82 protein-coding genes, 1 tRNA gene and 1 pseudogene (1 of these 84 only partly in view) are annotated in these 48,951 nt (G+C 64.1%); 30 read left to right on the top strand and 54 right to left on the bottom strand.

Annotated features, from left to right (window positions below; translation table 11 throughout):
* The 4 genes in view from ABC766_RS00405 to ABC766_RS00390 are tightly spaced (at most 2 nt apart) and all read right to left on the bottom strand, a layout consistent with a single transcriptional unit that may run on beyond the window.
* A protein-coding gene (locus tag ABC766_RS00405; RefSeq protein ID WP_345820532.1) for a baseplate J/gp47 family protein crosses the window boundary here: on the bottom strand, positions 1–661 show its 5' portion. It extends 530 nt beyond the left edge of the window; only the first 661 of its 1,191 coding nucleotides appear in the window; it begins with the start codon at positions 659–661; the stop codon falls past the left edge of the window.
* Positions 662–663: 2 nt separating this feature from the next.
* Complete coding sequence (locus ABC766_RS00400) at positions 664–1,059, bottom strand: hypothetical protein (RefSeq protein WP_345820529.1); 396 nt, start codon at positions 1,057–1,059, stop codon at positions 664–666.
* A complete protein-coding gene (locus ABC766_RS00395; RefSeq protein ID WP_345820528.1) occupies positions 1,059–1,937 on the bottom strand; it encodes a hypothetical protein in 879 nt (292 codons plus the stop codon). Before ABC766_RS00395 ends, ABC766_RS00400 begins: the two co-directional genes overlap by 1 nt.
* The gene (locus tag ABC766_RS00390; RefSeq protein WP_345820526.1) at positions 1,937–2,560 is read right to left on the bottom strand and encodes a Gp138 family membrane-puncturing spike protein; all 624 of its coding nucleotides are present in this window, start codon (positions 2,558–2,560) and stop codon (positions 1,937–1,939) included. The genes ABC766_RS00395 and ABC766_RS00390 overlap by 1 nt, the downstream gene beginning before the upstream one ends.
* A 433-nt stretch (positions 2,561–2,993) precedes the next feature.
* Here ABC766_RS00390 and ABC766_RS00385 point away from each other — a divergent pair, with 433 nt between their 5' ends.
* Positions 2,994–3,344 (top strand): hypothetical protein, encoded by a 351-nt coding sequence (locus ABC766_RS00385; protein ID WP_345820524.1) that lies wholly within the window; start codon positions 2,994–2,996, stop codon positions 3,342–3,344.
* 1 nt (position 3,345) lies between these two features.
* Here the strand turns inward: ABC766_RS00385 and ABC766_RS00380 are convergent, their stop codons facing one another.
* From ABC766_RS00380 to ABC766_RS00155, 46 genes are all read right to left on the bottom strand, one after another.
* The gene (locus tag ABC766_RS00380) at positions 3,346–5,859 is read right to left on the bottom strand and encodes a hypothetical protein (RefSeq protein WP_345820521.1); all 2,514 of its coding nucleotides are present in this window, start codon (positions 5,857–5,859) and stop codon (positions 3,346–3,348) included.
* Between the two features lie 45 nt (positions 5,860–5,904).
* The gene (locus tag ABC766_RS00375; RefSeq protein ID WP_345820518.1) at positions 5,905–6,870 is read right to left on the bottom strand and encodes a hypothetical protein; all 966 of its coding nucleotides are present in this window, start codon (positions 6,868–6,870) and stop codon (positions 5,905–5,907) included.
* Positions 6,867–7,184 carry a phage baseplate plug family protein gene (locus ABC766_RS00370; RefSeq protein WP_345820516.1) on the bottom strand — a complete coding sequence of 106 codons (318 nt, stop codon included), beginning with the start codon at positions 7,182–7,184 and terminating at the stop codon, positions 6,867–6,869. The genes ABC766_RS00375 and ABC766_RS00370 overlap by 4 nt, the downstream gene beginning before the upstream one ends.
* A 1-nt stretch (position 7,185) precedes the next feature.
* Positions 7,186–7,944 (bottom strand): phage baseplate protein, encoded by a 759-nt coding sequence (locus ABC766_RS00365; protein ID WP_345820514.1) that lies wholly within the window; start codon positions 7,942–7,944, stop codon positions 7,186–7,188.
* Between the two features lie 316 nt (positions 7,945–8,260).
* Positions 8,261–8,989 (bottom strand): GIY-YIG nuclease family protein, encoded by a 729-nt coding sequence (locus tag ABC766_RS00360; protein WP_345820512.1) that lies wholly within the window; start codon positions 8,987–8,989, stop codon positions 8,261–8,263.
* Positions 8,990–9,001: 12 nt separating this feature from the next.
* Positions 9,002–9,172 carry a hypothetical protein gene (locus ABC766_RS00355; protein WP_345820508.1) on the bottom strand — a complete coding sequence of 57 codons (171 nt, stop codon included), beginning with the start codon at positions 9,170–9,172 and terminating at the stop codon, positions 9,002–9,004.
* Positions 9,173–9,189: 17 nt separating this feature from the next.
* Positions 9,190–9,645: a phage tail assembly chaperone gene (locus tag ABC766_RS00350; RefSeq protein WP_345820506.1), complete on the bottom strand. Its 456-nt coding sequence runs from the start codon at positions 9,643–9,645 to the stop codon at positions 9,190–9,192.
* Positions 9,646–9,650: 5 nt separating this feature from the next.
* Positions 9,651–10,121 carry a phage protein gene (locus ABC766_RS00345; protein ID WP_345820505.1) on the bottom strand — a complete coding sequence of 157 codons (471 nt, stop codon included), beginning with the start codon at positions 10,119–10,121 and terminating at the stop codon, positions 9,651–9,653.
* A gap of 16 nt (positions 10,122–10,137) precedes the next feature.
* Positions 10,138–11,652, bottom strand: a complete 1,515-nt coding sequence (locus ABC766_RS00340) for a DUF3383 domain-containing protein (RefSeq protein WP_345820503.1) — start codon at positions 11,650–11,652, stop codon at positions 10,138–10,140.
* A gap of 56 nt (positions 11,653–11,708) precedes the next feature.
* Positions 11,709–12,335 carry a phage neck terminator protein gene (locus tag ABC766_RS00335; RefSeq protein ID WP_345820501.1) on the bottom strand — a complete coding sequence of 209 codons (627 nt, stop codon included), beginning with the start codon at positions 12,333–12,335 and terminating at the stop codon, positions 11,709–11,711.
* 12 nt (positions 12,336–12,347) lie between these two features.
* Positions 12,348–12,728 (bottom strand): hypothetical protein, encoded by a 381-nt coding sequence (locus tag ABC766_RS00330; protein WP_345820500.1) that lies wholly within the window; start codon positions 12,726–12,728, stop codon positions 12,348–12,350.
* A 4-nt stretch (positions 12,729–12,732) separates the two neighbouring features.
* Positions 12,733–13,239: a hypothetical protein gene (locus ABC766_RS00325; protein WP_345820498.1), complete on the bottom strand. Its 507-nt coding sequence runs from the start codon at positions 13,237–13,239 to the stop codon at positions 12,733–12,735.
* On the bottom strand, positions 13,240–13,701 hold the full coding sequence (locus ABC766_RS00320; RefSeq protein ID WP_345820496.1) for a DUF4054 domain-containing protein: 462 nt from the start codon (positions 13,699–13,701) through the stop codon (positions 13,240–13,242).
* Positions 13,702–13,704: 3 nt separating this feature from the next.
* Positions 13,705–14,067, bottom strand: a complete 363-nt coding sequence (locus ABC766_RS00315; protein ID WP_345820494.1) for a hypothetical protein — start codon at positions 14,065–14,067, stop codon at positions 13,705–13,707.
* A 13-nt stretch (positions 14,068–14,080) separates the two neighbouring features.
* Positions 14,081–15,028, bottom strand: coding sequence for a DUF2184 domain-containing protein (locus ABC766_RS00310; protein ID WP_345820492.1), 948 nt, complete (start codon positions 15,026–15,028; stop codon positions 14,081–14,083).
* A 23-nt stretch (positions 15,029–15,051) separates the two neighbouring features.
* Positions 15,052–15,528, bottom strand: a complete 477-nt coding sequence (locus ABC766_RS00305; protein ID WP_345820491.1) for a structural cement protein Gp24 — start codon at positions 15,526–15,528, stop codon at positions 15,052–15,054.
* The gene (locus ABC766_RS00300; RefSeq protein ID WP_345820490.1) at positions 15,528–16,739 is read right to left on the bottom strand and encodes a DUF2213 domain-containing protein; all 1,212 of its coding nucleotides are present in this window, start codon (positions 16,737–16,739) and stop codon (positions 15,528–15,530) included. The genes ABC766_RS00305 and ABC766_RS00300 overlap by 1 nt, the downstream gene beginning before the upstream one ends.
* A 10-nt stretch (positions 16,740–16,749) precedes the next feature.
* Complete coding sequence (locus ABC766_RS00295) at positions 16,750–17,664, bottom strand: hypothetical protein (protein WP_345820488.1); 915 nt, start codon at positions 17,662–17,664, stop codon at positions 16,750–16,752.
* Positions 17,648–19,090: a DUF1073 domain-containing protein gene (locus ABC766_RS00290; protein ID WP_345820486.1), complete on the bottom strand. Its 1,443-nt coding sequence runs from the start codon at positions 19,088–19,090 to the stop codon at positions 17,648–17,650. The genes ABC766_RS00295 and ABC766_RS00290 overlap by 17 nt, the downstream gene beginning before the upstream one ends.
* A gap of 10 nt (positions 19,091–19,100) precedes the next feature.
* Complete coding sequence (locus tag ABC766_RS00285) at positions 19,101–20,549, bottom strand: hypothetical protein (RefSeq protein ID WP_345820484.1); 1,449 nt, start codon at positions 20,547–20,549, stop codon at positions 19,101–19,103.
* 181 nt (positions 20,550–20,730) lie between these two features.
* Positions 20,731–21,180 carry a hypothetical protein gene (locus tag ABC766_RS00280; protein ID WP_345820483.1) on the bottom strand — a complete coding sequence of 150 codons (450 nt, stop codon included), beginning with the start codon at positions 21,178–21,180 and terminating at the stop codon, positions 20,731–20,733.
* A 47-nt stretch (positions 21,181–21,227) separates the two neighbouring features.
* Entirely contained in the window at positions 21,228–21,500 is a 273-nt protein-coding gene (locus ABC766_RS00275) for a hypothetical protein (protein ID WP_345820482.1), read from the bottom strand.
* Positions 21,501–21,516: 16 nt separating this feature from the next.
* Positions 21,517–21,750 carry a hypothetical protein gene (locus ABC766_RS00270; RefSeq protein ID WP_345820481.1) on the bottom strand — a complete coding sequence of 78 codons (234 nt, stop codon included), beginning with the start codon at positions 21,748–21,750 and terminating at the stop codon, positions 21,517–21,519.
* A gap of 100 nt (positions 21,751–21,850) precedes the next feature.
* Entirely contained in the window at positions 21,851–22,063 is a 213-nt protein-coding gene (locus ABC766_RS00265; RefSeq protein ID WP_345820479.1) for a hypothetical protein, read from the bottom strand.
* The gene (locus tag ABC766_RS00260) at positions 22,063–22,338 is read right to left on the bottom strand and encodes a hypothetical protein (protein ID WP_345820478.1); all 276 of its coding nucleotides are present in this window, start codon (positions 22,336–22,338) and stop codon (positions 22,063–22,065) included. The genes ABC766_RS00265 and ABC766_RS00260 overlap by 1 nt, the downstream gene beginning before the upstream one ends.
* A complete protein-coding gene (locus tag ABC766_RS00255; RefSeq protein WP_345820477.1) occupies positions 22,325–22,483 on the bottom strand; it encodes a hypothetical protein in 159 nt (52 codons plus the stop codon). The genes ABC766_RS00260 and ABC766_RS00255 overlap by 14 nt, the downstream gene beginning before the upstream one ends.
* Before the next feature lie 235 nt (positions 22,484–22,718).
* Complete coding sequence (locus ABC766_RS00250) at positions 22,719–22,940, bottom strand: hypothetical protein (protein WP_345820476.1); 222 nt, start codon at positions 22,938–22,940, stop codon at positions 22,719–22,721.
* 98 nt (positions 22,941–23,038) lie between these two features.
* Positions 23,039–23,111, bottom strand: a tRNA-Ser gene (locus ABC766_RS00245).
* Positions 23,112–23,248: 137 nt separating this feature from the next.
* Positions 23,249–23,839, bottom strand: coding sequence for a transcription termination/antitermination protein NusG (gene nusG / locus ABC766_RS00240; protein WP_345820475.1), 591 nt, complete (start codon positions 23,837–23,839; stop codon positions 23,249–23,251).
* Positions 23,836–24,054 carry a hypothetical protein gene (locus ABC766_RS00235; protein ID WP_345820473.1) on the bottom strand — a complete coding sequence of 73 codons (219 nt, stop codon included), beginning with the start codon at positions 24,052–24,054 and terminating at the stop codon, positions 23,836–23,838. The genes nusG and ABC766_RS00235 overlap by 4 nt, the downstream gene beginning before the upstream one ends.
* Positions 24,051–24,443, bottom strand: coding sequence for a DUF7448 domain-containing protein (locus ABC766_RS00230; protein ID WP_345820471.1), 393 nt, complete (start codon positions 24,441–24,443; stop codon positions 24,051–24,053). Before ABC766_RS00230 ends, ABC766_RS00235 begins: the two co-directional genes overlap by 4 nt.
* 185 nt (positions 24,444–24,628) lie before the next feature.
* On the bottom strand, positions 24,629–24,985 hold the full coding sequence (locus ABC766_RS00225; protein ID WP_345820470.1) for a hypothetical protein: 357 nt from the start codon (positions 24,983–24,985) through the stop codon (positions 24,629–24,631).
* Positions 24,986–25,001: 16 nt separating this feature from the next.
* Positions 25,002–26,012 (bottom strand): hypothetical protein, encoded by a 1,011-nt coding sequence (locus ABC766_RS00220; protein WP_345820468.1) that lies wholly within the window; start codon positions 26,010–26,012, stop codon positions 25,002–25,004.
* Positions 26,009–26,521: a DUF1376 domain-containing protein gene (locus ABC766_RS00215; protein WP_345820465.1), complete on the bottom strand. Its 513-nt coding sequence runs from the start codon at positions 26,519–26,521 to the stop codon at positions 26,009–26,011. Before ABC766_RS00215 ends, ABC766_RS00220 begins: the two co-directional genes overlap by 4 nt.
* Before the next feature lie 6 nt (positions 26,522–26,527).
* Entirely contained in the window at positions 26,528–26,803 is a 276-nt protein-coding gene (locus ABC766_RS00210; RefSeq protein WP_345820464.1) for a hypothetical protein, read from the bottom strand.
* Positions 26,800–27,066 carry a hypothetical protein gene (locus tag ABC766_RS00205; protein ID WP_345820463.1) on the bottom strand — a complete coding sequence of 89 codons (267 nt, stop codon included), beginning with the start codon at positions 27,064–27,066 and terminating at the stop codon, positions 26,800–26,802. The genes ABC766_RS00210 and ABC766_RS00205 overlap by 4 nt, the downstream gene beginning before the upstream one ends.
* A complete protein-coding gene (locus ABC766_RS00200) occupies positions 27,063–27,371 on the bottom strand; it encodes a hypothetical protein (RefSeq protein WP_345820461.1) in 309 nt (102 codons plus the stop codon). Before ABC766_RS00200 ends, ABC766_RS00205 begins: the two co-directional genes overlap by 4 nt.
* The gene (locus ABC766_RS00195; protein WP_345820459.1) at positions 27,368–27,838 is read right to left on the bottom strand and encodes a hypothetical protein; all 471 of its coding nucleotides are present in this window, start codon (positions 27,836–27,838) and stop codon (positions 27,368–27,370) included. Before ABC766_RS00195 ends, ABC766_RS00200 begins: the two co-directional genes overlap by 4 nt.
* Complete coding sequence (locus ABC766_RS00190) at positions 27,838–28,884, bottom strand: BRO-N domain-containing protein (protein ID WP_345820457.1); 1,047 nt, start codon at positions 28,882–28,884, stop codon at positions 27,838–27,840. The genes ABC766_RS00195 and ABC766_RS00190 overlap by 1 nt, the downstream gene beginning before the upstream one ends.
* Positions 28,885–28,906: 22 nt before the next feature.
* Complete coding sequence (locus tag ABC766_RS00185) at positions 28,907–29,140, bottom strand: hypothetical protein (RefSeq protein WP_345820455.1); 234 nt, start codon at positions 29,138–29,140, stop codon at positions 28,907–28,909.
* 124 nt (positions 29,141–29,264) lie between these two features.
* A complete protein-coding gene (locus ABC766_RS00180; RefSeq protein ID WP_345820453.1) occupies positions 29,265–29,633 on the bottom strand; it encodes a hypothetical protein in 369 nt (122 codons plus the stop codon).
* Between the two features lie 277 nt (positions 29,634–29,910).
* Entirely contained in the window at positions 29,911–30,420 is a 510-nt protein-coding gene (locus tag ABC766_RS00175) for a helix-turn-helix domain-containing protein (protein ID WP_345820451.1), read from the bottom strand.
* Positions 30,421–30,645 (bottom strand): hypothetical protein, encoded by a 225-nt coding sequence (locus ABC766_RS00170; RefSeq protein WP_345820449.1) that lies wholly within the window; start codon positions 30,643–30,645, stop codon positions 30,421–30,423. It lies immediately after the preceding gene.
* Positions 30,642–31,325 carry a GapR family DNA-binding domain-containing protein gene (locus ABC766_RS33945; RefSeq protein WP_427902276.1) on the bottom strand — a complete coding sequence of 228 codons (684 nt, stop codon included), beginning with the start codon at positions 31,323–31,325 and terminating at the stop codon, positions 30,642–30,644. The genes ABC766_RS00170 and ABC766_RS33945 overlap by 4 nt, the downstream gene beginning before the upstream one ends.
* A complete protein-coding gene (locus ABC766_RS33940; RefSeq protein ID WP_427902334.1) occupies positions 31,322–31,606 on the bottom strand; it encodes an HNH endonuclease in 285 nt (94 codons plus the stop codon). Before ABC766_RS33940 ends, ABC766_RS33945 begins: the two co-directional genes overlap by 4 nt.
* A gap of 671 nt (positions 31,607–32,277) precedes the next feature.
* Complete coding sequence (locus ABC766_RS00155) at positions 32,278–32,532, bottom strand: hypothetical protein (RefSeq protein WP_345820444.1); 255 nt, start codon at positions 32,530–32,532, stop codon at positions 32,278–32,280.
* Here ABC766_RS00155 and ABC766_RS00150 point away from each other — a divergent pair.
* Positions 32,531–32,947, top strand: coding sequence for a helix-turn-helix transcriptional regulator (locus ABC766_RS00150; protein WP_345820442.1), 417 nt, complete (start codon positions 32,531–32,533; stop codon positions 32,945–32,947). The two genes, ABC766_RS00155 and ABC766_RS00150, sit on opposite strands and share 2 nt — an antisense overlap.
* Here the strand turns inward: ABC766_RS00150 and ABC766_RS00145 are convergent.
* A complete protein-coding gene (locus ABC766_RS00145) occupies positions 32,937–33,305 on the bottom strand; it encodes a hypothetical protein (RefSeq protein ID WP_345820441.1) in 369 nt (122 codons plus the stop codon). The two genes, ABC766_RS00150 and ABC766_RS00145, sit on opposite strands and share 11 nt — an antisense overlap.
* Before the next feature lie 27 nt (positions 33,306–33,332).
* Between ABC766_RS00145 and ABC766_RS00140 the strand changes: the two genes are divergently transcribed.
* From ABC766_RS00140 to ABC766_RS00055, 19 genes are all read left to right on the top strand, one after another.
* Positions 33,333–33,488 (top strand): hypothetical protein, encoded by a 156-nt coding sequence (locus ABC766_RS00140; protein ID WP_345820440.1) that lies wholly within the window; start codon positions 33,333–33,335, stop codon positions 33,486–33,488.
* The gene (locus ABC766_RS00135) at positions 33,488–33,760 is read left to right on the top strand and encodes a hypothetical protein (RefSeq protein ID WP_345820439.1); all 273 of its coding nucleotides are present in this window, start codon (positions 33,488–33,490) and stop codon (positions 33,758–33,760) included. The genes ABC766_RS00140 and ABC766_RS00135 overlap by 1 nt, the downstream gene beginning before the upstream one ends.
* Complete coding sequence (locus ABC766_RS00130) at positions 33,757–34,215, top strand: TrmH family RNA methyltransferase (RefSeq protein WP_345820437.1); 459 nt, start codon at positions 33,757–33,759, stop codon at positions 34,213–34,215. Before ABC766_RS00135 ends, ABC766_RS00130 begins: the two co-directional genes overlap by 4 nt.
* Positions 34,215–34,628 (top strand): HNH endonuclease, encoded by a 414-nt coding sequence (locus tag ABC766_RS00125; protein WP_345820435.1) that lies wholly within the window; start codon positions 34,215–34,217, stop codon positions 34,626–34,628. Before ABC766_RS00130 ends, ABC766_RS00125 begins: the two co-directional genes overlap by 1 nt.
* Positions 34,629–34,638: 10 nt before the next feature.
* Positions 34,639–34,779: a hypothetical protein gene (locus ABC766_RS00120; protein ID WP_345820432.1), complete on the top strand. Its 141-nt coding sequence runs from the start codon at positions 34,639–34,641 to the stop codon at positions 34,777–34,779.
* Position 34,780: 1 nt separating this feature from the next.
* Positions 34,781–35,071 carry a hypothetical protein gene (locus ABC766_RS00115; protein WP_345820430.1) on the top strand — a complete coding sequence of 97 codons (291 nt, stop codon included), beginning with the start codon at positions 34,781–34,783 and terminating at the stop codon, positions 35,069–35,071.
* Positions 35,071–35,361, top strand: a complete 291-nt coding sequence (locus ABC766_RS00110; protein ID WP_345820428.1) for a hypothetical protein — start codon at positions 35,071–35,073, stop codon at positions 35,359–35,361. Before ABC766_RS00115 ends, ABC766_RS00110 begins: the two co-directional genes overlap by 1 nt.
* Positions 35,358–35,594 (top strand): hypothetical protein, encoded by a 237-nt coding sequence (locus tag ABC766_RS00105; RefSeq protein ID WP_345820427.1) that lies wholly within the window; start codon positions 35,358–35,360, stop codon positions 35,592–35,594. Before ABC766_RS00110 ends, ABC766_RS00105 begins: the two co-directional genes overlap by 4 nt.
* A gap of 77 nt (positions 35,595–35,671) precedes the next feature.
* Complete coding sequence (locus ABC766_RS00100; RefSeq protein ID WP_345820424.1) at positions 35,672–35,821, top strand: hypothetical protein; 150 nt, start codon at positions 35,672–35,674, stop codon at positions 35,819–35,821.
* On the top strand, positions 35,818–36,477 hold the full coding sequence (locus ABC766_RS00095) for an ERF family protein (RefSeq protein ID WP_345820423.1): 660 nt from the start codon (positions 35,818–35,820) through the stop codon (positions 36,475–36,477). The genes ABC766_RS00100 and ABC766_RS00095 overlap by 4 nt, the downstream gene beginning before the upstream one ends.
* Entirely contained in the window at positions 36,474–36,908 is a 435-nt protein-coding gene (locus ABC766_RS00090) for a recombination protein NinB (protein ID WP_345820421.1), read from the top strand. The genes ABC766_RS00095 and ABC766_RS00090 overlap by 4 nt, the downstream gene beginning before the upstream one ends.
* Positions 36,905–37,324, top strand: coding sequence for an HNH endonuclease (locus tag ABC766_RS00085; RefSeq protein ID WP_345820418.1), 420 nt, complete (start codon positions 36,905–36,907; stop codon positions 37,322–37,324). Before ABC766_RS00090 ends, ABC766_RS00085 begins: the two co-directional genes overlap by 4 nt.
* A complete protein-coding gene (locus tag ABC766_RS00080) occupies positions 37,321–37,806 on the top strand; it encodes a dCMP deaminase family protein (protein WP_345820416.1) in 486 nt (161 codons plus the stop codon). Before ABC766_RS00085 ends, ABC766_RS00080 begins: the two co-directional genes overlap by 4 nt.
* Positions 37,803–38,015, top strand: coding sequence for a hypothetical protein (locus ABC766_RS00075; RefSeq protein ID WP_345820414.1), 213 nt, complete (start codon positions 37,803–37,805; stop codon positions 38,013–38,015). The genes ABC766_RS00080 and ABC766_RS00075 overlap by 4 nt, the downstream gene beginning before the upstream one ends.
* Positions 38,012–38,425 (top strand): hypothetical protein, encoded by a 414-nt coding sequence (locus ABC766_RS00070; protein WP_345820413.1) that lies wholly within the window; start codon positions 38,012–38,014, stop codon positions 38,423–38,425. Before ABC766_RS00075 ends, ABC766_RS00070 begins: the two co-directional genes overlap by 4 nt.
* Complete coding sequence (locus ABC766_RS00065; protein ID WP_427902275.1) at positions 38,418–39,185, top strand: hypothetical protein; 768 nt, start codon at positions 38,418–38,420, stop codon at positions 39,183–39,185. Before ABC766_RS00070 ends, ABC766_RS00065 begins: the two co-directional genes overlap by 8 nt.
* Positions 39,166–40,005 carry a hypothetical protein gene (locus ABC766_RS33935; protein WP_427902274.1) on the top strand — a complete coding sequence of 280 codons (840 nt, stop codon included), beginning with the start codon at positions 39,166–39,168 and terminating at the stop codon, positions 40,003–40,005. The genes ABC766_RS00065 and ABC766_RS33935 overlap by 20 nt, the downstream gene beginning before the upstream one ends.
* Complete coding sequence (locus ABC766_RS00060; protein WP_345820409.1) at positions 40,002–40,556, top strand: hypothetical protein; 555 nt, start codon at positions 40,002–40,004, stop codon at positions 40,554–40,556. Before ABC766_RS33935 ends, ABC766_RS00060 begins: the two co-directional genes overlap by 4 nt.
* Positions 40,553–41,083, top strand: a complete 531-nt coding sequence (locus ABC766_RS00055; protein WP_345820408.1) for a hypothetical protein — start codon at positions 40,553–40,555, stop codon at positions 41,081–41,083. The genes ABC766_RS00060 and ABC766_RS00055 overlap by 4 nt, the downstream gene beginning before the upstream one ends.
* Here the strand turns inward: ABC766_RS00055 and ABC766_RS00050 are convergent.
* Entirely contained in the window at positions 41,051–42,343 is a 1,293-nt protein-coding gene (locus ABC766_RS00050) for an ISL3 family transposase (RefSeq protein WP_345820407.1), read from the bottom strand. The two genes, ABC766_RS00055 and ABC766_RS00050, sit on opposite strands and share 33 nt — an antisense overlap.
* The gene (locus tag ABC766_RS00045) at positions 42,340–42,525 is read right to left on the bottom strand and encodes a hypothetical protein (RefSeq protein ID WP_345820404.1); all 186 of its coding nucleotides are present in this window, start codon (positions 42,523–42,525) and stop codon (positions 42,340–42,342) included. Before ABC766_RS00045 ends, ABC766_RS00050 begins: the two co-directional genes overlap by 4 nt.
* Positions 42,526–42,643: 118 nt before the next feature.
* Between ABC766_RS00045 and ABC766_RS00040 the strand changes: the two genes are divergently transcribed.
* The 4 genes from ABC766_RS00040 (at position 42,644) to ABC766_RS00025 (ending at position 45,980) form a co-directional block, all read left to right on the top strand.
* On the top strand, positions 42,644–43,390 hold the full coding sequence (locus ABC766_RS00040) for a hypothetical protein (protein ID WP_179699053.1): 747 nt from the start codon (positions 42,644–42,646) through the stop codon (positions 43,388–43,390).
* A 758-nt stretch (positions 43,391–44,148) separates the two neighbouring features.
* Positions 44,149–44,358, top strand: coding sequence for a hypothetical protein (locus ABC766_RS00035; RefSeq protein WP_345820403.1), 210 nt, complete (start codon positions 44,149–44,151; stop codon positions 44,356–44,358).
* Positions 44,352–44,843 (top strand): hypothetical protein, encoded by a 492-nt coding sequence (locus ABC766_RS00030; protein ID WP_345820402.1) that lies wholly within the window; start codon positions 44,352–44,354, stop codon positions 44,841–44,843. The genes ABC766_RS00035 and ABC766_RS00030 overlap by 7 nt, the downstream gene beginning before the upstream one ends.
* Positions 44,844–45,005: 162 nt before the next feature.
* A complete protein-coding gene (locus ABC766_RS00025) occupies positions 45,006–45,980 on the top strand; it encodes a dATP/dGTP pyrophosphohydrolase domain-containing protein (RefSeq protein WP_345820401.1) in 975 nt (324 codons plus the stop codon).
* A gap of 59 nt (positions 45,981–46,039) precedes the next feature.
* Here ABC766_RS00025 and ABC766_RS33930 read toward each other — a convergent pair whose 3' ends face one another.
* On the bottom strand, positions 46,040–46,498 hold the full coding sequence (locus ABC766_RS33930; RefSeq protein ID WP_427902273.1) for an HNH endonuclease: 459 nt from the start codon (positions 46,496–46,498) through the stop codon (positions 46,040–46,042).
* Positions 46,499–46,562: 64 nt separating this feature from the next.
* Between ABC766_RS33930 and ABC766_RS00020 the strand changes: the two genes are divergently transcribed.
* The 5 genes and pseudogenes from ABC766_RS00020 (at position 46,563) to ABC766_RS00005 (ending at position 48,882) form a co-directional block, all read left to right on the top strand.
* Positions 46,563–46,985, top strand: coding sequence for a DUF3307 domain-containing protein (locus ABC766_RS00020; RefSeq protein ID WP_345820395.1), 423 nt, complete (start codon positions 46,563–46,565; stop codon positions 46,983–46,985).
* A complete protein-coding gene (locus ABC766_RS00015) occupies positions 46,982–47,497 on the top strand; it encodes a hypothetical protein (RefSeq protein ID WP_345820394.1) in 516 nt (171 codons plus the stop codon). The genes ABC766_RS00020 and ABC766_RS00015 overlap by 4 nt, the downstream gene beginning before the upstream one ends.
* Positions 47,494–47,658: a hypothetical protein gene (locus ABC766_RS00010; protein WP_345820393.1), complete on the top strand. Its 165-nt coding sequence runs from the start codon at positions 47,494–47,496 to the stop codon at positions 47,656–47,658. Before ABC766_RS00015 ends, ABC766_RS00010 begins: the two co-directional genes overlap by 4 nt.
* A pseudogene (locus tag ABC766_RS33925) lies at positions 47,642–47,785 on the top strand (helix-turn-helix domain-containing protein); the annotation flags it as partial. The gene ABC766_RS00010 and the pseudogene ABC766_RS33925, both read left to right, overlap by 17 nt.
* 23 nt (positions 47,786–47,808) lie before the next feature.
* Positions 47,809–48,882, top strand: coding sequence for a site-specific integrase (locus ABC766_RS00005; protein ID WP_345820392.1), 1,074 nt, complete (start codon positions 47,809–47,811; stop codon positions 48,880–48,882).
* Positions 48,883–48,951 lie beyond the last annotated feature (69 nt).

Genomic DNA, 48,951 nt, shown 5'->3' with positions numbered 1-48,951 from the left:
TCACGGCCAAGAGAGTGCCGTAGAGCCCTTCCAAGAGGCTCTGAGACGGGATCGCGGTCGAAACGGACTGGCGCTGCCGAAGCGCGCTGTCGCTCTCTACGGGCTGCCCTGGCGCGGCGGCGGATAGGTTCGTGACCGACTGCCAGCCGCGGGTGATGGTGGCGATGGAGCCTTTGCCGTTAGCGGTATCAATGGCCCCGGGCGCGAGAGCGATGGCGCCGAGCGTGACACAGGTGCCGGTAACGGTGATCTGTCCCGCGTCGGGGATGGTGAAATCGGGTAGCGACCACTGGTTGCCGACAGGGTCGGTGATGACGCCGCCGGGCACAGTGATGCCGGCCTGCCCGACGTTAAGAAAATCGCAGGTCGAGAAGGTCGCGCTCTTGCGCCGGATGCCGTTGATCTTGACGTTGGAGGAGAGGCCCGCGCCTTGCGCCGTGGAGGGCGAGAAAGCGTTGTAGGCCGCCAGCGTCTCGCCGTTCGCATCGTGGATGCCGGCCGCCAGCAGAGCCATGAACTGGCCATCCTGACTGGCCGCGTCCAGGATCATATCTGCGCCATAGATCGCCCGGTAGGACGCCTGCACGTAGGCGAGGCAATCCGCAAAGGTCGGGCGGATACAGCCGGCAGCCGTGATCTGGCAGACAGGGGTAGCGCCCATGCTTAGCGACCGTTCTCCACCTTGACGGTGATGTTGGCGGTGTTGGCGCCCTGCCCCGCGAGGTAGGAACGCGAGTAGACGGTCTGGATCGTGGCCGAGACGGTCAGGCCTCGGGTCTGGCGATCAAGGACGCTGTTGTAAGCCTCGATCTCGACGACACCTGGGGTATCGAGGATGCGAGCCTGTAGGGCGGGATCGCGCAACCCTTCGGTGCGCTTGCCGAGCACCTGTTGCTCGTAAGGCGTCCCTTGCGTGGCATCCAGCCACCACTGCCCTTCCCAGAGGTTCAGCCGGGCTTCGACGAGGACGCCGACCACTTCGGGCACGTCGCGCCAGATGGAGGCTTGGTCGCCTCCGAAGACCATATCGCCATCGGACGAGACCTTGCGGATCCGCATCAGTCGTCTCCGAGCGATGTCATGGACGCCACGTCCACCGCATCGTGAACAGTGTGGGCGATCTGGGCCGCCAGAGAGGCCGCCATGGCTGCCGCAGGCGCAGGCTGGACGATGGAGGCCAGAACGCCCTGAAAGCCGGTGGCGACGCCTTCCTGGCGATATCCATCTGCATCAAAGGTCGGGGGCACGGCGAGCGCCCCGGCGACCGTCGCAACAGTCGTGATCAGCGGATGCATCTGCTCCCCGTAGGCGAGAGCTGCGGCCGAGCCTGAGGTGACGCTGCCGATCGTGGCGATCTGGCCGAGAACGTAGTTGGTCGCGTCGTTCGGGTTTATCGTGCCGGCGACGACCTGAGAGACGACCTGCGGCAGGACGGTGTTGATGCTGCCGAGGAAGCCGCCCTGTGTGAGCGGGCCGGTGACTGCATCCATCGCCGCGGCAGCCGGAAGGCCGGCACCGGCCATGTCCGCCGTGTTGGCGTGGCCGATCATGGCGAAGAACCCGGTCGCTCCGTTCGTCAGGCCAGCGAGGTTGTCGCCCGCCGCCTGCAACTGACCGAGCGCGTTGCCGAGGCCGGAGCCGCCGGTCAGCGCGGAGATGAGCCCCGCGGGTCCACCGCCGGCCATGCCCTGAAGCTGCGAGACCATCCCGCCGAGCTGGCCTTGGATGCCCTGCGTCAGCCCAGCCATCGGGTTCTGCATTACTGACGACAGATTGCCGTCCTGCAACACCTTCTGCATCAGCCCCTGGAGGCCCGGACCACCGTCGAGCCGCTTGGTGACGCCGAGCTTTTCGATGAAGAAGGTGGCCGCCTTCATCAGCGGGGCGCCCCCCTGAAGCTGTAGGTTCTGGCCAAAAGGTACGAAGCCGCCAGCCATCAGCAGTTGATCAGGATCTTGGAGGCGACGTGCTGGATCGTCTTGGCGTCTACCACTTGGCTGGATCCGTCCTTCTGGGACTGCACGGCCATGCCGTTAACCTGATGGGCGCTCTGCTCGCGGACGGCGGTCACGGCGCTCTCGCTGACGTCGTGAACGGTCTTCTTATCGTCGGTCCGGGACTGCATGGAGTCCTTGGACACGCCCTTGAGTTTGCGCGGCAGGGAGCGGCCGCCCGGCACGTACCAGCCATCGCTGAGCGAGTGCATGCGGGCATCAACTGCGGCCTGCTCGCCGCTCTGCTGATACCAAGCATCCAAGGCCCGATCAGCTACGATGAAGATGCCTTCGTCGCCTTTCTTAAGCGGAACGGTCTTAGTGAGCGTGCCGCCGCCAGCATGCTTGACGACGACGTCCGAGACCTGCGGCATGGAGAAGGTCGAGAGCGTCCCATCGGCAGCGCGCCTGACCAGCTTCGTCTGCGCCTGCACCTTAACGCTGTGACCGTCCTCGCTGTCCTCAGAGAGCGCTACCGGGATGGCCGTCCGGATGCGCGACTGGATGTCGTCGGCAAGGGTCTCCAGCAGTTCGGTCTCGTCGAAGAAGCGGACGCGGGGATCCATGGTCGCTCCTTTCCACCTCGGGCCCGCAGCGTGCTATGCACGTCACCATGCGCAACATTGCAACTGCCGTTTTAATGCTCACTTGGATTGAAAGCGCCTCGGCAGCGCCGATCCCTGAGCACGACGTTGAGCGGGCCTGCTCCACGCTAGTTGACCGCACCCTTGTGGCGGCATGCATCCGGTCCGAGCAGAGCAACTACGACTATGTTAAGTCAATTTGGCCCGCGTTGTCGTCTCAAAGGCAGACGCTCTGCTCCAAATTTTCCGAGGATCTCGGAGCAAATTATTACGCTTTCTACAAGGCTCTTGCGAACTTCGTTTCAGCACAAGCAGAGGCGGAGAGGGTCGACCGAGATAGCTCAGGCCCAACGCCTCGCTTCCGGCGGTAGCACGAGGGCTTGGAGAGAGCGTGTGAGCCATCTATCTCTATGCAATGCGCTACGCCCTTGCCGCCGTGATCCTCGCTTTCGTCACTCAGCCGGCAGCGGCGCTTGACACCCGCGTGGGTGGAATAAGCGGCCCGTGGGTAGTCACCGAAATTCTGACCGACCAGAACACCGGCCACGGTGGCAACCTGTCCGACCGCACCTATCTGGCCGCTCGCCGCTGCGGGCTGGACGTGTCGGTTTACCCATCTGAGCAATTCGGCGGGCTAGAGGCTGGCCTAACTATCGTCGGGGTCGGCCCATACACCCGCGACACTGCGGCCGAGTCTGATCTTCGCCGCGTCCGGCGGTGCGTGCCAAAGGCATACATCCGCCGGCTACTTCATTTCGGCGAGTAGCCTATCGCGACGCGCTCTGCGCATTCTCAAGCGCCTGCATGCTGACACGAGCCGCCGACTTCTCGAACATATCGGCTGTCGTTCTCGGATCGCCGCTCCCGTGGATATCCACCTTGAAGCTGTTGCTCACCGTCAGGTCGCGGCTGGACGTGTTGTTGGTGATCGACGACGCGCCCATCGGAGAGGATCCAAGCGCGCCGTTCACGTCGAAAGAGCCGGGGCCAGTAGCGCCTAGGCGAGGCAACCGAGGCATGACGATCGGAGCGGAAGCCGCTCGGCCGCGCGCCGCCATACCGGCCGCGTGCGCTCTGCGCACCCAATCAGGCGCGTTGGCAGAGGATCCGCCTGCGCCCCATGCGGCCGGCGAACCGCCGCCGACGTGGATGCCGCTCTCACCCATATAGCCGGGCCCAGACCCGACGCCGTTCGCCCCAGCCTTCACGCTCTCGCGGATGAAGGCCTCCATCTTGGAGCGGTCGGCATCGTTGTTCATCGACAGGAAACGAGGCTTTCCGTTCTCATCCAAGACGTACAGCTTCAGGTCTGCCGAACCGCCGTGGTCGTGCCGATGGCTGCCAGTATGGCCAGGGCCGCTTTCATCCTGGCCGCCCGAGTAGATCTCGGCATTGACACCCGCGGCTATGGACGCCGCGCGGATCTGATCGCGGAGGGTATCGGCGATATTCTGACGCCGGTACTTCGCGCTAGCCTGTCGCTGTAGCACGCCACCGACCCCGTTAACCGGAGCCACATCGCCCGCAACCTGCCGACCGGTGCCGCTCACAGTTCCCGGGGCCGCCGCCGGGATCCAACCTTCCTTCCGCTGCTGCGCGTCAAGGAAGCGACTGCGCTGATCCGGCGTCAGGTCCGCCAGCTTCGTGTTGACGTCCACGCCCGCGGCTTTCGCCATCTGCGCCGCATAGCCGACCGGGTCGTTCCCGTCGCTGCCGGGCGCCCAGCGTGCGATAGCCTGCGCAATCGTCAGATCCTTGTAGCCCTTGCTGTTGAACAACAGGGACTCTTGAGCCTTCCGTCCCGTGGCGTAGTCAGGGAAGGTCGCGAAGCCGGCGTCGTCCTTGCCGGTCGCGCCCATGCTATCAGCGAACGCCCCAGCCTTGATATTCCCTGGGTTGTTGTTGCGGAACGAGCGCGAGCCGCTACCAGCCGCGGGTGCATCCTTGCCGCCGAGCGCCTTGGGCGCCATCCGCTGCCAAAGCGTGCGGTCGTCAGGCGGTACCGTTCCCGCCGGCCCGGCATCGGTACGCGAGTTGTAGCCGCTCGCCTCCGCGCCGCCGATGACCTTGCCCAGGAGCGTGCTCGGCCACGTGGCGAGCGGGTTGTCGATCGTCAGAAGCTTGAGCAGCCGCCAGAGCGGCGAGTTGACCAGATCCTGCGAGAACCGGGTGATCCGCTGGATGGCGTCGCCGATCCCAGTCAGACCGTCTTTCCAAGCGTCGAACGCCTTCTGTTTCTCCTTGTCCTCAAGCGTGCCGGCAAGACCCCGAAAGAACTCATCGGCCTTGTTGCCAACCAGTTCGATCTTGTCGCCGATCCACGTGATAAACTGCCCGATCTGCTCCTGATTGGACTTGAACCATTCCGTGATGCGCTCAATCCACGCCGTGAGGCGGGGGACAACGGCGGTCAGCAATTTGCTGAAGCCGACTTCCGCCGTGACCGACAGCGTTCCTAGCGACTGCATCAGCTTCGCGCTGGCGTCGCCGGCCGCCTTCTCATCAAGATTGAATGCCTTCACGGCCTTGGCGCGCTCGGCGTAGTACCTCTTCACGCCCTCGGATTGGCGGACCATCAGGTCGTATTGCTCTTCGCTGATCCCGAGCATGCCGGCCTGAAGCGCCCCCACCTCGCGCCCGTTCTGGGCGTTGAGAGCGGCTACGGTATCCAGCATCTGCTGGGCGCCGTCCTTGGTCATGTCGACGCCAAGGCCCTTCACGAAGCCTCGCAGGCCCTCGTTATTGCGCAGCTTCTGCTGAAAGCTCTCAACGGCGGAGACAGCTTCGCCAGCCTTGCCACCAACCTGCGTGAACGCATGCTCGAGGTTCTTGAGACTTTCGACAGACGCGCCGGTTCGTCCCGAGACGTAATGCAGGCGATCAAAGCCGCCAACCATACCGCCGATGGATGAGGACACGGCCGTCGCTACTCGCGTGACCACATCCAACAGAGCCATGTATTTGGTTACAGAGAAGCCAATGGCTTCGGCCTGCTGCCTAGAACTCTGCTGATGCGCCCGGACCTTCAGCGCCTCAGCTTCCGCAACCTTTGCGGCCGTTTTGGCCGCTTCTAGCACCTCGCGATGTTGCGCAGCCTCAATTTCAAGAGCATAGCGGACCGACGCTTTGGCCCCTTCGGCCTTTGCTTTCTCAATCCGGGCTTCGCTGTCCTTGACCGCTTTTTCAAATTTCGCGTAACTATTTACAGCTCGCGCCTGCGATCCTTCGTCCGTCTTAAACGAGACGAGCGCGAAGAAATCGGCAATGTTGAAGCCAGCCATATAGGCGCCCTCAGTGTGCCTGCGGCGAGACGAGAGCCCTGGATCTCATCGCTGGCCCTGCGCGGAATAGTTACTGTCAATGCCTCGGCTTGCCATCGCAACCGGGATATTGTCGCCGTTTCTTATGCCGATAAAGTCCGTGGCGAAATCGTTGCCGCGCGTATCACCGCGGTGGCTGACTGTCAGAATTTTATACAGACCATCTGTCGCGATTTTTGGCAGCATCTTGTTCGTCACGTCGCCGGCATAACTCACATCAATCGCCGCTCGCTGGATGCTACTCTCATTTATCTTCACAAGGCACGTCGGGACAATCTGTCCGTTAAGGATCGCTGTTCCCTCTATCCCTTGGATCGTCTGGATCGGCCATCCTAGCAATCCAGTCTGGCTATTCAGAACGATTGCTCCGCCCGGCTTGGCCTTGGTGTTAGGGACGATTTGCAGAGTGCCGTTCTGGATGCTCCACGATGTCTGAGTGGCTCGGCATACTTCCCGCAGCAACTTATTGGCATCCCCGGCATAGGTAAACCCACGCGGGAACTTGATGCCCGGCATCAGGTCGCAGATGTAGCCAATCTTTACCCCGAGATCGCGAAAGCCTTTGAACGCTAGTTCAGCGCGGTCCTTCATCGTGTGGCCGGCATTCAGCGCCCCAACCGCCACGGCGTAATTGCGCGGCATGCTTTTGTCCGTCACCAGCAGATCAAGAACTCGATCCGTCACGCTCTCACGCAGGTCCCTTGCCTGCCGTATCTCGCCGTCGAACAACAGGAATTCGCCGCCATCCACATAGCCGGCCGACAGTTTGCAGCGCCTATTCTCGTAAAAAGCCGGCTGTGACGTTGCCGTACTAAGATTGCTGACCAGAAGGTGAAGCACGTTGGGCGTGCTGGCGTCACGCTGCTGCGTTAGAAAGCGGATGCGAAAGCCTTCGTCTCGCTCACCATCATAGTGGAAGGTCGGCCCTCCTTCGATGGCTGCCGTGAGCGTTCGCAGATACTGCAGCGTCATGGGGCCACGTAGTACAGGTGGGACGTGACGCCGAGACCGTCGAAAGTCGGCACCTCGCCCGCGCCGCGATCCGTCGTCACGAGCAGCGCGCCGGGGATGCCGAGGTAGCGGTACTGCGAGAGCAGATCGACGCCCGTCACCATCGGGATGCCGGCGACGAGTAGCGCCCCGTTCGCGTCGCCGATGTCGAGCGCCCAGCAGCCGTCCTGCGCGATGTTGTAGGTGAGCCGCATGTTGTAGGTCACGTCGCTCAGCGTGACGCTGAAACGCTGCGCTTGCGACGGCTTCAGTGGGATCTCGACAGCAGTCGGCACGTCAGAACCCCGGGTTGCCGGCGCCGAAGATGTTCAGCGGCTGGGCGGGTTCGGGTCCTTGGTTCAGGATCTCGCCGGTCTCGCCGTCTTGGATGGTCATCTCGCCGACGTCGACCGAGTAGTTGGATGCGCTCAGGCCGCTCAAGCCTTCACCGACCGCACCGCCCAGCCCAAGATCGCCGGGAGCCGCCGTGCTGCCTGGGCTGAAAGCCCCAGAGAATGCCTGAGGGCCCACGTCAGTAGTTGCTACGCTACCGCTGTTGGTGACGCTGCCGGTTGAAGCTGGGTTCGCCTGGTCCGAATTTGCACCCGGCGCAGCAGCGCCGTTCTGCTGACCGCCAGTCGTCTGCGTCGAGGTCAGGATGACCTCCTGCAGAGCCACGACCACAAGCGCGGCATACTCGCTCTTGTCGTCGGTGGTGAGCGCGAGGCCGCGCATCAGCATATTCGCGTAGCGCCTTTTCCCCGTATAAACCGGGAACGGGCGCCGCTCATCCTGCAGCCGGCGCAGGCGATCGTAGACCTGCCGGGCGTAGCCCATATAACCGGCGGTCGAGTCCGACCAACCGACCCGCATCTCCAGTTCGGCAGGCCGCTTGAAGGCGTGGTCAGTGATCGCGGCCCCCTTCTCAACGGGGTGCTGCGTGATGATCAACTCGTCGCGGTGGATCTCTTCGAACACGACATCCGGGATGATGATGTCGATTGCCCGGGAGGATGGGCGGAAGAGCGCGTCAGTGATTGCGCCGAGCAGGGCCATGCGTATCCTTGAGGCTCAAGCTCAGACCGGTTCGACGAACTCGATGGACGCGGTATCTAGCTTGCTCCCGCCGCAACGAGGCAGACATGTCCGCACCTACTCCTAGCGAAACGATCGCCATGAAGGCCGTCCTAGCGATGCTAGTGACCTGGGTTGCGTCGCAAACGAATGGCCCAGCCGCCTCAAATGCCAACGTCGAGAAAATGCGTAGGCGATCCGAGGATATAATAGCCCGCATGACGCACAGCGGATTTGGAGATTTTGAGACTCAGCGTGACGAGGCTCAGCAGATCGCTGCCCAGTTATTCCAAGGCATTTATTTCACCTGAGCCGCGCGGCTTCTGAGGCGCCTTGTCTCCCAAGCTTTCCTCCGCGCCTCGGATCGTTGCTCGGGGGTCTGAGCGGCGACCACCTTCTTCGCTCTTGCGCTCAACCCTTCGGCTCCGAGCGTGGCAACGGCCCTCTTGGCTCTCAGGCTTCGCCCTTCGGGGCCAAGGGTGTCGTTCGCCCGCTTTGCCTTGGCTCTCCGCTGCGCTTCATCTAAGCGTTTGACCAGCGCCAACCCCATCGCAGTTCGCTTCTCTGCTGGGATTGCCGCCCTGGCTCGCGCCAGCTTCGCATGCACGGCTTCGCGACCCAGAGTGACGGCGGCTTTCTTTGCTCGCGCGCTGCTGCGGGCAATCTCCGCTTCCTCATCAGTCGCGCGCCTAGAGGCGACGAACGCTACAGCGAGGCGCGCAATCTCCGGCTGATCATCCCCGCCGGCCGTAAGGTTGTACCCTCGCTCCGGATCGTTCGTGACGCCTGCCGCAATGGCCTCAAATTCGGCACGCTTTGCATCATCCAAAGCATCGAATTCGCCGATGATGTCGAAGCTGAAATTATCGACACCGCACTCGCGCATCGCTTGGTGGAGCGAGAACCCACGGCCTGAACGAGCGTAGGCCTTGTGTGTCTTCCAGCGAGAATGCGGGTTGATGGTCCTGCCGATGTACGCCTTGCCGTCAAGGCCGTTGCCGATGCGGTAGACGACAAACTTGGGCATGATGACCTAGAGCTATCCGCTCTTCTGAGCGTCCCTAGCTCTATACTCGTTTTCAGTCGAATAAGCCATCGCTTCGTTAATTTCCGCGATATGCTCGATCGACAGAGGGCCTTCCAGCAGGTCAGTGTAGCGGTAATACCCCAACGGGATCGGAGCCATATAGAACTCCTCGCCGTCTTCCATGCGAGCGAGATCTATGTCTAGGCGGCGACCGCGTTGCTCAGGCGAGCGGCTACCCCTTGAAAAAAAGGGCCGTAGTTGTCCTGCACGACCTCCTTCACGATCTCCAATTCGGACATCATGTCGAGGTCGAACATGGAGCCGCCTGGGCCGCGCAGCTTCGACCACTTACCCGAGAACTCGTCCTGTCGCACGTCGACGACTGCGAGGCAGTTATCAAGGATGTAGTTGGCGTTCTCGTCGGTTAGGGTACCGATTGCCGCGATGAAGTCGAGGCCGGCGCTGACGGCGGCTTCCTGCGCATTGCCCGTGATCGGTTCGCCCGCATCCTGCGCCATCTTCACCTTCATGCTGGCCATGATCGCAGACTGCATGGTCGGCAGGATCGGAGCCATGCGGCGCATGACGTGGAACTGCGTGCGGGCAGGCATCATGCCGGAGCGGTACTGGCGGCCGTTGACCGAGAACTCAGCCATGAGGATCAGCCCTGCACCAGCGAGCCGTCGCCGAGCACCGAGTCGATGTAGATGAAATTCATCACCCACTCGTTGGTGTTGCCGTCCTCGGCATAGGTGACGTTCGGAGCCTTGCCGAACGCGCCGGCCCGGCACTGATAGTCGTCGCCCCAGTAGGGGTTGGTGAGCGTCAGGATGTTGCGCCCGGTGAATGCGCCGCCGACGAGACCGCCGGCCTTCTGGGCATTGCGCATGTCCATCAGCTTGCGGTTGATCGGGCTGTTCTTGAGAAGGCGGATCGTAACCCGGCCGGCACGGGAAGCGCGGGCCGAGTGCATGCCCGTGCCGTCGGCGCCGCCGAGCATCGTGGAGTCATCATCGATCATCTCGATCGTGATGCCCTCCTTGGCGACGCCGCCTTCAGAGACCGAGAAGTTGCCGCCGGGGCCCTCAATAGCGGCCTGAACGTCGATGAACGAATAAGCGATGGGATCCATAGCGTGCGGCCCCGGGTCAGCGGTTGAGGAGGGCAGAAATGGTGATCAGGTGCACGGCGCCGGCGAGCGTCAGGCACACCTGGAAGGGGACCGACTTGCGGGCATACCGATCTGCGTCGCTCTGCGTGGAGACCGCAGGCGCGAAGATGTAGAAGCCGGAGGTGAGCGTATCGCCGGTCTTGAGCGCGCCGATGCTCGGCCCTGTCCAAACCCGCCCGCCCGCGACGAACCCGTTGTTGACGGCGACCTGACAGGCGGCAGTGATGACCGCCTTGATCTGGTTCATGCCCGCATCGGTCTGCGGGATCTTGGTCGGCGAGAGGTAGAGCAGGTTGTAGACGTCGGTTTGGATGCGGTTCTGCAACCAGTCGGCGCCGTGGCGCTCATCGAAGTAATCGCCGTTCGCCATCTTGCCGGCGAACACGATGGCCGTGCCGTTGTTGACATTCGTGAAGACGTTGTAGTTCTTACGCTGAAGCGTCGCGAACTGGCTCTCGGTGATGTTCTCGGCGACGACACCCGGCTCGCGCTTATAGGCCAGCGTGATCGTGGTGTTGGAGCCGGAGAAGTCCACCGTCGCGGCGCGGCCGAAGATCGACTGTGCCGCATACGGATTGTTGCCCGAGAACTGGTAGTAGGTCCGGGCGAGGTTCAGGGTCTGAAGCTGGCTGCCGAGATCGGCCGACGTAGTGCTGTCCAGCGCGTTCGTGTTCTGGATCGTCAGCCCGTAGATGCGCGACTGGGTCGTGCTCAGGCCCTCGATGAAAGTCGCAGCAGCGATATGGTCGGCATCGGCCGGAGGCGTGGCGGTGGCAACCTGCAGCGAGTACCAATCGCCCGACCGGTCTGCGAGCGCAGCCACGGCCGAGACAAGGCTTTCCGCGGTCTGCCCGATGACGGGCGCCGAGGCGTCCGCGCTGGTGAAGTGGAACAGCGTGGACACGTCGGTGCCGCTGGCGGGCGAAACCGCCGACCCGTAGCTGACCGAAGAAGTCGGCCCGGTGGTGCCTGACGTGACCGTGAAGCGCTTCTGGACCGAGTCCCATTTCACAGTGGACCCGCTGGCGACCGCCGCCAGAGCCGTCTGCAGGATCTGCGCGACGCCGTTCAGGTTGAGGGCGCCCGAGAAGTTCAGGGCGGTCAGATCGCGCTGTGTGCCATCGACCGAGATCCGCAGCGAGCCGTTGGAGATGGCCGTGAAGTTGCTCAGAAGCTGCTGCGACGGCGTCAGCACAGCGCCGTGCAGGTTGCCGGCCGTGGCGCTCTGGGCCCAGCGACCGACGTAGAGCTGAGCGGGCTGCGGGTCTTGGCTGAAGTGCAGGGTGGCGGCCAAAGTCTCAGGGGCGGTCGTGCCGAAGTCCTGCGCGACACCGTCCAGCGAGGTGTAGAGGCGCAGCCGCTCGGCGACGTCGATCACGGCGGGGGTCGAGCCGACGACGAGGCCGTTGCCGAACCCGCGATAGAGCGCAGCGGCGGGCTGAAGTGAGACGGAGACGCGGACGAAGTCGGCGACGTTGAGGCCAGCAGCCATAGCAAAGCGCCGTCGACCGGCGTCCCTGGTAGGTGGATCGGGATTGGTGGAGAGCGTCAAGCGCCGGGAGGCGGGACGGTGCTCAGCGGGTCGGTAATAGCGCCCGAGCCGTTCACGCCAGTGAGCTTGCCGGACAGCACAGCGACGTTGCGAATTTCGTATCGGCGCTCAATCGCCTGTACGAAGCGTATCGGCAGGTCGGCTCGGCGGCGGTTTGAGCTATTGACGATGTCGGGCACGCGCCGGATCGTGTCGGACGAGAGAAAGTTGAGCCCCTGCCCTCTCATCGCCTCGCGGTTCTGAGGCACACAGAGGGCGTCAGAGGCGAGATTGGCGTAGTAGTCGCTGTTGGGGCCGCAGAAGCTGGCGAGGACGCTCAGGCGCGCCGAGCGGCGCAGGATCGTGTAGCCGACACCATCAGGCACGTGGATCTGGGCCGGCATCGCGTCGGGGTCGAAGTCGGTCACCTCGATCGCGCACCAGTCCTTGTCGGCGCCCGGGATCGTGGTGACGGGCTTGCCCGTAATCGGGTCATTCGGCTGCGTGCGGGGCCGGACCATGTTGGCCGGCAGTCCCGTGATGCCCGCCATAATCTGCTGAAGGAGCTTGTCGAGGGCGAGATCTGCGGCCGGGGGCGGCGACGTCGGGACAAGGTAGCCGCCGCTGGCGCTATCGTTCGCCATGCTGTGTCTCGTCTACAGTGCGGGATTGACGCCGATCAGCGTGCAGGCCGCCTGTCGGATGCCGATGCCGCCCTCGGAGAAGTCAGCGACCCGCTGCACCGAGTAGAGGCGCCCGCACCACTGGATCGTGTCAGAGGCTCGGTTTTCAGACCCGGCAGACAGAGGCTGGCTGGTGACGACCATGATGGCACCCGAGAGGTTCTGCCCCTCAAGCATTCGGTTCAAGGTCTCGCTCTGCGATGGGTCAACGGCGCCCGAGAAGGGGATCGCGTTGTGAGACGGCTGTGGGGTGCCGCTCTCATCGACCGGAGCGACCGTCTGGATCAGGAACAGGCTATCGTTCCTAAAGAACTGGAGTTGCGGCACGAAGGCCACGAGCGCGGCGAGCTGCATCGGGCTACTTCTTCTCGACGCGGTATGTGACGGCTTGCTGAAGCTGCAGCGTGTCCTTCAGCGGGTCGGTGCTGGAGTTGCCGCGAGCTTGGCGTCCGGCGATCGTGCGGGGGGCCAACGCCTTGAAGGGACCGCTGTCGATCTTGGCTCGGACCGCATCGCGGCCAACCACGCCGACCGCCTCCAAGCCCTGGGCAACCGCGCCGCCGTTCGACGCCGTGGTCTTCAGCGCGGCCACGTCCTTGAGGGCGTTGACCGCTGCTTGTTTGAGGATACTTACCGCCGCGGGCTGGGCATCGCGCAGGCCCGGCACAAGAAACTGACGGGCCGGAATGTTGTGGGCCGGAGAACCCGTCTCCATCACGTAGCCGATCACGGCATTCGATGGGGCGTTGGGTTCACGCCGGGCCGGGCCGTCCGCAGGAATGCCGATCAGCACGCGCTCACGGGACATGGCGAGGACCGCCCGCACGACGAGCGGGAAGCCAGCGCCGAGCACTTTGAGGGCCACTTAGTAGAAGCCCCAGTCCCAGCCTGGGATCATGCCCGCGACCGCCACAGGCGCACTCGCCACCGCGACGGGCGGCTTGTTGCGCCGGAGCAGTTGCAGGTAGCGCCGGCCGTAGTCGGTCGCCGAGAGGCCGTTCGTGGCCGCGTACTGCTGCGCGTTGGCGAAGGACTCGCCGGACGCGAACGACACGCTTACCGGTCCCACGCTGACGCTACTGAGCGGTCCACCGGTGGTATAGGTAGACCCATCCGGTAGCGTCAGGTTCTGAGCGCCCGTGAACTCCACCGCGAACAGGTGCGCGGCGTAGGCGAGCATGGCCGGCTTCTGGTCGGCCAGGATCCACGTCTCATCCACCGCCCCCGTCGCCTCTTGGAGCAGCAGCCCGATAAGCTCGTCGCTGCGACCCTGGAGGTTCGGGTAGCGGGCTTTGAACTCCGCTACGGTCGGGGGCTGGAGAGCCATGGCTTAGGCGCGAGCCGCCGCCACCTCACGAGCGCGCTTCATCAGCGTCTCGCGGTTTGGGTTGCCCTGCACGGAGGCCCCATACTCCTTGAGGTAGGCCTTCAGCTCATCCTCCGACATGGCGTCGAGGTTGGCGCCCTTCGGCTCAACCCGCTCCTCGTCTTGGGCGGACTTCTCGCCATCCTTGCCGAACGCGATCTCGCCGGCCGCGAGCATGGCCTTGACGACCGGGTGCTCATGATCCTGCAGGTTGATCTCAGCGGTCTCGCCGGGCATGATCGTGATCTGATTGGCCGTGGCCTTGCCCTTCTCGCCCACATTGAACAGGCGCGGGCCGCGGGCGAGATTGGTGATCGTCTTTTTCATCGCCAATCTCCCCTTAGATGCCGTCGACGTAGCGGAAGGCAGCCGGACGCTTGATGTCCACGCCACCGAAGCGGAAGGCGCCCGGAACCTTCCAGAGCATCGGACCATCGCGCCAGATGCCGCCGACGAACTGGAACGGCATCGGCATGTGCATCTTCACGACGGTCGGGTCGCGCCAGTAGGTGACCATGCGCGAGGTGCCGCCGGAGCCGGCAGTATCGAGGCCCCAGACCGGGATGATGGTCAGCGGACGGCCGGTGCGCTGCGTGTAGACGTTGTTGGTCGTCAGCCACGCGAGGATGGTCTTGTCGCTGTTCTGGTTGAGCTGGGTCGAGGCGGCGTAGCCGAACGCATCCAGCGGCAGAAGCAGCGTATCGGCCAGTTCGACCGCGTTGGTGCTCTTGAAGGTGCCCGTGAGCGCGGTGTTCACGTCCTTCAGGATCTCGCCGGGGGTCTTGCCGCCCGACCATGTGGTGCCGCCGCTGGCGCCGGCCGCCGCCGTGCCCGTGGTAACGGTCGGGTTGTTGGCGATGCCGAGGAACCCCTGCGCGGAGTCGCCGAAGATGGCGGCCTTGTCCACGAACTGCTCAGCGGCGAGGCGCGCATAGTACGCCTTGTCGGTGGTCAGATCGCGGCCGAGCATGATGGCCTGGTTCAGCTCCTCTAGGTCGTACTCGTAGCCGATAGCGGCCATCTTGACCGGGGTCTCGTACTTGGCACGGAGCAGTTCCGCGAGCGGCACGTCCTGGGCGCGGCCGTTAAACCAATTGGCCTTGCCCGCACCGTCGAGCGAGAAGTACGTGACGGACGGGATCCACGGCGGGGCCGAGGTGTCGACAGGCACGATCTCCGGATAGCGGATGTTCGGGTACTGAACCCGATAGACCTGAGGCTCGATGTAGGTGAGCTGCGACACCAGGAAGCTTTCCGCCGCCTGCGCCGCATCCTGGGCGAAGTACATGTGAATTATCTCCTGGACAGGCGTCAGCGGAGGACGAGAATGGCGAGGCCGGCGCCCGACGTGGTCGTCTCGAACTTGCCGTTCATGGCAGTGTTGCTCGTCGACACGTTGGTGATATTGCCGGAGGCGTCGTAGTAGGCGTCATCGCCGTTCGTGACGGCGACGGCGACGTTGACCCACACCGGGCCGCGGGTGCAGATCGCCGCGGTGTCGGCGCCCGTGACGCTGGACGCACCTGCTGGGGCGTAGGCGTTCAGGGTCGGGTTCGTCGGGCGAACCGAAGCCGAAAACACGGCGATGCCGAGGAAACCCTTGGCATTCGCGAGGCCGAACGGACCGCAGCCGTGATCGGTCGCGCCGCGCAGAGTGACGGCGCCGAACGGCAGCGAGACGTTGCCCTCAACCTCGCGAGAGATTACGGTGTTGGGGCGCATGTCCGCGACCATGCCGGCGAAGGCCGGCGTGAGGTACGGACCATAGGAGGTCTGGAGCGCGGGCATCAGGCGTTCCCCTTCGCGTCGGAGTGCTTCCAAGCGCTGGACATGCGGTCCAGCATCTCGCGGTGAGCGGAGGCGGCGTCAGTGACCGGCACGTTTCGGGCATCGCTGAGCACACGGCGCACCGGATCCACGGCGACCTTGCCTGCCGAGACGACGGCGAACGCGCCCTCAATGGCAGCGTCGGTCATGTCCTTGGCGGCGTCGCCGAGAGCATGCGAGACCACGGCCTTGCGGATCTCGGCATCGGGCTTGCCCGCAGCGACGAACGCATCGCCGAGGATCGCCTTCGCCTTACCGATCAGCTCGGCGCGACCAGCGGCCAGCACGTCGAGCTTGGCGGCATCGGGGATCATGGCCTTGGTCGCGGCAATCTCGCCGTCCTTGGCCTCAATGGCGGACTGATGCTGCGCCTTCAGAGCAGCGATCTCGCCATCCTTCGCTTGGATGGCGTTGGCATGAGCGGTATGAGCGTCAGCCAGCGCGGCCTGAGCCGTCTGGGTGTCCGTGAGGGCCTTGGCGTGAGAGTCCTGCAGCTTGGACACCACCTCGCGGGCCGTGTCCGACAGGTCGATGGTCACACCATCAATCGTCAGCTTGTGCATGGAGGGTGGGTCCCTGTCTGCGGTGGTGAGCGCCCGCATGGTTTTCACAGCATCGGCGGGGTGCTCATCCCCGATGCGGCAGTCAGGGCCGGCTCGCCCGCGATCGACGATCGCGACGTGGTCGACGATGATTTTGATTTGGCGAGCGTCGTAGGCCTGCCCGCTCGGCGAGACGCCAGGGGTCCAGTCCAGATCGCACTGGTAGCCGACGCTCAGCTCGCGATGGCCGCCCTTCACGGCGTCGATCGCCGCTTGGTCCGACACCATCATGGGAATGCGGACGAACTCGCCGTCTCGTAGGACTTCCTCGCCGGTATGGCCCCGGGCCACATCCTTCCACGTCCGGCTGGTGACCGGCGCGGGCGGATGGTTCAGGGTCACCGGCTTGTGGCCGAAGGTCTTGAGGCTGTCCTTGTGGAAGATCTCGTCAGCATCGCGATAGACGCGCACGACCGGCATATCGGGGCGATCGACCTCGACGCCGAGGTAATCCTGCACGTTGCCGCCGCGGGCTGCTCGGGCGTTGACGACGAGCGAGCCGTTGCGGGTCTCGCGCGTGCCCGTGATCTCGACCGCTTGGCCGAGGTTGATCGTGTCAAAGAACTGCATGGCGCTTCGCCTAGAGGCTGAGGCCGAACTCGCCGGCTACGGCGCGCAGGCCAGCCAGGCGCGCGCGATTGGGATCGGGCATCGGTTTCGCAGGAGCCATCGTGACCACTGGCCGAGCCACACAGCGACAGCCGTGCGCTTCGCCAGGGTGCCCGTCCTCGGGCGGCGTTGACCACGAGAATATGCGGCCTTGCCGAGCCCAATGTGACGGCCGGGCCTTTGGGTAGAGCCCACCAGGGCGTCCGCGGACCCGCTCGTCCTGGCGGGTCCACCACTCATACTGCGTGATCCCCGCCTGGGTCTGCCGGAACTGGTTCAGCACCGCGTTGAAGGTCTCGGTCTCGCGCTTGGCGGTGGCTTCAGCAGCCCTGCGAGCCTTGGCGACCGCCTCCACCATCACGGCAGCCTTGGCCTTGGTGGAAGCGCCCTTTGTAATGAGGTCAATTAGACCGGCTTCGATACGGTTGGCGACGTCGCTGGCGAGACCGCTGATGTGCGTCGTCAGCTTCTGCGTCACGAGGCCGAGAACGGTCTGCAGATCGCCGGCATGAACGAGCGGCGAGATGTCCACGCCGAGAGCCGACTTGACCGCCTGAACCCAACGTAGATCGAACCGAGAGGCAACCTTGTTGACCCAGCCTTGGATCGCCAGTGTCGCCCGTCCCAACCGAGACTGCTGCGAGGCCCGAAAGTCCCGTATGCCGCCGTCGAGGCCGATGTCGTCCTGCGTGATGCCCACCTGCGCCGCATTAGCGAGGCGAAGAAGGCGTTCGCGCTCATCTGCGCCGCCATCCACCACGGAAACGATGATGCGCCTCAGCGCCTCTCTGTCCGACTTACGCGAGGCTATCGGGCTGAGCGCCGTGCGGGCGCGCTTGTGGCCGCCCCGCTTCGCCAGCGCCGCGAGGCTATACGTCCCGCGCATCTGCTGGTGCCCGCGTCGCAGGGCCAGTACCCTGCGGCCCGCCTAGCTGCCTCTGCCCCGCTTCGGCCAGAAGCGCCGCCACACTACGCATTGCGGGCGGCTCTGTCGGCTCATCGCCACCGTCCGGATCTATCTCGCCGGCTTCGACCTTGGCGTCATAGTCGGCATAGGCCGCTTCGATGCCAGGGAACTCGCCGCTCTCGATCAAGGCGTTTCGAACACCCTGCTCCAACACCTCATCGGGGACGAGGCCCGTGCCGGCGTAAATCTGGGTCGTCTGAGCACGCTTCAGGCGAATATCGGCCTTCTGGGCATCGCTCATCTGCCAGAGCGGGTTCCAGTTGTAGTGCACCTCCGGCGGCCGCTGGCCTAGCGCCGAGCGGATGATCATCTCGTCGCCGCGCTCAAGCTCAGGCGACAGGTCCGTATGCTGCTCGGCGGCGAGGCGGTCGTAATAGTTGGTTGTGTCGCTGTCGCCGGTAGACTGCATGCCGGAGGGCGAGTCGTTCAGCAGACGGGTGACCGGGATATCGGCGGCACCGGCTGCGACCTTGAGATAGAGTTGCAGGATCGGCGGGAAGCCCGCGAAATCAATCTGCCGGGTCTCCCACTTCTCGGCCGAGGCCTCATCGCCGCCTTGGAGCAGCAGCACGTTGTGCGCGCTCTTGAGCAGGGCGGCGTTGGCGAACCGGCTTGTGAGCCTGTCCGTGCCTTCCTGCGTGGCGAGAATGCTCGTCAGACCCGGGACGGAGATGATGTCTGTCTTGGCCTCGTTGAACAGCGTGGCCACCTGCGCGAGCGAGACACCTGCCTGTTTCAGCGCATCGTCGATCACCTGAAGCTCGCTATCGCCCCAGCGCTCGGCGCCGGCCGCGAACCGCGGGATCGGCCGCCCGACGAACCGGATGATGCGTGATGGGTGGATCGTGATGCCGGCCCGGTCGCCTGCGCCGAGGCTGTAGAAGCTTGGCTCGCCGAAGTAGGGCGAAAGCGGATCAAGGATCAGATCCTGCGCCGCCAATTCCCAACGGGTCATAACGTGCAGGTAGGTGATGCCGTCTCGGCCGACCCGCTCGGGGATCAGTTCCTGCGAGAGGTCGATGTCGTTCGTGCCGATGTAGATGCCGGCGCCGCCATAGAGACGAGCCCACTGCTTCGCGAGCTTGACTTTCGACTGCAGCTTGAGGCGCTTCTCAGTGGCCTCGATCAGCTCAATCTGGTCTTCCTCAGCCTGCCATGACCGCCAAGCGCGGGTCATGTCCGCAGCCGGGATGTCGATGACCTTGCGCGGAAGCCAAGATGAGCGGTAGGCCGCTGTCAGTTCACCCGGCCCGATCGGGTTGAAGCGGAACCGGGCGGCGGTGCCCTTGTCCTTCCCTGTTCCCAACCCCGTGATGAGGTTGGTGAGGCGGTCCATCATCCACATGCGATGATGCTCAGGCGAGCGCTGAGAGGTCGTAGCCCGAGGCCGACTTCGCGGGCCAGTAGGCCATCACGATCGCATCCGCGAGGTTCGGAGAGCGCGTGCCCCCCGGCATCTTGTCGACGATGAGCCGCATGCGACCGTCTTTCCGGGCTGTCGGCTGGCTCAGTTCCTTCTCGATTTGCCGGATGAGCGGCAGATCGGAGGGCAAGCTGATCAGGTCCGCGGCATTCCACGTGAACCCCGGCTCATTGCGGGCACGCCACGTGCGCTCAAAGCGCCGACGTAGCTGCCACCATGCTTGAGCCTTGAGGTTCCCGTAGAAGTCCTTGTTGAGCGGGGCCTTAGGCTGCCCGGGTGGAGAAGGCTCAATCGGTTCGTCGGGCTTCAGCGGCGCCGCTGCGGCATTCCAGGGCTGTAGCTTCAGGCCCGCCGGCAGCAAATTCTCATCCGCAAGCCGGTTCGTCTCGCCCTTCACGCCCGAGCCGACGCCGATGCTATCGTACTGCAGATCAATCAGCCCAACGCAGCTACATCCGTCGATCGCCCGGCGAGCCGTGGTGCTGGTGTCGCGCTCGCCCCATTCCTGGACCGACTTGAGGATGACGCCCTTGCGCTTCGCCAGCGCGTTCCGGTCGCCACCACTGTCCGCCACGTCCAAACCGGCGACCCAGCCTCCGGCATCGTCGAAGCCGAGCGCCGTATGCGCGTCGATAGCTGCTCTCACCCAATCTGCTGGGATGATGACGCCTTCAACCGACGCCGAGTAGTTTCGGTCCACCTCTTGGGCGAAGACGTGCAAGAGGCCATCCGCCTCCGCCTTCCGTCGCCGCGCATCGTACCATTCTTGCGACTTGGCCGGGTGGTCCCGCCAGTCCATCACGAAGACGTTCGTGGCGCCCTTGGCGATTTCGCCGCCGGTCCACTCGACGCCGGCCTCACGCCTCCGATGGAAGACGTTGCCGAGTCCGTTGACCGACGAGATGTCCACCTGAACGCGGGTATTGTCCGCGAGCGCGGCCTCGATCTTCTCGGGCCGCTCGTAGTGGGCGCTTTCGTCCTTGAAGTAGATGAGCTTTCGGCCGCCGCGGCCGATGTTGTCGCCGGCCTCGCCCGTGATGCTGGCCCCGTTCTCAGGGTTCACCAGCCTCATGTAGGTCATGTGGTCGTCGGGCTTGAAGCCGACCGGCCAGAACTCCCGAGGCAGCCCCCGAACGATGATCCGCATCTTCTCAAAGATGCTGTCGGGATCGCCGATCCGATCGACCAACTGCTCCTTGCGGGAGCCCCACCCGATCGCAGCGCCAGGCCAGAACAGCCACAGCCACACGGAGAAGGCGCAGCACAACCACGTCAGACCAACATCGCGGGCCTTCTCAACTAGACCGCTCTCTTCGGCCTCTATCAGCCCCCGCAAAAACCTGACGCACTCGGCCTGTCTAGGGAACAGGATGAACGGCATCCGCGCTGGCAGGTCCGTCCCCGAGACGCGCGGGTCGTAAGTCGTACACCAGTGGTTGATGAACTCGACCGGCCGGGTGCGGTAGAACTCCTTAGCGCCAGCGGCCATCTCAGGCTTGGACCGGAGCTTCTGAACTTGCCCCTGACGCCAAGCAAAGGCCTCAACGTAGTTCGGAGGCCAATTACTCGCCGCTGTCGTTGAGGGTGGCGGCATAGGCTTCCGCCGCTTCCTTCGGTGTCATGGCCGTGGTGATCGTCTTGATCGGTGCACCGTTTGGCCCAGAATGCTCGTGAGCCACGCGCTCGCGATAATCGTCCGGCGCTGTGTTCTTTAGGTTGAAGATGATCATCGTCGCAGTACCGGGACCGCCTCCTGTCTCAGCAACCCGGCGACCTTTTTGCTCCCACCATAACGACGCTGCGGCCTTCGCGCTTTTTACGGCTGCGGAAAATTCTGGATGCACCGTCGCCCATTCGCTGATCGTATCCCGGGCAACGCGGATGGATCCAGCGAAGGCCGTGATCGAATACCCTTCGGAGCAGAAGTCGACGATCTGCTCACAATAGGCAGGATCGTACTTGCTGGGGCGCCCTCGCTTCTCGGTGCTTTCGGGCGTCGGGTTGTCCGACATGGGCGAACTTTCAGGCCACTACGGCGCGCAGTGCGCCGCCTAATTCGTCAGGCAGCCCTGCTGCCCTTATCGCTGGCCGAGCCAGTCGAAGCCTTCGCGGACTTGTCATCCACCGGGGCATCGTCCGTCAGGCCGTGGGCCACCTCGCCCATAGCCGCGTTCTTGTCGGCGATGCGGGACAGGGCGCCCTCAAGCGTGCCGAGAACAGCCATAGCCGGGGTCGGGATGCCGGAAGCGCGGAGCTTCGACACCTGAGCGTAGGCGTCGCCGACAGCGGCAGCCATGGCGGTGGAGTGCTCGACGAGCTTGGTGTGAGGCATGGCGAGTCCTGTCGGCTTAGAGTTCAGCAATGCGCTGGGCGAGGAAGCCGTCAGCACGGGCGAGGGTGTTGAGGCGGATGATGGCGGCGCCGACGCTGTGTCGGACGGCGATGGGATCAGCCTGGGCGATGCGGGCCATATGCCGGCGATCGGTCAGGGCTGTGGGCTGTGTGGCTCGGCGAGGGCCAGTGGCAGCAGCACGGGCGATGCTGGCATGGCTGAGGGAGAGGAGCTTGTCGGTCGGGTGCATCAGCGCGCTCCCGTCATCAGGTCGAAGCCGGCGCAGATCCAGCCAAGGGCGAAATGGCTCGGCAGAAACAGCCAGGTCAGGAAGGCGTCAGAGTTCGGCATCACGCCGAGGCCGCCTCGTGAGCGAACCGAATGCGCTCTACTGGCTGTCCAGATTTCTCGGCGAGCAGTGCCTCGACATCAACGCCTTGAGCGCGCAGCCGGTCGACTAAGGCGCTCAGCTCGCGAAGCTTGGCAATCGTGGCGTCCAGTGCGGCTGTGTCGGCCTTGAAGCCGAGGCTGACCATGAAGCTTTCGATGACGCGGTCGTTCATCAAGACACCGCCGCCAGAAAGGGCTTGCCGGGGTTGCGCGACCGCCAAATACGCTCGGCCCGGCGAAGGATCTCGTCCTCTTCGCGCTCAAGACGATCATACTCAGCGCGGCTGACGACCGAAGCGGCGGCCATGATTTTGGCGGCCAGATCCTGCGCCTCCTGAACAGTCAGGTCGGCGGCTAAGGGAAACTCGCGATCCGGCTCGCAGATGCAAACCTGGATCTTCTCGCCGTTCTGCTCGACCGAGAGGATGCGGGGATCAGCGACCTTCATGAGAATTCTCACTGTTCTCATCCATCAACCGGCGGCGAAACCCGGCTAGCTCGATCTCACTGTCCGCTACCTCGTCCCAGTCCTCGGGGAGGAGATCGTCGGGATCACGGTCTAGGTGGATGTCGGTAAGATCGTCTTCGTTCACGCGCGGCGCTCAGATGGACCGCCAGTCGGCGGCTTAGGGCGCGGAGGCTTCTCCTGAAACTCACACCGCACGCTGTCGCGGCCATCGCGGCTGTACTCGGCCGGCACGAACACGCAGATGGGCCGATCTAAGCCCAGCCAGCGGAGCGGGTTGTACGGCGATCGACGGCGTGCCGGGTGGCGGCAGCCGTGATGCCGGTCGAGGTGGATGCAACTGGCGGGGATCCAATGCCCCATCAGGCGGCTCCGCTCGTGATGGCGTCCATCGCAGCCTTCAGCCCGGCATAGCCACGAAGGTGCGCGCTGATTGTGCGCTCCAATCGACTACGGGCCTCGCTGGCGGCTTTTTCGGCCTCGGCTGATGCCTGAGTGCCAATTCCAAGCGCGCCCTCTCTACGGGCCGCAGAATGGAAATTCTTGATTGCCGCCGTAATGTCGGCCGGAAGGGTCTCGGGCATGAGAGGCTACCGGCTGAAAGGGGCTCAGGGTGCAGGGGGCACTACGCCTGCGCTTGTCCCCGCTGAAGCTCACGCAATCAGCGACCTGAGCGTTCCGGCGCTGACCGGAAGGACTCGAACCATCGACCGCCCGGATCAACCGGGTGCTCTACCCTGGGAGCTACAATCAGCGCCGAACTTCGGAGACGACTTTCCAATGCGCCCTCATACGAGGGCCGGGCCGGCAGGCGCACCCGTCACGAGCGCAGCTCACATCCAGTCGTCCGTACACGTTCATATGCACAGCTACGAACGCAAGTCAAGGTTTCTCAGGCCGTCCCAAGCCATTCTGGCTCAAATTCTACAGGTGTCATCCGGCCGAAGATATCGACATCGGCTCGAATGGTCCCGCATTCAAGGATAGCCGTCACTTCCGCCATGAAGCTGGCGAACGGTCCTTTGGTCGCGCGGTAGAAGGCGCCAAGCTCGATCTTGGATGCCGCCTCACGACGCCGCCCGCGATCGGTCTCGTCCTTGTCCTGACCTGACAAACGGTCTGCGAGGTGCTGTAGAAGGCTCGCCGGGAAATGCGTCGGCCCTTCGTTGCCTAGCGCGCCGATCAGAAACTCTCGGTTATATATGGGCCCATAGGCGACCTCGCCGTTCCGATCCTTGCCGAGGCCGACGAACAGGTACGAGGCGAAGAACCGGCGCACGATCTCGGTCTTTTTCCCGCGCCGGGTGATGGTCACCCGGTACTCGGGCGTCCATACGTCGCCGACGCCCTGGTCCTCCAACCGCTCGGCAGCTTTGCCGTCCCGCATCGGCTTGCACTGGACGACCACCCAGGTCAGATCCGGGTCAATGTGCTTCGCTTCGTCGGTAGTGAAGCGCGTTGAGTTACCGCGTCGCTTGCTCATCGCTTTCCGCCCTTCGCACTGTCTTCCCAGCCGGGCAGGTAGCCGGCACGATGGTCGATGAAGCCAACGGCGTGGATGTCGGTGGCTTGAGTGATCCGAGGTATCGGAGGCTCATTGAGGCGCGGGCAGACGAAGCCGATGTAGCGGCCCTTCTGCATGGAGTAGTCGCGCTTCTCGGGCTTACGGATCGGACGGCCAGAGGGGTGCTTCTTCACGCGGCATCCCTCAATCGGATTAGATCAACGCCCTCGGAATAGTAGCCGTTGGACGAGCCGTACCATTTGATGGTCACGCAGCCCTTGACTGTGGCGAGTTCGTAGAAGGTCCAAGTGTAGGACTCGTCGTAGTCCTCCTTGGCGCCGCAGTCGTTGTCCTTGCGCTCTTCAGCACGCACGATTGGGCTGCCGACAAGGTCGTCCAAGTCGCCAACGATGTCGTCTATCTCAACGGTTTCGCAGCAATCCTGCATGTGGACCATCTTGAAGGTCTGGCCGTCACTGGCGACGTACGAGATCTCCTCGTCACCGTCCCGCTTGATCTCGGTGAGCGTTAGGCCCTTCAGCGTCTCAAAGGGCACGATGTCGCTGTAGTTATAGTAGCTCACGCCACATCCTCCCGTGTCTGAGATTGAGCCTCGGCTCTGGCTTTGGCTTCTGAGAGATCGGATTGAGCGCGGAGACGGTCGGCGTGGGCCTGACTGCCTTCGACTGCCTTGGCGCCGGAAAAGCCGCCTTCGGCTCGCGCGTTGGTCTCAGCGACAAAGGCCAAATAGGCGGCCTGCACCTCGGCCTACTGCTCTGGGCTCGGCGTCTCATAGACCTCGGCATCAAGGATCAAGGCGATACGGGCTCGCTCGGCATAGATCGGCGCCAGTATCTCCCGGCACTCATGGGCGATCTCGGCGGGCGTGGGTGCGTAAACCCGGTTGCCGAGGCGCCCATCAAGGTAGCGGCGGCAGACGTCCTCAATCACCGGCTGCGGGTATGGTGCCAGCACCAAGGCGTAGCCGCTCAAGATCTCATCTACCGTCGTCTCGCCGATGGCAGGAGAGGCCATGAGACCCTTCACCAGCCCGACCGCTCGGCGGATCGACGCCTCACTGGCACGGCCCAGTCCGCTATCGATCTCGGCGACCCGCGCTTTCAATTCACGCCGTTCGTGCTCAGTGGGGGCGAGCCGGTCCGGGATAGCGCGGCGGCGGAAATCCGCGGTTTCCTCCAGGTGGTTCGAGAAGCGCCGGACGAGCGTGTCCGTTCGTGTATCCAGCCGCGTCAGCGACCGGTGCGGCGTCGAAGAGGAAAGGGCTGGCGTCATCTTCGCCTCTCATTTCGCGGTCTGCGTTGCGGGACTGGGTCAGGAAACTCTCTTGCGCGGAGGGGGCGCGACCGTTCAGCGGGGCGCGGTATGGAACCACCGGGGCGGGCTCATCAGCCCAACGGCCTTGGTTCAACCAAGTGGTCGGATGGCACCAGTCCCGGGTCGGCGGCTTCGTGGCGATGTAGGACTTGAGGCCGTCAACCAGTTCGGAGAACGTCACGCGGCCAGATTTGCGGACGCGATTAAAAGCTCGCTCGGCCGCATCCTTTCCAACCTTGTTCGGCTGGATCTGCCACCAGATCGCAAAGGCGCTCGGAGGGAAGTCAGACTGCGAGCGAGCCACGCGAGCGTCAGAAAGAGGCTTGTCCTCTTTCTGATCTGTATCTTCTTCTAAGTGGTTGAACGGTAGCTCAACGGCCGTTGCTTCGTTTCGTTGATTTTGTTGATGTTTTTGGTCCTCGTTTTGAGCGGAGCTTTTACCGAACGCTTCGTTCTTTTTCTCGTCCACCTGCTTCTGGCGGCGAGCCGCGCTTGCCCGGCCGGCTGCCGACTGATCCTGATGGCGCTCGCGCTGCCATCCGATCTCAGCGTGAGTGGAGGCGCTATCAAGCTTGCCGTCGGCCGTCAGGATCAGCTTGCCGGCCTCGAAAAGCCGCTCAAGGGCAGCGCCGGCCTTGCGCTCTGTCAGGCCAGTCCGTCGTCCCAGCGTGCGGGCTGTCTCGCCCACAGGCGCACCGGTCTCATAGATGCGCAGCAGCGCAGTGACGTAGACAATCCCCTCATCGGCATCGAGGCCAGCGAGTGCACCAAGCAGCGCGGACGGAAAGCAGCGGAACCAGGGGAGCCGGTCGCTCATCGCACCCACTCCGCAAGCATGTGATCGCGCTTCGACCGGTTACATGCGACGCAGGCGCAAGCGAGATTGCTCTCGATGTTCGGGCCGCCCCTAGCGAGCGGCACGACATGATCGACCTCAAAGGGGCCTGCTGCATCGCCACAGTAGGCACAAGCACCCACTGCCAGGATGCGCGCGCGAATGGACGGCGCAATTGCGGCACGCGGAACCGCGCCGAAGTGCTGGCGCGACGGCGACCAGAAGCCGTCAGACAGAGCCCAGAAGCTCATCACCGTCGGCTTAGCCGTGATCCAAGCCCGCGGGCCGAGCCGTGCCCAATCAGCCAGCTTGGCGTCTTCATCGGGCAGCCGACAGTTCGGAGACCGCCAAGCCTCGATGAGCAGCAGCAGATAGGCGCCGATCTCGCGGGCGCTGAAATGCGTCGTGTCGGCGATCAGCGCGTCTGTCGCGAGGTGCAGAGGCGGCAGTTCCCTCGCGCGATCAACAAGGAGGTCGGCGCCTTCACCCATAGCGGTCTACGCCTCCTTGTTGGATTTGAATTTGGCAAAGGGATCAGGTACTTGTTGCCAGTCTTTGGAATAAAAGTTCCACTGACCCTCAAACCATTTGACCGGTTTGCCCTTAAAGCTGACACCGCGAGCTAAGACTTCTTCCTCACCGACAGCCGTGATTAATATGACGACCTGAGCAGCGCCTTCGCCTCCAACTACGAAAGTGCCGGCCGACCAGCCGCGCTCTCGGCAGATGACGGGTGCCGGACGACGATCCTTGAACGTGCTGCCAACGCTCATGCGCGCTTCCCCTTCAGAACTTCGCTCACGCGGCCTTGATTGACTTGGCAGCGACGGGCGATCTCAACTTGGGTCAGCCGCGGGTTGGCGGCCTTGAGGGATCGGATCGCCTCGGCGAGGTCTTCCGACATGGGTTGCGAAACAGTCGGAGGCTTCGGGCCAGCCGGCCGGCGCCGAAGCTCGTCAGCCAGCCCCGCAAGCTCGGGCAGGCCCTGCTCAGCCGCGACCTCGCGGAGACGGTCGGCTATCTCGGGGATCCTCATGCGGCAGCTCCGAAGAGATCCGGTGCAGCGGTATCGTCGCTGGGCTTGGCGGGAGGAGACGGGCAGTCGCGTTCGCGGGCCGTCGCTTCCGCCGCGTCCATGCAGTCCGGCCCGGAACAGGAGAGGACGCCTTCCGAGCGAAGGGTCTCACCGAAGCCGTAGCAAGCGCGTTGACCGCACTCAGAGCACCAGCGCTCTAGACGGGAACGGGCTTGGTGCTCTTGGTGCCAGCCGGAGGCGGACAGGCGATCAGTGCGGAAGAACAGGCCGGCGGGACCGGGCTGCGTCGGATCGGCATCGCTCATGCCGCCCTCCCCGATGCGTCACGGATCAGCATGTCTTTCGTCGGGAGGCGCCAATCTCTGACGGCCTGACGGGCTTCCTCTACCGAGCGGACGACTTTGACCGCATGCCCGAGGTCTTGGAGGGCATCGTGGCACTTCTCTTGATCCTCGGACGGGACTTCCTTCCGCACGCCCTTAACGATCGGCGGCTTGACCTCCAGAAACCAAATGCTTGGCGGGAAGTCGGCGGGTCCGATGATGTCGAGATCAGGCCAGCCAGCGATGGCGCCCATGCGCTTCTCACGACGGCCCTGCTGCATGCTGCGGGGCTTGTTCGGCGTGTGCTTCACTCGCCAGCCGTGCGGCAGTGTCGTGCGCAGGTAATCGAGGATCGCGACATGAACCGGGCTTTCCCGATCCACCCGAGCGCGCTTCTTCGCTGCGTCGGCGCGGCGATGCTGAAGGGCAATGGCAGCAGAAGCGACCATCAGGGAGCCCCCACCAGCGACAGATGCCCTTGGTGCGCCGGCCGAGCCCGCTGAGCCTTCTTGCGGCGCTGGCGGTCGATCTGGTTGCGGATCTCCTCAGCGCCGAGAGACGCGCCGAACAACCACTCTGTCGCCTTCTCCCGCGGGAAGCGCCAAGGCATCGACGGATTGAGGTGCGCAGGCGTCTTGAAGCAGCCGTGGCCGGCGGTGAAGGTGAGGACGCGGCCGGTGACGAAAGCCGAAGTCCCACGGACGCGCTGGCCGGGCTTGATGCCTGCGAGGCTAATCAGATCGTCAGAGGTGACCGTGGAGGCGAGATCGACTGTCGGGGCGATCTTGCCCATCTCGAGCCGGCCGGCGGTCTCAAGTGCAAGATCTGCCGCGGCGCGCAGGTCCTGAACCTCGGCCTTCAAGGTCTGGATGTCCCGCATCAAGGCGGGGTCGGCAGCGTAGGCACCGTGCTTGCGGACAGACGGGAGGACGATCCCCGTGACCCACTTGCGGAAGCGGTGCGCAGGAGTGCCGGGAGTGGTGGCGCCGCGGGAACGAAGGATCAGAGTATAGAGACCGGACTCCGAGATCGCCCTCACCTTCTGCATGCCGCCGGGGGTGGGTATTGAACACCCCCCCCTTTCGTCATCGTCCAGCTTGTCCAGAGCCTGCTTCTGATCGCCGATCTCCAGAGCCGTACAGATGTCGCTGGCGACGAACCAAGGCGCGCCATCCACTTCCGCGATGCGCACGCTGCGACCCTCAAAGGCAAAGGCCAGCGCGTGGCTCGGAGTGAGATCGACTTCATCGAACGACATGGCGTGCTCTCCCGTCTGATCAGTCTCTTCCTGGGCTTGGCGGATGATCCGGCGGACCTGCGAGGCGCCGTTCAGAGCGGCGCGGCGGTCGCTCGGCGTCACAGGGCACGTCGTGCGGCAGCGGCGGCCATTGACCTCAAAGTCGATGCGGTAGTGCTTGCCGCCGTGGCCGACCGTGTAGGCGATGCCGGCCTCATCCAGCACGGCAGCGACAGCGTCCAAACATTCGTTCTTCACGGGTCGCCTCGTGCTGTGAGGGTTAGAAGGGGCTGGGCGGGACGAGGAGCGGCGCACCGAGCCGGGCCGCTTTCTCGACAAAGGCCGCGTACCGATGCGCGCGGCCGTACATCTCGTGACGGCCCGTGTAGTGCTCGACCGTGCTCTGGTTGACGCCAAGCATCTCAGCGATGCGCCGCTGAGAGACGTTCTGGCTGTGAAGCTCGCGCATCCGGCGAACGTCGCTCATCATGAGCGGGCGATACGCAGCGCTCATCGCGCACGCTCCGCGCAATAATCGGCCATGCGATCAAAAGCCTTCGGGATCAGAAGCGAATGCCGGCCCAAGGCGCGGCACGCATCAGCGCACCAGCCGTAGAAAGTCCGACGAGCCCGGTTTCTCATGCGCGCACTCCCGCCAGCTTGTTTTGAAGGGCCGCGATCTCCGCTTTGAGATGAGCGGCCTCTTGGGCGCGACGAACGTCCTGCAGCCATGCGGGCTCGCGGTCGGCGAGCGCGGCGAGGAAATCCGGGCCGTAAGCGATCCAAAGTGCCGTGTAGCCCTCGGCGTTCGGGGCCGAGGCGCGGTCCAGCCACGTCTTGATGGTGTTAAACGGGATGCCCGTGTCCGCCGCCACGTTGTCGGCTGTTTTGACCGGGTGCCGCTCCCTCAGGAAGGCGCACACGCGCTCTCCAACGGTCAGCGTGCGGCGCGACTCAAACTCATGCGTGGAGGCATGAGCATGAGTCCTGGATGCCTGAGACTTCATCGACCTCTTCTCCGATGCTGTGGGCATCAGAGAGCGGCGGCCGAAGGAGGCAGAGAGTGCGGTCACGCTACGAAACTCCCGTAGAGAGACGTGCGGAGCCGGTAGGCTCCAAAGACCGAGATGACAGCGCGCCGTCCTGGCAGGACTACATCGACGCGCTGAGTGCGGAGGGGCGCCGCTACAGGCCGGCAAGCCTGAGCAAAGCCCTGGAAGATCGCGAGCGAGCGGCCGGCAAGCCGCGCGCAGACGAAAAGGATGTAAAGTGATGGCGAGGAGATCATTTCCCCCTCGACCATTCGGCACGCCAAAGGCGCTCGGCCATCGTGACCGGGCAGTCAGAGACCTCAATATTCAGGCGATCAATGACCGCCTGAACGCGGCGTACTCCGTGCATCACCGTGGTGTGATCGCGGCCGCCGACGAGGCGGCCGATCTGCACAAAGCTCGCCTCGGTATTGTTCTTAGCGAGCCAGAACAGGATCTGACGAGCGCGGACGAGATTGCCCAGACGCCGCTGTCCGCGAATATGCACGGCCGGGAACTGTGTGATGTAGCACACCAGATCCATCAGCCGCCGCAACGGGAACGCACACGGCTGCTGAAAATCCTCAGGAGTTACGGGCTTCGGAGGGATGAAGCCCTTCTGACATATCTTCGGCTCAGACCATTGCTTCGCAGGCGCTCGCTTGATCGGCGGACGCACCAGAGCGGCATCCACGAGCGGCGCCTTTGGGCGATTGTCGCCGAAGCTCACGCGGCTGGTCTCAAAGGTACGGAAGCCAGACATTTACGCCTCCGGGGACATGTTCGCGTGCAGATCGGAAAGGCCGTCGATCAGGGCCGCGACCTGCGAGCGCTTGAAGGTGCTGCCGAGGCCCAGGCGCATGTCGCGGAACAAGCTGATCCGCATGTGCCGGCCGTAGGCGGTGACAGAGGCCGTGATGACATCCCGAGGATCGACCTCGGACTGGATCACCAGATCAGCCTTTGGGAGACGGACGGCGGCAGTCATGGCCGGTGGTCCGAATGAGGGTGCCGGCCTTCCTCTCGGCCCGTGGCCGGCAACGAGCTGGATCCACGCGCCGTAAGCGACGCGTCGGCGAGATGGCCGCGGTTTCGGCCGGGCTCGGCGGATGCACCCGCTCCGTCCCGACAAGCAGCCGCGTTTCGTTCGCCAATCCGACTGCCAGACTCCCACGGGGCCTCGGTGGCAGCACTGTACCCTTGAGCAGCCTCGCGACCGCCCTCGCCGGCTCCCGGTGCATTGCAGGACGCAGCCTGTTCGGGACGGCTACCGCCAGACTGGCGGGTCTCTGTCGCCGAGACGGATGCATCGGTCTCCCGAATGACATCCGCCCCGGCTTCGTCGCGGGCGGCTGCGCGCGCAGCCATGGCCGGTCCGGCGTACCCGCTACCGCCAGCGTCCTGGCGGGTCTCGTGATCCACGCGCTCGGCGACGAGGCCAACCGCGCTCAGATACAGGTCAAGCTCTTCGTGGCCGGACAGCGCCTCGGCGCGCTTCTCGGCCTCCATCAGCATGATCCGAACGCACGTCGCGATCAGCTTCGGGGAGAAGCCGGCGCTTTTGGCCTCATCGCGGACTGCCTTCGCGTCTTTGGCAAGTTCGCGGCGTTCTGTTTCGATCCGAACGAGGCGATCCACGTATGAACGGATATCTGCGTCGGCACTCATCGCGCGGCTCCTTCGAAAGCGCCACGCTCCGCAACAGCTACGGCCAAGTAGGCCGACCGCGCTTCTTCGGCGGACGCGAAATTTCCGAGGTGACGATGCCCAAGACGCGCCTGGAACGTGCCGTATGCGGTCTGGCGGACGCCTTTGATGCCGCTTCGGCCTCGACCGGCGACATTCCAGCAGTTCTGCTGCCGGGTAGCGTCTCTCAGATTAAGATCGCGATTATCGGCACGATTACCGTTGACATGATCGATGGTAACCGCGTCGTAACCGTGGATCATCTTCCAGATGAGACGATGAGCCAAGAACGAACGGCAAAAGATCCTAACAGTCACATAACCCATCGAGTGACGTGTGCCTGCGAACTTGCCCGTGTATCGAGCGTTCCAAGAGACCGGGACATCATCGCGTTGACGCCAGACAAGCTGTCCAGTCGTGGGGAGATACTCGAATGCGGCGCGCAGCCATTCTTCGCCGGGGGTGACTTGAACACCGTTGATATAAGCCTGCGTGACCTTGGCGCGCTCGGCGATTGCAGCGCGGACAGCCGCGTTGCTATTAGGAAATACGACACCTCGGCGCTTGGCGGTCGCAGACAAACAACTCTGACTGACGCCGCAGACCTCAGCGGTTTCGGTCACTGTGGCACCGGCCATGAGCATGTTCATCGCGACGCTGATGACGCCGCGCGGAGTACGCCGACCTCCATCGCGCCTGCGGTCTTCCTCAGTATCGCCAGCAGCTTCGCGAATGCGCGAGATCTCGTCGGCGAACTGGCGGATCTGATCCTGGGCACTCACAGCGCGTACCTCACGGCACCGCAGAGGATCAGGATGGCAAAGCCAGGAATGACTGGGCTGTCGATGTGACGCCAACGGCAGACACACCAGACCGAAGCAATGGCAGCCGAGGCCAGCCACATCTTGAGAATGAAAAGCATTGCCGCGGACATCTACACAGCCTCCCGCAAGACTTGCTGGGCGGTCGACGTTCGCGCGGAAGCGTCAACCATGTTCCACAGATGCGCGGGGGCTCTGCACTCAATTGCGGAGAGCATTTCCGTCAGCACGAGGTACGTGTTGGCCGGGAAGCTTCCGCCAGTGCGCCAGTTCGAAATGACGGTCATCTTGCGCCCAAGAGCCTTCGCTAACTCGGCGGTCCCGCCGAGTGCGTCGATGACCTGACCGGTGGTCGAGAGCGTCCGCATGGACACCCTTATATCCAATGAATTTGGATACTACAAGGCCCAAAAGGCTTCGATGGGCCGCCTCGTTATCCCCAGTCAGAATGCGGGGATGGGGAAGAGTGCGTCAGAGCCGTTGTATCCTGAGTCAGGACGCCGCCTGCGGCTGCTCCGACTCGCGATCCATGAGATGGATAACCAGCGCGCGTTCGCCGATCTTCACGGCTTCTCACACAGCCAGTGGAATAACTACGAGCAAGGTGTCAGCCGGCCGAAGCCGGATGACGCCCTCAGGATCAAACAAAAGTTCGGCGTCACAACCGACTGGATCTACGACGGCAGCGAGGCCATGATGCCGAATTGGCTGCTAGAGAAGATGGCTCAGATTGATCGCGGACTGGACATCGCCCCCAAGCGCACACGCCGGGTCATGGCTTAACGGGAGCGCCATCCTTCGCAACGAGCCTCAGCGGGCCGCCCGTCGATTTTGCGTTTAACGCCGGCCGGCTCGGTCGAACGAAATCTTCGATCAGTTCATAGGCGTATCCGAGCACCTTCACGGCTGCGTTCGGATCGTCCGGCAGCATCGATGCCAACTGCAACGCTTGGCGTTTGAGCTGCCTTTCGAGAGCTTCCTCATTACCCGTCACATTGACCTCGCCGGGATGTTCACTTTTCGTTCTAGATACAACCTGATGTAGAACGAGCCTCCCGGCAACCGGGATCCGCGCATCAGTGTCCATTTTTTTTGGATGTAGGGCTTGCATGTCCAAGAGATTTGGATAAAGTAGCGACATCAGCCGCCGCCACGGAGCGCCGCAGCGATGTCTCTCTCAGCCCTCGACCTCTACCTCTCGACCGCCCCGCTCGCTGAGCTGCTGACCTACGTCAGCCTCGCCATCCTGGCGGTTGGCCTCGGCCCTTTCGTTCCCGGCCTCGTCGCTGATCACGTCGCCGCTGCTCGCGGGGAGGTTCGCTGATGCGCTCCTTCTTCGACATTGCCCCCTACGCCGTCGCTGAGCACGATGACGGCTATGCGGTCTTCAAGGGCGTATTCCGTCTCACGGATGCCTTCGACTGCGAGGGCGACGCCTACGGGCATGCTCATGCTTTCCTCGATGAGGATGAGGAAGCTGCCGAGGCTGATGCTGCTGAGCAGGCTGAGATCGAGGCTGAAGAGGCCCGCCGCGTAGAGGCTGAGCTTCGGGCCGATGCCGCCGCGATCCTCGCTGAGATCGGGGAGGCCGCATGAGCGCCCGCGGCTTCGCCTCCATCGGCCTCGTCCGGCCAAAGGTCTCTGCGAACGTCGGCGGCGTTATGCGCGCTGCCCACGTCTTCGGCGCATCGCTGGTTGCTATCCAAGGTGACCGCACGCCGGTCACGAGCTGTCAGGATGTGACGAAAGCTTACCGGCACATCCCAGTTTTGCGCGGCGATGACCTGTGGTCGTTGATCCCCTTCGATACTGTGCCTGTCGCTGTTGATCTGGTTCCGGGCGCAACTGAGTTGCCCAGCTTCACGCATCCGCGGCGTGCCTTCTACATCTTCGGCCCAGAGGATGGGACGCTTGGTGGCGAATTACTCGATCGCTGCCCGCGCAGGGTGATGATCCCAAGCGCCTTCTGCCTAAACCTCGCAGCCACTGTGAACGTCATCCTCTACGACCGGATGGCGAAGCTGCGTCAGAGCATTCGGAGGGCTGCTTAATGCCTTTCGTCGTCTGCGAAGATGTCGGCACCACTGCCCGTAAGCGCCTGAGCCCTCGCGACGTTCTTGCCGCGTGGGAGCGGACCAAGGGCATCTGTGTGACCTGCGGCGAGCGGATTGATGGCGTCCGTCAGCGCTGGTTCGTGGAACATGAAATCGCGCTTGAGAATGGCGGATCCGACACGGCCGGCAATCGCGGCCCGGCCCACTACGAGACCTGCAAGCGGGTGAAGGACGCAGCCGACCACTCGGCAGCCGCTCAAGCCAAGCGACGCAAGCGGGCGCAGCTCGGCATCACTGCCGCAGCGACCAAGCCGAAAATCCAAAGCCGTGGCTTTGCAAAAGCTGAGCCCCAGCGCCGAGCATCAAAGCCAATCGAAAAGTGGTTTGGGCCAGCTTTCCCCTCTCGTTGACGGGTGACCCATGGTCGATCTCGACACGTACCCGGAAGACGAACCGGGCTTCGACTTAGACGATGCCGCGATCATCGCCTGCCTCGTCCTCATCATCGCCGGCTCTCTTGGTGTGGTCGGCATCGCAATTCGTATCGCAGTTGGAGGCTAACATGCTCAGCAGGTCCGAACTCCAGGCCGCATACTGGAACCTGGGCGAACACCTCAAGCAGGTCGAGAGCTTGATGGAGGCCGTTGGCCGCGGTTGCCCGACGTACACCGCCGCTGTGATCGAACGCACTGTCAATGCGGCCGCCAGCGCCAGCACGGCCCTCGCCTCGGATCTCGACGCGATCAAGTCAGAATGCCGGCAGAAGGTCTCTGCGAAAGATCCGCGGTCTTGGCCGCGCCTTCCGGGTCACAGCAGCCGCCTGCCGCTCGTCCAGAGCGCGGAGGCGTTCTGATGGCCCAGCACACTGCCGCCCCTTGGACGACCTTCGACACTGATGGTCGGTCCACCGACGATCCCGCCGTGTTTGCGGGGAAGCATTGTCTGGCAGTCGTCTATGCCAACGACCTGCCGCGAAAGCAGGCGGTCGCGAACACTCATCTGATGGCGGCCGCGCCCGACCTGTTGGTGGCTCTCAAATGGTTCATTGACGACATCGACGGCACGCATACCGTCATGCTCGACTTTGACCGGAACGTTGAGCGCGCCCGTCAGGCTCTTGCGAAAGCGGAGGGGCGGTCGTGAACCCCTGGCGCACCGAGACCGTCTACGGCTCCCGCACCATCCGCGTCTTCCATGTCGACTACCTGCCCCGTGCCGTAGCCTGCATTTGCCCGGCAGAGGGCACGGCGGTCGATCTTGTGCCGATCCTCTACGACCGGGCTCCTGCGCCACTGACGGGCCGGGAACAGCGCTTCGACACGCTTGAGTTGGCTCTCGCGTACCTCGGCATCGAACAGCGTGCGGAGGCCGCGTGACCCCCGTGTTCTGCGATAGCTGCGAATGGGTTCACCCCGCCTCGCGCGTCGAAACCAAGCCCTGGCGATACCGCTGCATGAAGGCGCCGACCCGAGCCGGCTACGCCTTCGTGCATCCCAAGTACTCGCCGGATCCTCCGTACCAGCTCTGCGAGCGCGTGAACTTCGACGGCAAGTGCCAGGAGTTCGAGCCGCGCCGCGTCACAGCAGAGGACGCCGCATCGTGATTGAGAGCAGCCCCACCATTGGCGAGCTTTGCAAGGCGCTGCACGGCGCCCAGGGCGTGCTTACCGGCGTCGTGAAGGATGCCAAGAACCCGCACTTCAAGAACCGCTACGCCACCCTGGAGGCGGTTCTCGACACGGCACGCCCTGCTCTCCAGGCAAACGGCCTCATCGTCTCGCAGGCGCCCGGCCGGATGGTCGATGGCTGTGTGGAGATCACCACCATGCTCGCCCACGTCTCGGGCGAATGGATGCGCTCCACGCTGCATGTGCCGCTCGCCAAGCGGGACCCGCAGGGGCTGGGCTCCGCGGTCACCTACGGCCTGCGCTACGCCTTGATGGCAGCCCTCTGCGTGCCGCCGACTGATGACGACGGCGAGGCAGCTATGCCCAGCCGCGACATCGAACGCCCTGCACCGCGCACAAGCGGCCACACAGCCGCTACGCCGCGGCCTGCAGTAGATCGTGAGGCTTCTGAGCCGACAGCCTCACAGCGCATCGCACGCGAACTGAGCGCCAAGCTCTGGAAGGTCTCGGGCGAGGCGGCCGTGAAGGTCATCACCGACGACCCTGAATTCCGGCAGCGGTTCAAGGCTCTTGAGGCCGAGGACGCTGAGCGGCTGGGCGGCCTGATCCGCGAACGGAGGGCTGCTCAATGAGCGGCGACCGTCACACCCTCCGCATCGCCAACGAAGAGATCCGCCGCAAGGCTCTTCACTGGATCAGCAAGGCGCCGATCGGCTGGCTCGTGGAGTTTTCCGCGCCTCGGCGCACCGACATTCAAAATCGTCGGCTCTGGGCCATGCTGGGCGACATCTCCAAGCAGGTTGAGCACTTTGGCCTCCACTACGAGCCGGAGGCTTGGAAGCTGATCGCGCTCGCCGCCCTCGGCAAGGAAGTGCGGATGGCCCCTGCCCTTCACGGCAACGGCCTCGTGCCGCTCGGCATCAGCACCCGCAAGCTGACCAAGTCCGAGATGTCGGACCTGATCGAAAGCCTCTTCGTCTTCGGGGCGGAGAAGGGTGTGGTTTGGAGCGATCCCACGCTGATCCAGGCCGATGCTGCCAGCACTCGGAAGGTGGCAGCATGAATATGCACGTCATCCCAGGCAAGAAGCGTAGGCTACACAGCGGCGTGTGCGCCTACTGCGACCGCCGCGTCTTCCCGGCCCACTCACCGGAGGCTCGGGCGAACAAAGCCTGCCAGGCGACGCGGGATCATATTGAGCCGCAGCTACTCGGCACGGCTCGCGACCGAAACGAAAACCTCGTCATCGCTTGCTTTGAGTGCAACAGCATCAAGGGGCACTACCCGCTTGAGCCGTTCATGTTCTTCCTCGCGGCATACCGCGGGACGCCCAAGTACAACATGGGTGAGTTTCGGCGCTTCGTCTACGACCTGACGCTCGCTGGATACAAGGCGGCTCGCGTCGTCACTCTCGCTGGCCGACCCAAGCCACCGCAGAGGCGCGATGAGCGCGGCCGGTTCATGCGGAGGGCGGCATGACCGACTGGCCCTCCTACCTCATGGGCTTCGCTCAGCACGCCGCCACGAAGTCGAAGGACAGCACGCAGGTCGGCGCGGTCCTCGTCGCCCCGAATGGTCGGACGGTGCTGCTGACGGCCTACAACGGCCCTCCGGCTGGCGTGGACGACCTGCCCGAGCGCCGCGAGCGGCCAGCGAAGTACCTCTTTGCCAGCCATGCGGAAGCGAACCTTTCGGCCTTCGCCGCTCAGCACGGCATTCGGACGGACGGCTGTTCAGTCTACGTGACCCACCACCCGTGCGCTGCCTGTGCCCGCACGCTGATCCAGGCGGGCATCCGTGCCGTCGTCTACGGCCCCGGCCAGACGTCCATGCCTGCCGACGAGTTCGAGGCCGCCGCGACGATGTTCAGCGAGGCCGGCGTCGAAGCCGTGCCTCTGACGGTCCTCGTCACTGCCCGCCGTCGTGTTTCAGAAGCCGACCGCTCGGGAGAGATCGCATGAGCGAGCGTCGAACTAGCGATGTGGCCCGCCTGCTCGGCATCGCGCCTGATCTTCTCCGCAAGTGGAAAGCCCGCGGCTTCCTGTCGAAAGCGCCAGGCGGCGTCTCGGGCCAAGGCCGCGGCAACGAGTGCTTCTGGTCCGATGAGGCCGTGGAGGAAGCGCGGCGCGTCGCAGAAACCCGCAAGCCAACGAAGGCGAGGACACGATGAGCGAGCAACGCTTTTTCGTCGTCGATTTCCGCACGAAGTGGACCCGGCAGCCGTACATCACGCTCTGGGGACCAAATCACAGCGGCTACAACTGGTCGCTCTCGAACGCCGGCCGCTACACCGCTCAGCAGCTCGACGCCAACGTCGGCTACACGACGAACCGCCGCTATGTGCCGAGCCGCGGCAAGCGTTGTGGCCCGTGGGAGCGCTTCGGCGTGCCCTGCGAGGTCATGGAACGCCTTGCCTCCGAGCCCGACACTGAGGGCCGCTGGCGCCTCGACAATGGCGGCGGCCCCATCGTTCGCAACTCGGCTGCCGTCCGCGAGCTGCTGACGGCTAACCGGTACGTGCCGAAGCCCCCTTCAGAAGCCGACCGCTCCAGCGGAGAGAAGGAGATCAGGAATGGCTGACCGTCCCATCATCTTCTCGGCGCCGATGATCGCGGCGCTCCTCGCTGGCCGGAAGACGCAGACCCGGCGGATCCTGAAGCCACAGCCCGAGCTGATGCCCGGGGTGTCTGATCGCTTTCACCTCAGCAATGCTCACGGCGGGATCGTGAACGCGACCGAGGGGGAGGTTCGGGAGCACGGGGCGGACTTCAGCCGCTTTGCCATCGGCGACCGCCTCTATGTGCGCGAGAACCACGCTCTGGTCCCGTCGTCCGCGTACCGGATGAGCGAGGGCGTCCAGCAGACCATCAACCCGACCGATCGGGACTTGGCCGCTATCTACGCTGCGGGCTGGGATCGATCGAAACCTCGCTGGCGGCCGTCGATCCACATGCCGCGCTGGGCCTCGCGACTCACGCTTCTCGTGACGGACGTCCGGGTCGAACGGCTGCAGGAGATCAGCGCGAAGGATGCGCTCGCCGAGGGCATCTATGAGATCCGCGAGCCCGAGAAGGATGGCTGGCGCCACTTCGCGGCCAGCGCCGGCGAGAAGCTGACGCGCCCGACGCCTGAGAAGGCGTTCGCGGAGCTTTGGCGGTCGATCAACGGCCCCGAGTCCTGGGACGCGAACCCGTGGGTCGTCGCCGTCACCTTCAAGGTCATTCGCGCCAACATCGACGCGCCCGAAGATCACCCCCGCAGTCCCCTCGCTGAAGCCCCTTCGAGAACCCGATCCGCCCAATCATCTTTGGAGAAGCCCGATGACCGCCATCACGATTGATCACGCACGCCTCGCCAAGGTCGTTACCCTCTCTGAGGGCGCTCACCGAGAGAGCGAAGGCGAGATGTGCGCTATGGAGGCTGTGGCCTTTATCGCCGGCGAGCCCTGGTCCGACCATCCGACCTGCGCATCGCCCGTCATCGGCGCCTTCATGCGCGCATGGAACGACGGCCTCCCGCAAGAAGACCGCGATGCGCTGATCTTGCCGCTGATCCCACGCCTCGTCGGGACGCGCGGATCCGAGGCACTGGAGAACCGCCGCGCCACCATGGCCGCCGACTGGCTTGTGCGAGTGCATACGCCGGCATGGCTGCGGCTCGCCGGTCTGACGACCCAAGCCGATGCGCTGTCGGGCCTGCCCGAGATCACCGACTTCGCGAATACGCCATCGCTGCGCGGCCCGCTAGAGGCGGCAAGACAGGATGCGGCCGCCGCCAGGGCCGCCGCCGGGGCCGCCGCCTGGGCCGCCGCCGGGGCCGCCGCCTGGGCCGCCGCCAGGGCCGCCGCCGGGGCCGCCGCCTGGGACGCCGCCTGGGCCGCCGCCAGGGCCGCCGCCGGGGCCGCCGCCTGGGCCGCCGCCGGGGCCGCCGCCAGGGCCGCCGCCGGGGCCGCCGCCTGGGACGCCGCCTGGGCCGCCGCCGGGGCCGCCGCCTGGGCCGCCGCCAGGGCCGCCGCCGGGGCCGCCGCCTGGGACGCCGCCGGGGACGCCGCGAAGGAGAAGCTGGAGCCGACCCGGCTGGAACTTCAGCAATCTGCGCTCGCACTCGTCAATCGGATGATCAGCCTCGCTGAAGCCCCTTCGACGGGAGAGCAGAAGTGACAGCACTGAGCCGCAGATCCTTCCTCGCGGCCGCTGGAGCAGCGGCTACCGTTGCCGGGCTGCCGGCTGGAGCAAGCGTTCCCGTTGCGCCCGTCGCGAAGGCCGTGAAGCCACCGCTGCCAACATGGATCGTCGGAACGCCCGGCGAGTGGGATCATGAGATTATCCGGGCCGCTTCGCGCGAGGCCGCGGTCCTCATGCGCTGTGACGACTGCGAAGGCGCGGACGACGAGGATTTCGCCGGCCCAGATGGCTGCGAGTGTGAGCCCTGTCTGGCGCGCAGCGGCTACGAGGCGACGCGCGTCCCCGAGTGGGATGGGCGACCGGAGAGCAGCATCGGCAGCGGCGATTGGCTGGACCGCGGAAGCGAGGCGATCTGCTCACGCTGCGATTACGAGACTGCGAAGGAGATGGGCGGCTGGAACATCAACGGCAAAGCCGTCTGCGAGGACTGCATGACCCTGGCAGATTGGGACATTGTTGACCCCGAACGTGCCGCAGAGCTTCGCGCCGATATGGCCGAAGATGAAGCTGAGGCGGCCCAGCCATGAAGGCCCTCCCCGATCAAGACCAAGCCTCCCGCGGGGCGGAGAGCACAGGGCGCGCCCCTTCGGGTCCGGGCTCTCATCCTTCGGACCAGACCGCTTCGCGTTCTGGCGGGCAAGCCGTTTCGATCCCTCGCGCGGGCGGCAAGACCAAACCGGTTCGCCTCTATGAGGTGACGGCGCGCCTCTACGGACAGGCATACACCAAGCCTGTGTCCGCCCGGTCGCCCGCCGCCGCGCGCTACCGCGCCTATCTGGATGCGGACCTCGACATGCCGTTCCGCGACTACCAGCGGTTCGCGACCGTGCGCTTGGCGCCTGGCATCCCGCCTGATGATGGCTACGGCTACATCCGCCGATCCTACGGCATCGACCCGCAGATTGGCCGGCGCATTACCCTGACGGGCGAGGGCAAGGACTGGGAAGGCCGCGAGGGCGAGATCGTCTACCCGGGCACCTCTCGGAATTACGGGTATGCGACTTTGAAGGGTGATTTGGGCTCAGAACGTGCCCGCCTCCAAGTCGGCTTCTAAGGTTGATAGCGGCACCCCGAGGCCCACGTCCCAGACCATCGGGACGCTGCCTTCGCGCCCGATGTGGACCCACTCGCCCCACTGCGTCTTGCCGAACACGCCGTGCTTGAGGAGCGCCTTGGCGCGAAGGGTTTCCGGGCTGTAGCCGACGCCCTGCATGTTCATCCGGCCGATCAGGTTGTTCAGGCTCTCGGCGTAGGCGTTCGTATAGGGATGATCCCAGTAGTTCAAGATCCACGGGCGCCAGTTGTTGAGCGCGTCCCGCGCCGGTTTGAAGGGCCGGTGTAGGTCCTTCGGTAGATCCACGAGCCACTGGTTCATCATCTCGTTTGCCTCGTACTTCGAGGCGGCGTCGTAAATCTCGTAGTAGCTCTCTTTACACTCGTAGACCCGCTTGAGCGTGGGGAAGTACGTGAACAAGGCGTTCAACTGGTTGATGGTTCGTGGCTTCGCGGTGCCCCAGCGGGCCAGGAAGACGCTCTGCTTGTTCTTGAGGTGGATGCGCTCCGCCTTCGACACGTCCTGCTGGAAGAGCCGCCGAACGGCCTCGACGCCTTTGTTGGCCGTCCGCTGGACGTGGTATTTGTCAATGACGACCGTCGCGTTCTTGAACAAGCCCTTGTTCAGTTCGCGGTAGGTGGACCACATGTCCTGGCAAATCACCTCGACATCGTCGCGACCCGGCAACAGGGAAAAATACTCGTTGAGGTCGATCTTCCTTCTCGACATCTGCATGTCGAGCATGGCGCTGTTCTCAATGTCGCCGATGATGAACCGAGCCTTCTTCCGGATCACCTTCTCGTCCATGCTGAGAACGCGCGGGAGCTTCGGCAGGTATCCTTTCAGAACCTTGTCGGCATGGTCCTGGAAAATCCGCTCGACCTGCTTCGCCTCGACACCGTTGATCTTGGCGGCATGGCTGAACGGCCACTCCACTGCATCCTTCTGGATGCGCACGAGCAGCTTCTTCGTCATGTCGTGCCGGATATCGATGTCCGGCAGCGCCTCGTAGATGCCGGTCTTCCCGCAGGCTGAGCACTTGTAGCGCTGTCGGTCGATCTCTATCCGGACGGTCTGCCGCCGGATCGGCTCGTCGCGATACCGCTGCCCGAGCTTCCGGCCATTCTTGATCATGGTGGCAAAGAGACAGCACTGGCGCTCGGGGACCGGGTTCCGGCTCTGGACTTTGATGATGAGCTTGTCGCCCTCCTCGTAGTCGGCGACGTGCTCCAGGTGCTTCAAGCGAAGCAGATCGCTCAAGGCCGCTCCCCCTCGGTAGCCCCTTTGCCCGGCCGCCGCTTCTCTGCCTTTGTCAGTGCGGTCTCGACGGCTTCGCGGATGAAAACTGCGCGCCGGAACTTGCCCGCCACCGCGTCAATGCGGTCGAGCACGCCCGCTCTGAAGCGGACCAACGTCTTGTCGTCGAGCTTGTCTTTTGGCACGGCCACGGTTGTGACCGATATCGGTTTATGAGTCAAAGCTACCTCCAATGCGATATCGCTTATTGACCCGTATCCGATGTCGGATTAGGTTGCAATGCGTTATCGGATTGAGGATCGAATGAGCACGTTCAGGCAGCGCCACAACGAGAAGCGATTGGGACCCGCCTACCCGGCAGAATGGCTCGTCGAAATGGAGGATGCGGATGCGTGGATAGCCAACCCAAAACACCGATGGGTCTATGACCGTCTGCTGATTGCCGAAACTCAGACCTACGCTCACGCACCGCTCGGAGTAACGCCAAAGCGTTTCCCGGTGATCGTCAAGCCGATCACGAACCTGCACGGGATGGGGATCGGCGCCCGTTTCGTTAGCGATCCCGACAATCTCGACTATGCGCCGGGCATGATGTGGGCGGACCATCTTGAGGGCTCGCACGTCTCCACGGATGCATTGGTAGATCGAGGCCAGATCCTGTGGTCGGCGCAGGCAACCGGCGTCCCATCTGATCGGTTCGGACGCTTTGATCTATGGGCACTACATGACGCGCCAATTGAGCCAGAACTCACGATGGTGAATGAATGGTGTAGGGTTCATCTTGGTGACTACGCCGGACCGCTCAACGTCGAGTCGATTGGCGGCCAGATCATTGAAGCACACCTACGTCTATCGACTGATTGGCAGCGCGCAGGTTGCTACGGTGACTATTGCGGTAGCCCGCAGGCCGCTTATGGAATTCCACTATTCGGCAAGCTCCCACAAGGGAACGACCTTCCGGGAGCTTGGATAGACGAGCGTCAGGAGGCGGATCGGCGGGCTTTTGCGGTCGTCCGAACAATCGCGTGCCAAGCGGAGTCGCTCCAATGAGACATGCTGACGGGAAGATCACCTGCGATCACTGCCACAAAGACGTTACGGCCGCGTATCTCATGTGCGACCGACTAACTGGCGAGTGGTGTCGGTCCTGCTTTTCCGATTGCCCGCTCCCGCTGACATCTGAGACTTGCTGGGGCGAAGGGTGCCCGACGCTCTGCATGGAAGCGGGCGATGCGCCGCAGGCAAACTTGAGAGACCCAGTATGAGCGAGTCTGCTGGCCCTATACGAGAGACGCTTAAACGTCTGCGAGCCGAAAACAGACGGCTGCGTATAGAGCTTATAATCGCTCAAGGCACCAACAGAGCGTTGGAGGACTGGATCAAGGGTTACCGTGTCTGCGGCAGGAAGCCATTGTGGGTCAGCCTCTACCGAGAGCAATGCGGACAAAGCATTGGTGCTGCGCGCTCTGTAGCACACACAAAATCCGCCGGTCTCGTAGACGCAGACGTGTACCAAGCAGAATGCTTGGCTCATCGGTTGGCACTTAATCGCGCGGAGGCCGCCGAGGCTCGTGCGGTTGCCCTATACGATGCTCTTTTTCGGTTCGTGTCTTCCTTCAAGGGCAAGGAAGCCTGCATGACAGACGATGCGCAAGAGCGGGCGTATGCAGACGCGGCGCTCTTGCTCGATGACATGGCCACCGCGTCGCAAGAGACGACCCATCAACCTCCAAAGCCACAATCGACCTAATGGGCAGCTATGGGCTCAGCAACCTCGAATGTCGCATACCCGGAATTACATCCATGTGATGTTCGACGACCTCGACAGCCCCGTCGTCGTGCATCCGCTCAGCGTCGTGTTCTTGGCGCCCGCGCAAGGGACGGCAGCGCGGAGCGCCGAGACCTTGGGCTCGGCCCGTCAGGGCAACGGCCCGGTCGCCGAAGGCGATGCGCCACCCCTCCCTCCCGCACCCCCGACCCGCAATCCAGCCGAAGCGAAGAAGGATCAGCCATGCTGAACGTCGCCAATCTCGACAAGCTCATCGCGCATCTGGAGGCGCAGCCGCCGGAAAAGTTTAACATGCGGGCGTTCTTCTCAGAGGGTGCCCATAGCACTTGGTCAGGCCGAGGCATCGAGATCATCCACGAGTGCGGAACTGCTGCCTGCATTGCCGGCTGGATCATGGTTCTGCATCCTGAGGCGCTTTCCGACAGCGATCTTGCGGCCGAGTGGCTCGGCTTGAGCGGCGGCCGAGGCTGCCTTCTGTTTGAGCCGCCTGGCTATTCGGAGGATGGCCGCTACCCCCTCTCTCGGGCCATCGCCACCCTCAAGCGCCTCCGCGACCGTTTCTTGGCGACGGGCGAGATCGTCATCGATTGGGGGCCGGAGCCGAGCGACGAGCCTGCTCAGCCCTGGGCCGCCCCGCAGGCGACCGAACTGACGCAGCCGGCTCTTCCTGCCGAGATCACCCGGCTGCTTGAGCCCGCCAAGGTGGAGGCTTGAGCCATGCACACCCCCACCAATACAGCCCCGTCCGTCCGAGACGGTGATCTCGCGAAGGCCCTGCGCGACGCCTACGGGCGAGGGCACGCAACCGGCATCTCCGGCTGGGCACAAACCCACGCGGAGTACTGCGAGAAGCGGGACGCCTGGATCCGGCAGTACATGGCGCGGATGCCGGTGGCCCTGTCCGTCCGAGACGGCCTGACCGTCTACTCCACCGCTACGGATCGAGCGCGGCTGTCCAACTTCGTCCGAAGCGACGTCGACGGCGAGCGGCTGGCCCGCGTCATCACCGATGCGAGCCAATGGGCCGAGCATGTCGCCGCCGCACCCGTCTCCTCAAGCGGGGATGGGGATGGTGGCGAACTGGAACGGCTGAGAGCAGACTTCCCCGGCGATCGCTTCGAAGGCGAGCTGACGTTGCGCGAAGCCGCTCTGGAGGTCGTAAACTGGTTCGACAAGGACGGATCAGTCGGCACGCTGCCGGACTACATTATGGATCTGCGATCGGCGATCAAATCCGACGAAGTTCACCGCTCCGGGAAGCTCGTTCTCGCCTCTGGATCAGGAAAGGAGAAGGGGGCGGACCTCGTCGCCTACCTTCACCGGCAATGGGCGTGGTCGAAGGAGACGTTCGGCCCGGCCCTGCGGACCAAGGGCATCGTCCAGCACATCACCAAGGAGCTTCGCGAGATCGAGGCCGAGCCGCACGATCTGGCCGAGTGGGTCGACGTCATCATCCTGGCGATGGACGGCTTCTGGCGCCATGGCGGCAAGCCGGAAGACCTGCTGCCGGCGATGCAGGCCAAGCAGGATCGTAATTTCGCTCGGACGTGGCCTGACTGGCGGACGATGGGCGAGGATCAGGCCATCGAGCACGACCGGACGGGCGAAGCCAGAACGCCCGAACCCTCCCCCCAGTCTTCGCCCACCCTCAAGACCGGATCCATGGCGGTCGAGGAGGCGAAGGAGGTGCTACGCGAGGTTCCTAGGCCCATGACCCCGGAAGGGCTCGTCATGTGGCTGCGGGGGACTGCCGATCACGTTCACAACACGGCTCGCAAAGCCGGCATGCGCGACCGAGCCGACGCCATCGAAACCGCGCTCCGCACCCTTCAGGGGGAGGCGGAAGAATGAGCGCCTTCTTCACCGCCGACCAGATCGTGGCGCACCTCGTCGGGGACTATCTGCTCCAGTCAGCTTACGTGGGACCAGTGGTTGCCGCGAAGCACCTGCCAGATTGCCCCCTGCGAGACACCGTAGCGTCGCGCCAGTTCGCGCTGAGGGACATCTCGCGCTGCCCTGATCTCCCGAACCATCTCGGCCGTCAATTTGGCGCTAGGATGATCTTGGCCGCGCAGAAGTGGCGCCGTGCCATTGCGCGCCGTCCAGTGCTCGGAGCCGCGAGGGACTTCTGTTGGGCGCTGAAGCGTCCAATGCCTACCGCGCTCCACCATGTCGCGCGAGTTCTCGGCAGCCGTGCCCGGCTCAAGGTGGCTTGGGTTGCAGCAGCGCGGGTTGTCGCACTTGTGGCGCACCATCAAACCCGCAGGCAGCGGACCGTGAGCCAGCTCGTAGGCGACGCGGTGCGCCCGCCGGGCGAACCTCTTTCCTTCGCGTCGCCGGTCAAAAAGCCCGTAGCCATCACCGGACATAGTCCCTGTCCACGGCCAGCAGCAATCAGTCGCCTGCTTAGACACCTTCGCCCAAAATCGAAGGATGTCGGAGCTGTTGTATTCGTTCATAGGGGCTGACCAGATGTTCGTGACTGCGGATCAAATCTTAGCCCATCTCGTTGGGGATTTTCTATTACAAAGTCACTGGATGGCCACCGAGAAGACGCGCAACAGCCTCGCCGCGGCGACCCACGCGCTCGTCTATGCGTGCTGCTTCATCCCGATCACTGGCCTTGGGCCTGCTGCTGCGTGGGCGTGGCTTGGGATCCTCATTCCGCACTTCTTCATCGACCGCTTCCGGCTCGCCCGCTTCGTGGTCTGGGCGAAGAACGGCGCCCGCGGCCCGGTCACGGCCACTGGCTATACCGACGACGTGCCAGCGTGGCTCTCGGTCTGGCTGCTGATCGTGGCCGACAACACGCTGCACCTCCTGACCAACGGGCTCGTTCTCTGGAGGCTCGCATGACCCCCGCATCCGGCCGGACCGCCGACAACGCCAGCTTCGGGGAGATGCATGACGCCCTCCGCACAGCGCTCGCTGATGAAGCCGTGAACCTGGCCGTCTCCCTGACGGAAGCGGTCCTCGCTGACGGCCTTGGCTTCAAGGGGCCATTCGAGGAGTTCGGCAGGATCGCCGAGCCCCTGTTGCTGGATGCCCTCGGTGCCGCCCGGCGCGATGGGGCGCAGATCGCGAATGAGGCGGCTGCCCCGATCCTCGCCCAGCTCCGATCCGATCTCGCTGCCGCACGGAAGGAGTCCGCCGACTACACGGCTGTGGTCGAGCAGGCTTTGCGAGACAAAGACGAGCAGAACGCCTCCCTCCGCAGCCAACTCCAGGAAGCCCAGAAGGCGCTCAAGCCGTTCGCTGCATGCGTCTTCAACGACAATGGCGACGTCACGGTCACCACAAGCTACCTGACCAGTCGGGACTGGCTCTCCGCGAAGCTTGCCCTCCTCAACCAGGAGGAGAGCCGATGACGAACCTCGGAGCCTACATCATGGGCTTCGCGCATGGTGCCGTCATCTGCTCGGGCTGCGCGCTGTTCGGCCAATGGCTCGCCCGGCGCACGATCGCCAAGGCCGCTCCTCTCCCCGAGACAGGATCTGACACAGGAGGACGGAATGGCCCGCAGGCCTGACATCCTGACGCCGCGCGAGGTCGCGGATGAATGGGGGTGCTCCGAGCAGCACGTCCGCAACATGGTCAATCGTGGCGACCTCGGGCACTTCCGGGTTGGCGGGAAGCTCCTCAGGATCCCTCGTGCCGCCGTTGAGGCAACGGAGAACGCATGGCAGACGAATATGAAATCGGCCGGCTTCGAGCATCAGAGAAGCGACAGGGACTCTTCCCTCACGGCGAATGCGTCCTCAGCTTCTGGCAGGATGGAAAACGGCGGCGTTTCCGGCTCGGCACCGATAACGAGACTGAGGCTCGCCGCCGCGCGCCAGCGGTCTACGCCGAGGCTCTGAGGCCGAAGGGCACGACCGTTGCCGAGCTTTGGGAAGCCTATCGCCGGGATAAGGCCGGCAATCCGTCCGTCGCTATCATGGCGCATCAGTGGAAGGCGCTAGCCCCACATTTTGGCGCGATGTCGGCGGAGGACATCACGATTGCCGACTGCCGAGCTTATATCGCGGCGCGTCGCTCTCTCGGCAGGAAGGACGGCACGATCATCACCGAGCTAGGCCGGATCCGCACAGTGCTGCGCTGGGCCAAGAAACATCGGCTGATCAAGTCCGCACCAGACATTGAGCGGCCGGCGACCGTGCGTGATCGCCGCGACCGGCATCTGACCGCGCGCCAGATCAGGCTGCTGGCCGATGCGTGCAAAACGCCGCACCTCGCCCTGTTCGTGCATTTGGCCTACGCGACGGCCGGGCGCGCGGGGGCCATCCTTGGGCTGACATGGGACCGGGTGCTGTTCGACCGCAACAAGATCGACTTGGAAGACCCTGAGATCAAAGCGGCGCATAAGGGACGCGCCATCGTGCAGATGACACGCACGATCCGCTTGCGCTTGCTGGAGGCCAAACAGGGCGCGCGGTCGGACTACGTGATCGAGTGGGCCGGGAAGCCAGTTCGGTCGGTCAAGAAGGGGCTAACCACCGCGGCAAAGGCTGCTGGCCTGCCTCATGTCCACCCGCACCTGCTCCGCCACTCGGCGGCCGTCAGGCAGGCCGAGGCCGGCGTTCCGATGGACGAGATCGCCAGCCATTTGGGCCATAGCGACATGAAAGTCACACGGGACATTTACGCCCGCTTCTCGCCAGAGGCTCTGAGCAAGAGCGCAGCGGCGCTGGAACTGGACGACGAACTGCACGAAGTCGGTGGGTTCGGCGAACCTCAAAAATTGGCCCGCTGAACCGAAAACAGGTTCACCGAACCTGTGGCCACTATCCGAATGACCGCTAAGTCATTGAGATAATGGTGG

This window comes from Methylobacterium fujisawaense (assembly GCF_039619325.1).
GTDB lineage: Bacteria > Pseudomonadota > Alphaproteobacteria > Rhizobiales > Beijerinckiaceae > Methylobacterium > Methylobacterium fujisawaense.
The sequence above is the reverse complement of the archived record's forward strand: the minus strand, read 5'-3'. Positions and strand labels throughout refer to the sequence as shown.

Bases quoted from the DNA above. Each gene is read 5' to 3' on its own strand.
- ABC766_RS00315 (WP_345820494.1), bottom strand. From the start codon at position 14,067: ATGAAAAAGACGATCACCAATCTCGCCCGCGGCCCGCGCCTGTTCAAT.
- ABC766_RS00075 (WP_345820414.1), top strand. From the start codon at position 37,803: ATGAGCGAGCGTCGAACTAGCGATGTGGCCCGCCTGCTCGGCATCGCG.
- ABC766_RS00265 (WP_345820479.1), bottom strand. From the start codon at position 22,063: ATGAACGACCGCGTCATCGAAAGCTTCATGGTCAGCCTCGGCTTCAAG.
- ABC766_RS00395 (WP_345820528.1), bottom strand. From the start codon at position 1,937: ATGGCTGGCGGCTTCGTACCTTTTGGCCAGAACCTACAGCTTCAGGGG.
- ABC766_RS00335 (WP_345820501.1), bottom strand. From the start codon at position 12,335: ATGGCGAACGATAGCGCCAGCGGCGGCTACCTTGTCCCGACGTCGCCG.
- ABC766_RS33945 (WP_427902276.1), bottom strand. From the start codon at position 31,325: ATGAGTGCCGACGCAGATATCCGTTCATACGTGGATCGCCTCGTTCGG.
- ABC766_RS00090 (WP_345820421.1), top strand. From the start codon at position 36,474: ATGAGCGGCGACCGTCACACCCTCCGCATCGCCAACGAAGAGATCCGC.
- ABC766_RS33930 (WP_427902273.1), bottom strand. From the start codon at position 46,498: ATGTCCGGTGATGGCTACGGGCTTTTTGACCGGCGACGCGAAGGAAAG.
- ABC766_RS00030 (WP_345820402.1), top strand. From the start codon at position 44,352: ATGCTGAACGTCGCCAATCTCGACAAGCTCATCGCGCATCTGGAGGCG.
- ABC766_RS00185 (WP_345820455.1), bottom strand. From the start codon at position 29,140: ATGAGCGCTGCGTATCGCCCGCTCATGATGAGCGACGTTCGCCGGATG.
- ABC766_RS00155 (WP_345820444.1), bottom strand. From the start codon at position 32,532: ATGCGGACGCTCTCGACCACCGGTCAGGTCATCGACGCACTCGGCGGG.
- ABC766_RS00205 (WP_345820463.1), bottom strand. From the start codon at position 27,066: ATGAGGATCCCCGAGATAGCCGACCGTCTCCGCGAGGTCGCGGCTGAG.
- ABC766_RS00140 (WP_345820440.1), top strand. From the start codon at position 33,333: ATGTCTCTCTCAGCCCTCGACCTCTACCTCTCGACCGCCCCGCTCGCT.
- ABC766_RS00320 (WP_345820496.1), bottom strand. From the start codon at position 13,701: ATGGCTCTCCAGCCCCCGACCGTAGCGGAGTTCAAAGCCCGCTACCCG.
- ABC766_RS00080 (WP_345820416.1), top strand. From the start codon at position 37,321: ATGACCGACTGGCCCTCCTACCTCATGGGCTTCGCTCAGCACGCCGCC.
- ABC766_RS00065 (WP_427902275.1), top strand. From the start codon at position 38,418: ATGGCTGACCGTCCCATCATCTTCTCGGCGCCGATGATCGCGGCGCTC.
- ABC766_RS00310 (WP_345820492.1), bottom strand. From the start codon at position 15,028: ATGTACTTCGCCCAGGATGCGGCGCAGGCGGCGGAAAGCTTCCTGGTG.
- ABC766_RS00340 (WP_345820503.1), bottom strand. From the start codon at position 11,652: ATGGCTGCTGGCCTCAACGTCGCCGACTTCGTCCGCGTCTCCGTCTCA.
- ABC766_RS00010 (WP_345820393.1), top strand. From the start codon at position 47,494: ATGACGAACCTCGGAGCCTACATCATGGGCTTCGCGCATGGTGCCGTC.
- ABC766_RS00070 (WP_345820413.1), top strand. From the start codon at position 38,012: ATGAGCGAGCAACGCTTTTTCGTCGTCGATTTCCGCACGAAGTGGACC.
- ABC766_RS00380 (WP_345820521.1), bottom strand. From the start codon at position 5,859: ATGGCTGGCTTCAACATTGCCGATTTCTTCGCGCTCGTCTCGTTTAAG.
- ABC766_RS00035 (WP_345820403.1), top strand. From the start codon at position 44,149: ATGTTCGACGACCTCGACAGCCCCGTCGTCGTGCATCCGCTCAGCGTC.
- ABC766_RS00275 (WP_345820482.1), bottom strand. From the start codon at position 21,500: ATGCCTCACACCAAGCTCGTCGAGCACTCCACCGCCATGGCTGCCGCT.
- ABC766_RS00215 (WP_345820465.1), bottom strand. From the start codon at position 26,521: ATGGGTGAAGGCGCCGACCTCCTTGTTGATCGCGCGAGGGAACTGCCG.
- ABC766_RS00375 (WP_345820518.1), bottom strand. From the start codon at position 6,870: ATGACGCTGCAGTATCTGCGAACGCTCACGGCAGCCATCGAAGGAGGG.
- ABC766_RS00135 (WP_345820439.1), top strand. From the start codon at position 33,488: ATGCGCTCCTTCTTCGACATTGCCCCCTACGCCGTCGCTGAGCACGAT.
- ABC766_RS00280 (WP_345820483.1), bottom strand. From the start codon at position 21,180: ATGTCGGACAACCCGACGCCCGAAAGCACCGAGAAGCGAGGGCGCCCC.
- ABC766_RS00400 (WP_345820529.1), bottom strand. From the start codon at position 1,059: ATGCGGATCCGCAAGGTCTCGTCCGATGGCGATATGGTCTTCGGAGGC.
- ABC766_RS00025 (WP_345820401.1), top strand. From the start codon at position 45,006: ATGGCGCGGATGCCGGTGGCCCTGTCCGTCCGAGACGGCCTGACCGTC.
- ABC766_RS00350 (WP_345820506.1), bottom strand. From the start codon at position 9,645: ATGGCTGAGTTCTCGGTCAACGGCCGCCAGTACCGCTCCGGCATGATG.
- ABC766_RS00305 (WP_345820491.1), bottom strand. From the start codon at position 15,528: ATGCCCGCGCTCCAGACCTCCTATGGTCCGTACCTCACGCCGGCCTTC.
- ABC766_RS00110 (WP_345820428.1), top strand. From the start codon at position 35,071: ATGGCCCAGCACACTGCCGCCCCTTGGACGACCTTCGACACTGATGGT.
- ABC766_RS00220 (WP_345820468.1), bottom strand. From the start codon at position 26,012: ATGAGCGACCGGCTCCCCTGGTTCCGCTGCTTTCCGTCCGCGCTGCTT.
- ABC766_RS00180 (WP_345820453.1), bottom strand. From the start codon at position 29,633: ATGAAGTCTCAGGCATCCAGGACTCATGCTCATGCCTCCACGCATGAG.
- ABC766_RS00270 (WP_345820481.1), bottom strand. From the start codon at position 21,750: ATGCACCCGACCGACAAGCTCCTCTCCCTCAGCCATGCCAGCATCGCC.
- ABC766_RS00360 (WP_345820512.1), bottom strand. From the start codon at position 8,989: ATGCCCAAGTTTGTCGTCTACCGCATCGGCAACGGCCTTGACGGCAAG.
- nusG (WP_345820475.1), bottom strand. From the start codon at position 23,839: ATGAGCAAGCGACGCGGTAACTCAACGCGCTTCACTACCGACGAAGCG.
- ABC766_RS00005 (WP_345820392.1), top strand. From the start codon at position 47,809: ATGGCAGACGAATATGAAATCGGCCGGCTTCGAGCATCAGAGAAGCGA.
- ABC766_RS00260 (WP_345820478.1), bottom strand. From the start codon at position 22,338: ATGAAGGTCGCTGATCCCCGCATCCTCTCGGTCGAGCAGAACGGCGAG.
- ABC766_RS00125 (WP_345820435.1), top strand. From the start codon at position 34,215: ATGCCTTTCGTCGTCTGCGAAGATGTCGGCACCACTGCCCGTAAGCGC.
- ABC766_RS00015 (WP_345820394.1), top strand. From the start codon at position 46,982: ATGACCCCCGCATCCGGCCGGACCGCCGACAACGCCAGCTTCGGGGAG.
- ABC766_RS00390 (WP_345820526.1), bottom strand. From the start codon at position 2,560: ATGGATCCCCGCGTCCGCTTCTTCGACGAGACCGAACTGCTGGAGACC.
- ABC766_RS00120 (WP_345820432.1), top strand. From the start codon at position 34,639: ATGGTCGATCTCGACACGTACCCGGAAGACGAACCGGGCTTCGACTTA.
- ABC766_RS00150 (WP_345820442.1), top strand. From the start codon at position 32,531: ATGGACACCCTTATATCCAATGAATTTGGATACTACAAGGCCCAAAAG.
- ABC766_RS00210 (WP_345820464.1), bottom strand. From the start codon at position 26,803: ATGAGCGTTGGCAGCACGTTCAAGGATCGTCGTCCGGCACCCGTCATC.
- ABC766_RS00300 (WP_345820490.1), bottom strand. From the start codon at position 16,739: ATGCAGTTCTTTGACACGATCAACCTCGGCCAAGCGGTCGAGATCACG.
- ABC766_RS00115 (WP_345820430.1), top strand. From the start codon at position 34,781: ATGCTCAGCAGGTCCGAACTCCAGGCCGCATACTGGAACCTGGGCGAA.
- ABC766_RS00195 (WP_345820459.1), bottom strand. From the start codon at position 27,838: ATGGTCGCTTCTGCTGCCATTGCCCTTCAGCATCGCCGCGCCGACGCA.
- ABC766_RS33940 (WP_427902334.1), bottom strand. From the start codon at position 31,606: ATGATCCACGGTTACGACGCGGTTACCATCGATCATGTCAACGGTAAT.
- ABC766_RS00085 (WP_345820418.1), top strand. From the start codon at position 36,905: ATGAATATGCACGTCATCCCAGGCAAGAAGCGTAGGCTACACAGCGGC.
- ABC766_RS00365 (WP_345820514.1), bottom strand. From the start codon at position 7,944: ATGGCCCTGCTCGGCGCAATCACTGACGCGCTCTTCCGCCCATCCTCC.
- ABC766_RS00100 (WP_345820424.1), top strand. From the start codon at position 35,672: ATGAAGGCGCCGACCCGAGCCGGCTACGCCTTCGTGCATCCCAAGTAC.
- ABC766_RS00330 (WP_345820500.1), bottom strand. From the start codon at position 12,728: ATGCAGCTCGCCGCGCTCGTGGCCTTCGTGCCGCAACTCCAGTTCTTT.
- ABC766_RS00040 (WP_179699053.1), top strand. From the start codon at position 42,644: ATGAGCACGTTCAGGCAGCGCCACAACGAGAAGCGATTGGGACCCGCC.
- ABC766_RS00175 (WP_345820451.1), bottom strand. From the start codon at position 30,420: ATGTCTGGCTTCCGTACCTTTGAGACCAGCCGCGTGAGCTTCGGCGAC.
- ABC766_RS33935 (WP_427902274.1), top strand. From the start codon at position 39,166: ATGACCGCCATCACGATTGATCACGCACGCCTCGCCAAGGTCGTTACC.
- ABC766_RS00285 (WP_345820484.1), bottom strand. From the start codon at position 20,549: ATGCCGTTCATCCTGTTCCCTAGACAGGCCGAGTGCGTCAGGTTTTTG.
- ABC766_RS00170 (WP_345820449.1), bottom strand. From the start codon at position 30,645: ATGACTGCCGCCGTCCGTCTCCCAAAGGCTGATCTGGTGATCCAGTCC.
- ABC766_RS00250 (WP_345820476.1), bottom strand. From the start codon at position 22,940: ATGCCCGAGACCCTTCCGGCCGACATTACGGCGGCAATCAAGAATTTC.
- ABC766_RS00290 (WP_345820486.1), bottom strand. From the start codon at position 19,090: ATGTGGATGATGGACCGCCTCACCAACCTCATCACGGGGTTGGGAACA.
- ABC766_RS00295 (WP_345820488.1), bottom strand. From the start codon at position 17,664: ATGCGCGGGACGTATAGCCTCGCGGCGCTGGCGAAGCGGGGCGGCCAC.
- ABC766_RS00355 (WP_345820508.1), bottom strand. From the start codon at position 9,172: ATGGAAGACGGCGAGGAGTTCTATATGGCTCCGATCCCGTTGGGGTAT.
- ABC766_RS00020 (WP_345820395.1), top strand. From the start codon at position 46,563: ATGTCGGAGCTGTTGTATTCGTTCATAGGGGCTGACCAGATGTTCGTG.
- ABC766_RS00055 (WP_345820408.1), top strand. From the start codon at position 40,553: ATGAAGGCCCTCCCCGATCAAGACCAAGCCTCCCGCGGGGCGGAGAGC.
- ABC766_RS00145 (WP_345820441.1), bottom strand. From the start codon at position 33,305: ATGTCGCTACTTTATCCAAATCTCTTGGACATGCAAGCCCTACATCCA.
- ABC766_RS00345 (WP_345820505.1), bottom strand. From the start codon at position 10,121: ATGGATCCCATCGCTTATTCGTTCATCGACGTTCAGGCCGCTATTGAG.
- ABC766_RS00200 (WP_345820461.1), bottom strand. From the start codon at position 27,371: ATGAGCGATGCCGATCCGACGCAGCCCGGTCCCGCCGGCCTGTTCTTC.
- ABC766_RS00130 (WP_345820437.1), top strand. From the start codon at position 33,757: ATGAGCGCCCGCGGCTTCGCCTCCATCGGCCTCGTCCGGCCAAAGGTC.
- ABC766_RS00385 (WP_345820524.1), top strand. From the start codon at position 2,994: ATGCGCTACGCCCTTGCCGCCGTGATCCTCGCTTTCGTCACTCAGCCG.